Source organism: Sphaerisporangium melleum (assembly GCF_014646695.1).
Classification (GTDB): Bacteria; Actinomycetota; Actinomycetes; order Streptosporangiales; family Streptosporangiaceae; genus Sphaerisporangium; species Sphaerisporangium melleum.
The window spans coordinates 35,941-87,583 of the sequence record NZ_BMNT01000017.1 but is presented as its reverse complement, the minus strand read 5'-3'; the positions used below and the strand labels follow the sequence as shown (position 1 = coordinate 87,583).

The following is a 51,643-nucleotide window of genomic DNA, read 5'->3' as shown; positions in this document are numbered from 1 at the left end:
TCGTCACCGCTCTCGGTGGCCGAGCCGAGTTCGGCGATGGCGTCGATGCCGGCCAGGTCCATGTGCCGCCAGCAGTCGATGACCGTACGGGCGAAACGGCCGAGCGGAGCGGTTCGCACCGCGGGCGGCTCGTCCAGCCGCACCACGGCCGCGTCCACGTCCGAGGGCATCCACACGTCGGGTGTCGTCCCGACGATGAGCTGCGGCGCCGTGGCCGGGTCGGCGCTGTAGGTGCAGAACGGCAGCCGGGCCGCCACCTGCCAGGGCAGCGAATAGGAGATCGCCCCGATCCACCGCACGATCTCCTCCACGTCGGCGCACACCAGCACGAGCCGCCCGTGCCCCCGCGCGAGGGCCGTGACGACCGTCTCCAGCAGGGCGCCGAGCCGCGCGTAGGCGGTCTCGCCGCCGGAGGCGAGCCAGGAGGCCAGCGACTCGGGGTCCACCTGGTCGCCCGGCGGCAGGTCCGCCGGCGCGGGCAGCGGCGTACCCGCCGGCGCCGGAGTGTCCGCCCACAGGGGGGCCCGCCAGAACTCCACCGGACGCAGGCCGGTCAGCTCCTCGGGCTCGGCCACGACCGCGTGGCCCAGGTAGTTGCCGTACCGGCCGGAGTAGTCCTGGCCGAGGTAGACGCAGCGGGTCAGGACGCACAGCCCTCCGACGGGCCCGTACGACAGCGCGACCGGCAGCGCGGCGACCTGGGCGGCGGTCGGGGCGAGAGGGGCGCTGGGCGGCGGCCGGTAGGCGAGGTAGGCCGCGACCTTACCGGCGAGGCCGGGCGGCAGCCCGGGTGACTCGGCCACGAACTGGAACCCGGCCCGTCCCGCGGGCCCCGCCTCCGCCGAGGTGAAGTGCAACTGCCAGGCCATCGTGCCTCACCTCCGCCGGCCGGTCGCCGCCGCGGCCGCACGGCCCGCGGCGTTTCGCGGCGGCCGGACGCGGGCTCCCCGCCGGGCCGGGCAGGGGAGAAGGGGAGAGCGCGGGTCGGGTGCGTGGGTCAACGGCGCACTCCGGTGAGCATGCCGAAGCGGTGCAGGAGCCACAGCAGAGGGTCCTCGACGCGGTACGGGCGGATGCCGCCGGGGCCGACGGCGTCGGCGGCGGGGACGCCGCCCAGGGCGGACAGGCCGAACAGCGCGAAGTCGGTGAAGTGCTGGCGCAGGTAGCGGTCGACCATACCGGCCTGCCACTCGTCGAGGAGCGCCCTGATCTGCTCGTGCACGGCCTCGCGGTCGTCCAGGTCGAGCGTCCCGGACGGAGTGCGGGCGCGGTGCAGGGCCGACTGGGCGTCCATGCCCTCCTGCAACGCGTCGATCTTGCTGAGCGCCACCGCCACCGGCACCTTGAGCCTGCCGGAGCCCGCGCGGTCGCGCAGCAGCTCGGTCACCCGGCTGATGACGTTGATCGGGTCGCTGTCGGGGTCGCCGGCGTTGACCCCGCTCCTGGCCTGGGCGATCCCGCTCAGCGACGCCTTGGCCCCCGGCAGCTCCAGCGGGTCCACCAGGAAGATGATGGCGTCGGCGGCGTTGAGGTAGCGCAGGTGCGTCTCGGTGGACTCGCGGCTGCGCAGGTCCTCTCCGGCGGTGTCGAAGAGCACGAGCGTCAGCGACATGGTGCGCGAGCGCAGGCGTCCGGGCACCGTGCGGGTGAGCAGGTACACCAGCGGGTCGCGCGGCTCGGTGGCGGCCGGGCGCGTGGTGGCGAGCAGCCGCTGCTCGCCGTACAGCGGGCGGGCGAAGTCCTGCTTGTAGCGGGCGATGGTGCGGTCGTCGCAGGCGACCAGCGAGGCGTCCAGCTCGGCCCCGACCCGGTTGGTCAGCTCGTGCAGCAGGACGGCGATATAGGTGCTCTTGCCCGACCCCTTGGCGCCGACCAGCGCGACGATCTTGCCCGGGTTGGCGCAGTACTCGGCGGGCAGCCGGTTGTGGCACTCGGGGCAGGCCCGCCACCCGGTGGAGCGGCCGCAGCGCGGGCAGTCGGCCCGCCGCCCGGGACGGCGCACCGAGAACACCGGGGGCAGCGACGCCGCGGCCGGCGAGCCGAGATAGTCGGCCAGGATCTCGTCCAGCTCCGCCTCGCACCCGCCGCCCCGCCCGGCCCGGCCCGCGCAGCGGAACGCGATGCGGTTGTGGTCGAGCCGCGCGAAGCAGAAGGGACAGGTGATCTCCATGGGTCATCCCACCTTCATCCGCCGCACCGGCGGATCGATCAGGGTGACCTCGCCGCTCACCGCGGCGGCGGCGTCCGGCGCGCCGCCGTCCGCCCGGCCACGGCCGGCGTCCCGCCCGCCGTCCACCGTCGCATGCCCACCCGGCTCGCCGGAACCCCGCGCGGCCCCGCGTCCCGCGCCGCGCGCCGCCTCCGAGCCGCCCGGCCGCCCGAAGGTCGGGCCGGGGCCGAAGGCCCCGCCGCCCTCCGGCACGCCCGCCCCGCCGCCGGATCGGCCCGCCCTGCCACCGGACGCGCCCGCCACCCCGCTGCCGGACGAGCCGGACGCGGCGTCCTGGCCGTACGGCCCGGCGCCGGCCGTCTCGCGCGCGCCGCGCGCCGGAACGGTCTCGGCGGCTCCCTCGGCGAAGCAGCGCAGCCAGTACGGCTTGGCCTGCCGGGGGGCCGGAACGGTCAGCCGGGCGGGGACGTCGAGGTCGAACCAGTCGTCCAGCAGGATGCCGTCGTCGGCGGACTTCGGCTGGACGTGCCCGGGTTTGAGCACCAGGGCCAGGCGGCGCAGCCGCACGGGCCGGTCGGCGGTGACCTCGACCACGACCGAGCGTTTCCACGCCGGCCCCTGCTGGCTCAGGTCATAGCGCACTGGGACCCGGCCGGGCAGGTGCAGGCCGACCGGGGCGCCGTGCACCCGTTCGCCGCGCACCAGGGACGTGGGCGCGACCTCGACGGTGACCGGCTCGCCCTCGGGGACGTCCAGCCGCACGCCACCCTGGGCGCGGTACGCGGCGGCGTTCACGATCATGGCGCGGCCGTTCCAGCGGACCTCCACCTCCGGCACGTCCGGCGGCCAGACGAAGCCGACGTACACCGTGACGCCGCGCCGCTGAGCGGTGAGCCGGGCCGGCGGGGCCAGGTTGACGTGCTCCACGTGCGTGCCGACGGTGGCCAGCTCGCCGGACACGGTGACCGCCAGCAACACGCTCTGGCCGCCGGCCGGCCGGACGGACTGGCCGTCCTTGGTGGGCGCCGACGGGACGGGACGGGTGGCCGCGCGCAGCTCGGCCAGCGGCAGCGTCGTCCCCATCGGCCAGGGCGGCGTCGCGTCCAGCGCGACGATCTCCAGCACGCCGGTGGCCGGCTCCTCGTACCGCACCACGAACGTGCCGGGGGCGGACGGGTCGGGACGCAGGGTGAAGTCGGTGACCGGCCGCGGCCGGCCGAGCGGCGTCACCGTGCGCCGCACGCCCGGCGTGACGACCTCGCCGTCGGGGTCGGCGTACACGGCCTGGACGGTGTAGCCGTAGGTCGTGCCGTTGACCACGTCGGGGTCGCGGAACCCGGTGTCGCCGGCCGGGATCGGCGCCCCGTCCCGGCTGACGATCACCCGGGCGGCGTCGGCCGGGCGGGTCCAGCGGCCGGACACCACGCCGTCGCCCGCGGTCAGCCGCAGGTCGGACGGCTCGGGACGCACCACCACCGGGGCGGCGAGCGCGGGACCGGCCACCGCCTCGTCCCTGCGGGCCACCACCCAGTAGGTGACCGGGGTGTTCACCGGCGGGCTCTCGTCCCGCGCCGAGGGGCGCTCGGCGGTGGCCAGCAGGATGCCGTCCCGGTAGACGTCGTAGACGATGCGCCCGGCCCGCGACGGTGAGGGCTGCCACACCAGGCTTACCCCCTCGCCCTGGACGGCGGCGCGCACCGCGCGCGCGGGGTGCGGGGCGAGCCGGGCGAGCAGCTCGGCGGCGCCGGGCAGGTCGGGGACGCGCCGCAGCGCGTCACGCACGGCGAGCCAGGCGTCGTCGGGGTCCAGGGAGGTGCGCGCCCGCTCACGCAGCCGTACGGCCTGCGCGAGCCTGGCCCGCACCTCGGTGGCCAGCTCGGCGGCCTCGCCGGTCAGCGCCCCGGGCTCCAGGGCCTCGGCGAAGTCGGCCGCCGCATGGATCTCCCCGGCGTCGACCAGCTCGCGCAGCCGGGCCGACGCGCCGCCGCCGACACCGCCCTCCCCGCGCACCGCGAAGATCAGCCGGCGGGCGTCGCCCTCGTCGAGGTCCAGCTCGGTCGTCGCGTGCCGCAGCAGCGTGTCGTCGTAGGGGTGCTCGCGGACCCGCTCGCGCAGCCGGGCGACGATGTCGTACCGGACCAGCGCCGCCGGGTCGGCGGAGCCCCGCAGCGCCGCCAGCACGGTGTCGGCGCCGACCGTCCACGGGCCGCGCGAGCGCGCCGCCCAGTGCCGGCCGACCTCGGCCACGGCGTCGGCGATCGGCGCGCCGCCGGCCACCGAGAACCCGTCGAGCACCCGCATCCGGGCGCACCGGGCGCCGTACAGGAACCGGCCGAGGTGCGGCGCGCCGAGCACGTCCAGTGCCTCGCGCACCTGCGCGAAGCCGGGATAGGGGGCGGACTCGGGCAGCCGGTCGGGCTCGCGGACCTCGATGCCGCGCTCGGCGGCCAGCCGGACGGCCTCCTCAACGCTCACCCCGCCCGACCGGGCGATCGTGGCCAGCAGCGCGGGGGAGAGCATCCGCAGGCGGCCCGCGGCGTCCTCCAGCCGCCCAGCGGCCGCGGCCGGCCGGCGTGCCGCCCGGCGCTCGGAGTCGCCGAGCGCGTCGCGCAGCGGGCCGAGGTCGCCCTCGGCGGCGGCCGAGAAGATGGGGGAGAACCGGGCGTGGTCGGCCTCCAGCCGGTCGGCCAGCCGTTTGTACTTGAGCATGCCACGGGCCCGCCGCCAGCACTGGCGCACCTGCCGGACGGTCTCGGCGACCTCCGCGGCGGTCATCGACTCACCGAGCTGGTAGCGGACGCGAAGATCCTCCGGCGGGAGCCCGCCCGCCTCGCGCGCGGGCTCCAGCACCTCCCGGGTGTAGCGCTGCTCGTCGAACGCCATGCGGCCGGCCGGCTAGCTGACCTGGACGCGGGACAGGGCGGCCCGCGACTCGGCGACGTCCTCCTCGGACATGCCGCCGATCTGGATGCGCAGCTCGAGCTCCTCGCCGGTCTCGCGCTCGCGCGCGGTGACCTGGAGCAGGCCGGAGGCGTCCAGGGCGAAGGTCACCTCGATCGGCCATCCGGCGGGCTTGCCCGGCGGGATCTTCAGCACGCCCTCGGCGATCAGGCCGTTGTCCTCGGGGTCGTCGGACTCCACCGTGCCGGCCTGCTCGACGACCTCGACGGTGACCCCGGTCTGCCCGGCGTCGATGGTGTAGAAGTCCTGGGTCACCCCGGCCGGCAGGGCGTCGTTGGCGTGCACCAGGTGCTCGACGCTGCGGCGGCGGCTCTCCTTGTCGGTGACGACGATGCCGAACGCCCGCGAGGCGACCGTCTTGATCGTCCGCCCGGCGATCTGCTCCTGCTGCTCGGCGGTCAGCCCGGCCCGTGCCGCGATCTCCTGCGCCTTGGCGGGCTCACCGGCCCGCAGCAGGCGCCGGTAGGTCTCCTCGAAGGCGTACAGCGCGGCGCCCTTGGCGACGGCCAGATCGGGGTCCTGCAGGCGCGGGGTGAGCTGGAACTCCTTCTGCAGGGTCTCGGTCACCGTGGGCATCTTCGTGGAGCCGCCGACCAGCACCACGTGGTCGTAGGAGGAGACCCCCTTGCCCGCGGCGGTCTCCATCGTGCGCCGGGTGATCTCGATGGTGCGGTCGAGCAGGTCGCGGGTGAGCTCCTCGAAGGCCGCGCGGGTCAGCTCCACGGTGCTGACCCGGCCCTCGTGCATGACCCGGACGGTGTGCTGGGCGCGGGTGGACAGGGTCTTCTTGAGGTCCTCGGCGTCCCGGCGGAGCTGCTGCTCGGAGTGCTTGTCCAGCAGTGGGTCCCCGGCGTCCGGGTGCTCCTGCCGGAACCGCTCGGCCAGGTGCTCGGCCAGCCGGTCGTCCCAGTCGGCGCCGCCCAGCTCGTGGTCGCCGTCGGTGCAGACCACCTCGATGTCGCCGCCCTCGATGCGCATCACCGTGGTGTCGAACGTGCCGCCGCCGAGGTCGTACACCAGGATCGTGCGATCTTGGTCGGGGTTGAGCACGCCGTAGGTGATGGCCGCGGCGATCGGCTCGGAGATGATGTCGATGACCTGCAGGCCGGCGATCTGCCCGGCCTTCCTGGTGGCGTCCCGCTCGGCCGCGCCGAAGTACGCCGGGACGGTGATGACGACCTCCTCGACCGTCTCGCCGGTGGCGGTCGCGGCGTCGTCGGCCAGCTTGCGCAGGATGAACGCCGAGATCTCCTCGGGCGTGTACGGGCGGCCGTGCCGGACGCGCGGGGTGTCCTGGCCCATGTCGCGCTTGACGCGGCTGACGACCAGGTCGGGGTGCAGGACGGCGCTGTCCTTGGCGGTGGCGCCCACCACGACGTTGCCCGGAGACTCGAAGAACACCACCGAGGGGGTGGTGTCGGCGCCCTCCAGGTTGCGCAGCACGGTCGGACGGCCGACGTCATCGACGTAGGCGATACACGAATACGTCGTACCGAGGTCGATCCCGTGAACTGCCATCGGCCTACTCGCTCCCCTTTCGCGCGCCACCGGCCGCACGTCCGGTGGCCTCGTCGCCCCCGGCGCGCGAGTCGTGCGCCTTGCCATCTTTTCGATTGCTCCGCTGCGGTCGCGGGTCATCCCCGCCGGCCGCTCTTTCGGATTTTTTCGCTTTTTTCGGGTTTTCTGGGTTCGCCGGGGCCGGTGAACGCGCGTCCTCCCCCTCCCCGGCTTGCGTCCCGGTCGCCTCCCCGGCGCGGGACTCTTCCACCTGGGCTTTCTCCACCCGGGTCTTCTCCGCCCCGGCCTCGGGCGCGGCGCGGCCGACGATGACCGACGCCTTGCGCAGCACCCGATCGCCCATCGCGAACGCCTCGGACAGCACCTCCACGACCGTCCCGTCCGAGCCCGGCTCCACCGGGCGGGTGTCCGCCGGGCGGTGCAGAGCGGGGTCGTAGGCGTCGCCCGCCTTGACCCCGGCGCGCTCGGCGCCCGTGCGGCCGAGCACCTCGGCGACCTCGTCGGCGATGGCCGACAGCAGCGGACCGGCCCGCTCGGGCGGAGGTGATCCCGGCCCCTGCCAGCGGGCCGCCTCGCGGGCCACGGTGTCGTGCAGGCGGTACAGGCCCGCACGGACCGGGGTCAGCGCCTCCTGGAGCAGGCCGTGCCTGAGCTGCTGGTTCTCGGCGTGCAGGCGGTCGATGACCTGCTCCCTGTGGGCCGCCCGCTCGTGCTCGCGCCCGGCCGCCTCGGTGAGCGCGGTCAGACGACGGGTCAGCTCGGCGACGCGGCGCGCGAGCTCCGCGAGCTCCGCGAGCTCCGAAGCCTCGGCGGGCTCCGAAGCCTCGGCGGACTCCGCGGGCTTGACGGGCTCGCGGGAGGCGCTCGCCTGCCCCTTCGATGGCGCGGGAGGCGTCGCGCCGCCGAGGGCGGGCTCGCGCGGCTTCTCAGGGGGAGGCGCCATCTAACTCCTCGCGGCGGAAATCGTCATTCTCAACCCCAGCAACTCTAGGCCACCGCGGACCGCGCCCGGTAGGGCGCAATCTGTCCAATAATGGGGCATATGTCGGATTGGTTGGCCTGCCGTGACGGCGGATTATCGGCGTCACGACCTGCACCGTATATACATCCTTCTCGGTCCCGCCCTGGGAATTCTCGGCGGATATGGCGTTGATGCCATAGATCCCATTAGTAACGGTCATTGACGTTCACGTGCTTTGTCGCCCTGTGCCCGCCTCCCGTGCCCGTCCTCCCCCCTCAGCTTCCTACGGCCGCGTCCGGCCTGCCACGTGTTTCCCGAGCCCGGACCCGTGCCGCCGGTCGTCTCCGGCGTGCGCCCCCTCGTGGCCGACCGCCCGGGAGTCCGGATAATCGAGGCATGACGCACCGCATCCTGATCGTCGAGCACGAGGCCGAGGCGGGCCTGGGATACTTCGCCGGGTGGCTGGCGGAGGCGGGGATGACCTGCCACGTCGTCCGGCCGTACCTGGGTGAGCCGCTGCCGTCCCTCGACGGCGGGACGGCGCCGGCAGGGCCGTGGGACGGGCTGATCGTGCTCGGTGGCGCGCCGTCGGCGTGGGACGACGAGGGAACGCCCTGGCTGCCCGGCACACGGGCCCTGCTCCGGCGGGCGGTCGAGACGTCCCTGCCCACCCTCGGCATCTGCCTGGGCGCCCAGCTCATGGCGCTGGCCTGCGGCGGACGGGTCGAGCCGGGCACGGCCGGGCCGGAGGTCGGCCTGGGTGCGATCTCGCTCCTGCCGGCCGCGGCGGGCGACCCGCTGTTCGCCGCGCTGCCGCTCACCGCACGCGCCGTGCAGTACCACCAGGACGCCGTCACCGTCCCGCCGCCCGGAGCCGTCCTCCTGGCGACGGCGGCGGACTACCCGACGCAGGCGTACCGGCTGGGGGAGCGGGCCTGGGGCGTGCAGTTCCACCCCGAGGCGTCCGTGGAGATCTTCCTGTCCTGGACCGCGCCGAACGCCGACCGGCTCGCCGAGGACGGCCTCGACGCCGCCCGCCTGGACGCCGAGGTGGTCGCGGCCGGGGAGGAGCTGCGGGCGACCTGGCGTCCCCTCGCCGAGGCGTTCGCCGCCGTCGTCCGCGGCGCGGCGGGGCCGGGCACGGGCGGGACGGAAGCCGGGGGGATCGTCGCAGGCTCGGGCACCCACGTCCATTAACGGTGACCGTCCGATTACGTAGAGAAACCACTAACGACGAATCGGTGAGGGAACGGCTACTTTGAGCTTTGTGAACGCCGAGTCCCGTATGCAGACGACAGCAGGGCGTCTGGCCCGGCTGGGCTTCGCCGACGGAGCCCAGGCCGAGCGGCTTCTCGACGCGCTCGGCCCGGAGGCCGTGGGCGACCTGGATCTGCTCGCGGCCCTGGTCGGCGCGGCCGAGCCCGACCTCGCCCTCACCTCGCTCACCCGCCTCACCGAACGCGACCCCAGCGTGCTCGGGGCGATGCGCGCCGACCCCGGCCTGCGGGCCCGGCTGATCGGCGTCCTCGGCCTGTCGGCCGCCCTCGGAGACCACCTCGCGCGCCACCCGGAGCACTGGAAGCTGCTGGAGGGAGAGACGGGCGTCCAGCGCACCCTCCGGCAGGAGATGCGCGCCGAGCTGCTCGCCGCCGTCGGCGCCGACCCGGCCGACGCCGAGCCCTGCGCCCCGGGCGGCGACACCGAGGCCATGTCGGCGCTGCGCGCGGCCTACCGCGGCAGGCTGCTGCACCTGGCCGCCCGTGACATCACCGGCGCCGCCTCCTTCTCCGAGGTCACCTCCGAGCTGTCCGACCTCGCCTCCGCCGCCCTGGAGGCCGGCCTCGCCATCGCCCGCGCCGACATCCCCGAGAGCGCCGACGTGCGGCTCGCCGTGATCGGCATGGGCAAGTGCGGCGCCCGCGAGCTCAACTACATCAGCGACGTCGACGTGGTCTTCGTCGCCGAGCCCCGCGACGGGGTGGACGAGACCAAGGCGCTGCAGGCCGCCACCCGCCTGGCGCAGGGCATGATGCGGGCCTGTTCCACCAGCACCCCCGAGGGGTCGCTGTGGGAGGTCGACGCCGCGCTGCGTCCCGAGGGCAAGGCCGGGCCGCTGGTGCGCACCCTGGCCTCCCACCTGACCTACTACCGCCGCTGGGCCAAGACGTGGGAGTTCCAGGCGCTGCTCAAGGCCCGCCCGGTGGCCGGCGACCTCGAACTGGGCGGTGAGTACGTCGCCGCGGTGAACGAGATGGTCTGGCAGGCCGCGGCCCGCGAGAACTTCGTCGAGGACGTTCAGGCGATGCGCCGCCGGGTCGAGGCCCACGTGCGCGCGAGCGAGGCCGAGCGGCAGATCAAGCTCGGCCCGGGAGGCCTGCGCGACATCGAGTTCGCCGTCCAGCTCCTCCAGCTCGTGCACGGCCGCAGCGACGGCCTGCTGCGCCGCCGCGCCACGCTGCCCGCGCTCGCCGCGCTCTCCCGCGGGGGCTATGTCGGCCGGGACGACACCAAGGCGCTGGCCGAGGCGTACGTCTTCCTGCGGAAGGTCGAGCACCTGCTGCAGCTCCACCGGCTGCGCCGCACCCACATCGTGCCCGAGAACGTCACCGACCTGCGCCGCATCGGCCGCGGCCTCGGCATGCTCATCGACCCGGTGGGAGAGTTCACCACCCGGTGGCGGCGGCACGCGATGGAGGCGCGCCGGCTGCACGAGAAGCTGTTCTACCGGCCGCTGCTGCAGGCCGTCGCCCGGCTGCCCGAGGACGAGGCCCGGCTGTCCCCGGCCGCGGCCACGGCGCGCCTGTCGGCGCTGGGCTACGCCGACCCCGACGGCGCGCTCCGGCACATCGCGGCGCTGACCAGCGGTGTCTCGCGGCGGGCCGCGATCCAGCGCACCCTGCTGCCGGTCATGCTCGGCTGGTTCGCCGACGCCCCCGACCCCGACGCCGGGCTGCTCGGCTTCCGCCAGATCAGCGACAAACTCGGCGCGACGCCCTGGTACCTGCGGCTGCTGCGCGACGAGACCGCGGCGGCCGAGCGGCTGGCCCGCCTGCTCGGCACCAGCCGCTACGCCACCGGGCTGCTGCTGCACTCCCCGGACGCCGTGGCCATGCTCGGCTCGGACGGCGAGCTGGTGCCGCGCGCGAAGGAGGCCATGGCCGGCGAGGCGGGCGCCCTGGTGGGCCGGCACGCGGGCGACGCGGAGGCCGCCGTCGCCGCCGTACGCGGGATGCGCCGTCGCGAGCTGCTGCGCATCGCGATCTCCGGGCTGGTCGGCCGCATCGACATCGAGGAGGTCGGCCAGGCGCTGTCCGAGCTCAACGACGTCACCATCCAGGCGGCGCTGGACGCCGCGATCACCAAGGTGTCCCTGGAGCGGCGCGGCGACTTCCCCACGCGGTTCGCGGTCATCGCCATGGGCCGGCTCGGCGGCTACGAGTGCTCCTATGGCAGCGACGCCGACGTGATGTTCGTCCACGCGCCGCTGGAGGGCGCCGAGGAGAAGGCCGCCACCGACGCCGCCCACGCGGTCGCCAACGAGCTGCGCCGTCTGCTCGCCCGTCCCACGCCCGACCCGCCGCTGCACATCGACCCCGACCTGCGCCCGGAGGGCCGCCAGGGGCCGCTGGTGCGCTCGCTGTCCTCCTACGCCGCCTACTACCGGCGCTGGTCGTCGCCGTGGGAGTCCCAGGCGCTGCTGCGCGCCCGGTTCTCCGCCGGGGACCCCGGGCTCGGAGCCGAGTTCATGGACCTCGTCCAGCCGCTGCGTCATCCGCCGGAGGGCATCGGCGAGGCGGCCGTGCGCGAGATCCGCAGGCTGAAGGCCCGCATGGAGGCCGAGCGGCTGCCCCGCGGCGCCGATCCGCTGCTGCACACCAAGCTGGGCAGGGGAGGGCTGTCGGACGTCGAGTGGCTCGCCCAGCTCATCCAGCTCAGGCACGCCTATGACGTCCCCGAGTTGCGCACCACCCGCACGCTCGAGGCGCTGCGCGCGGCCGTCGGCGCCGGGCTGCTGGCCGCCACCGACGAGGAGGTGCTGGCCGAGGCGTGGCGCTTCGCCTCGCAGATCCGCGACGCCATCGTGCTGGTGCGCGGGCGGGCCGGTGACAGCATCCCGGTGGACGTGCGTGAGCGCATGCTCATCTCCCGGGCGCTCGGCTACCCGCCGGACGGCTCGGAGGACTTCGTGGAGGACTACCTCAGGACCACCCGGCGGGCACGCGTGGTGACCGAGCGCGTCTTCTACGGCGCTCCCTGAGCCCGCCGCCGCGACCGATCCGCCTCCCGCGGCGGGGCAACCGATCCGCCCGGGCAGGCGTCAGATCATCGCGGCCACCGCCGCGGCAGGCCTGCCGACACTCATGGGTGATCTCCGTTGAACTCTGTGTACATCGATCTGGCGATCGGGCTCGTCCTGGCGTTCCTGCTGTTCTCGCTGCTGCTCAGCGGCGTGAACGAGGGCCTGGTCCGGTTGCTCGGCATCCGCAGCAAGTTCCTGTGGGCCTACCTGAAGGACACCCTGGACGGGCGTGAGGGGAGGAAATCGATCCCCGGCACGATCGCCGAGGTCTTCGCCGCACTGCCCTTCCGCAGGGACGAGCGCCCGGCCTACAGCCCGCAGCCGCCGCCGGTGCACAGCGACGCCACCACCTGGACCGGGCGGCTGTACGAGCGGCTGCGCGAGATCGACCACGACAAGGACGGCAGGACCAGCATCGCCTCCATCCCGCCCGTGCGGTTCGCCATCGCGATGATGGAGATCGTCACCAGCGAGGGCGGGGTGCCGGCCATGCTGAAGAAGCTGGAGGAGAGCGGCAGCCCGCTGTACCGGCCGCTGAAGGGGGCCTGGGACACCGCGCACGGCGACCTGGAGGCCTTCCGCAAGGCCGTCGAGGACTGGTTCGACGGTGAGATGCACCGGCTCACCATGCTCTACCGCCGCTACGTCCGCTGGGTCATCGCCGCGCTCGGCCTCGTGCTCACGCTGCTGTTCAGCATGGACGCGCTGGAGTACGGCCGGGCGATCCTCACCGACAACGCCATCAGGGCCCAGGTGACCGCCATCGCCGGCGGGGGCGCGCAGTCGCTGGACTCCCTGCGGGACAAGTGCCCCGACCACCCGGCCGACCCGTACGGCTGCGTCACCGAGGTGCTGTCCGCCCCGGCGTTCGTGCAGATGGTCGGGCACGCCCCGGTGTCGGTGCGCGTTCCCGACGGGGGCAGCCCGCAGTGGTCGTGGAACGGCGGCGAGTGGTTCCAGCGGCTGATCAGCCCCGGGCACTGGCCGGGGTTCCTCATCACGTTCGTCGCGCTGCTGTTCGGCGCGCCGTTCTGGTGGGACATCCTGCGCAGGCTCACCGGCATCCGGGTGCGCGCGGGCGAGAACGCCAAGTAGGCCGTCGATCGCGCGCCCGCCGGACCCGGCCGGGCATGCGGCCGCCGCCGAGGGGATTGCGGCATCTTGTCCCGACAAATGCCATTACTGTAGGTGTTCATGTCATAGCTAAGCGTGTTGATGGTCCTGATTCGGGGGTAGGAGAGACGTATCTCATTCCTCGGGCTCGTTGGGGGGACCATGGGGCGCTTCCGGGCAGGTCATATCGGAGTGCTGTCACTCGCCGTCGTGGCGCTGACCGCGTGCGGGCACGAGGACGCCAAGATCGTCGCGCAGCCCGCGAAGCAGAAGCAGGCGTCCGCGCAGGAAGCGCACAAGGCCGCGGTGGCCAGGGCGGCCAAGGTCAAAGCGAACGAGCTGGGCCAGATCCCGGTGATCATGTACCACCGCATCGTGGCGAAGCCGGCCGTCAGCGACGACCGCACCCCACAGCAGTTCCGGACCGAGCTCGAACGCCTCGCCCGCGAGGGGTACGTCCCGATCACGGCCAGGGAGTACACCACCGGCAAGATCTCCATCCCGGCCGGCCGCCATCCGGTGGTACTGACCTTCGACGACTCCTCGCCCTCACAGCTCACCCTGGATGGCACGGGGCAGCCCAAGCCGGACACCGCCGTCGCCATCCTGCAGGACGTCGCACGCAAGAACCCCGGTTTCCGGCCGGTCGCCACGTTCTACGTCATCCGCGACATGTTCGGCACCTTCGGCCCGGAGGCGCAGGCGCAGACGCTCGGCTGGCTGCGCGACAACGGCTACGACATCGGCAACCACACTCGTGACCACGTCAACCTGCGCGGCAGATCCAAGCAGCAGGTCAGTGACCAGATCGCCGCGGGGCACAAACTGATCACCTCGCTGATCAAGGACGCGCCGGTCACGCTCGCGCTGCCGTACGGCAACCAGCCGAGCACCAAGGACTGGGCCCTGCACGGCGAGGCGGGCGGGGTGAAGTACGACTACTCCGGCGTCTTCCTCGCCGGCTACACCCCGGGGGCCTCGCCGTTCAGCAAGGACTTCGACCCTCTCGGCATCCCGCGCATCCGGGCCATGGACAAGGTCGGCGACTGCGCCCGCTTCTGCTCGACGGCCTGGCTCGACTGGCTGAACGCCCACCCCGACGAGCGGTACACCTCCGACGGCGACGTCAAGACCGTCGCCTACCCCAAGTTCAAAGGCCCCTACGTCGCCAAGCGCTTCACCTCCTACACGCTCCCGTACTGACCGTCATGACAGGTTTGCCCGCCGGCCGGTGAAGGGGCCGGCGGACAGGGGCGCGACCTTCAGGTGAGGACGGTGCCCTCGTCCGAGGGTTGCTCTCGGGTCGCGGCCAGGCCGCGGCGGGCGGTGGCGAGGGTCGGGTGGCCGGCGGCGACCACCGGGGACAGGATGGCGATCACGCGCGCGTAGTGCCCGGCCGCCTCGCGGCGGGCTCCGCGCTGCGCGAGCGCGGTGGCCAGGTTGACCAGCGTCGGGGCCAGGCCGGGGTGGCCGGTGCCGAGCAGCCGTTCCTTGAGCGCCAGCGCCTGTGCGTACCCTTCCGCCGCGGCAGTGGTGTCGCCCCGGCGATGCCGCAGCGCGGCCAGGTTGTGCGTGGTGACCGCGATCTCGTAGTGCTCGGCGCCGTACGCCCGCCGCAGGATGCCGAGCGCCTCCGCAAGGCGCGCCTCGGCCTCGTCCAGGCGGCCGCAGCCGTCCAGCAGGGCGGCCCACGCGGCGATGTCGGCGGCGACCAGGGGGTGGTCCGGGCCGTGCAGGCGGGTGCGGACGGCCACCGACCGGGCGGCCCAGGGCTCGCCCTCGCGGTGGTCGCCCCGCGCATGGGCGAGTCCGCCCAGGTTGTGGCAGATCGTGGCCACCGTGTCGTGCTCCGGCCCGTGGGCGCGCTCGAAGATCTCCAATGCTCGCAGGTACAGGCCGTGGGAGCGCGCGAAGTGCCCGGTGTACTTGCCCAGCACCCCCCACTCGTTGCACACCGCGGCCACGACCGGCGAGTCCGCCCCGAAGGCCCGCTCGGCCGCCGCCAAAGTCAGCGGCAGCAGGATTCCGGCCCGGCGGTAGTCGCCGCCGTCCCGCCAGCGGCGGGCCAGCTCGACCTGCAGGAGAATGCGCCGCCGGGGATCATGGCGGTGCCGCCCGATCGCCGCCCGCAACGCCTCCTCGGCGCTCCCGCCACCTCCTGAGCTCCCGCCTCCCTCGGCCATCTCAGACATGGTCTTACCGGTCGCCGAGGATGAGCGGCGGGACGCCGGGGTGCGCCTTGTCGTACAGGTAGAAGACGCGTGCGGTGGCCACGAACTCCGCGACCGTCGCGAAGCCGCGCTCCAGCACCGCGTCCTCCAGGTCGTCGCGCCCCCATCGCCGGGCGAAGTGCTCAATGATCTTCTCCGGCCGCAACTGGGCCGTCCGCAGGGTCGGGTGCTCGCGGCGCAGCGCCCGGTGGAAGCGGACACAGTCGGTCAGCCGGGCGCGCACCGTGGCGTACGCCCCGCTCGCTTGGAGGGCCTCCAGGAACGGGTCGCCGAAAGTCAGCACGCTGTGCGGGAACAGGGCCCGCGCCGCCGCACGGCAGGTGCGCTCCACCTCCGGCAGGCGGAGTTCGGCGGCGGTGCACCAGCGGTCCAAACCCGGGTCCGACGTCGCACCGGGCGCGAGCACCCCGAGGGCGCGCAAATGCTCCAGCACCGCCTCCTCGACCCCGGTAGTGCCCTCGCCGCTCGATCCGCCGGTGCTCCCGGCACGGTCCCCGGACGCCGTCCGGGCGGCGAGCGCCTGGACACCGGCCCGCACCCGGAAGGCGGGGTAGTCCTCGGCGAGCACCTGGGCCAGGCGATGGACCTCCGTCTCGGTGACCCACCCGGCCTCCGGCTCCATGGCGCCCCGCGCGGCCGCCCGCCACTCGCGCAGGTGCACCGTCTGGCGCAGCCGCCATCCCCCGTCATGGGGGGATCCGTCGCTCCCGTCGGCGGCGTCCGGCACCCGCTGCGAGCCATCTCTCCGTACATGCCGCCGACCGGCGTTCCGGGCGGGCTCCGGGGCCGCCTCCGGCAGATGCTCCCGATCCGCATCGCGCTCCAGGGCGGGCGTATCGTCCCGCGCCGGCGCCGGGGCGCCGGCGAGTGACTCCAGCAGCGCCAGAGCGTCCTGCCGCTTGACGTCGGGAGCCGAGCCCAGCACCTCCGCCACGGCGGCGAGGGCCGGCCCGTCCATCCCGGTGCGGCGGGCGGCCTCGATGATCGCCGCACGCGTCCGCTCGGCGAACGGCATGCGTGCCGCCACCCGCAGCACCGACCGCGCGGCCCTCCCGGAGACCTCGCCGCGCGCCGCCGCGTCCGCCAGCGCGAAGCGGACGTTCACCAGCGCCTCGGTGTAGGCCGCGTAGTCCTCCTCCTCGGTGCCGTGCAGCAGTGCCACCTCGTCGTCGGCGATGATCGTCGCGTCCCGGTAGCCGGCGAAGACACGGCCGTGACCGATCATTCCGAAGTCCGCCAGCTCGGCGGCCCGCAGCGCGCCCATGCTCGCGGCCCCGTGCACCCGCACTCCGGCGGCGAGCAGGGCGAGGATCTCCTTGTGCCGCACCGCCGGGCGGCGGTGGAAGAACCCGTCGATGACACCCACCACGTCACCCGGCCGGGCCGGCAGGCGGAGCAGGTCGCCGGCCGCGACGGGGGGAAGGAGCACCGCGTGCCGGGCGAACCGTTCACGGGCCTGGCGCGGGACGGATGGACCGGCGAATACGTAGGTGGTCACGCTGCTCTCTCCGAGTCTGCGGCGAACGGTTCGGGCTTCAGGCGCTCGCGTCCGGCGTTCCGGGCACGCCGCACTGTGCGGGGCCACGCCGCTCCCGCCTTCCGCGTGGCTGATCTCAGTGCCCCTGGACGATGTGGAGCCCTGGGGCGACCACCCGGACGACGGGGACGCCGAACTCGGGGCGCGTCAGGTCGACCCAGCACACCGCGCCCGCCGCCCGGCCGGCGATCGTTTCGGCGACCATCCGCAGATCCTCCTCCAGTGATCCGGCGGCTTCGGCGGAGCCGGCGGGGAAGACGCACCGGGGACGCGGCTCCGGAAAGGGGACGCGTAGCCGGGAGCGTTCGGACACCCAGTCGTAGGCCTCGCCGGGCAGGTCGTCCCGGGTTCCGGCGATCATGGTGAGCCGCGACTGGGCCGCCTCGGTGAGCGCGCGCGACAGCGCCACGTCCGCGTCCCGGTGGCAGCCCCAGCCGCCGAAGCGCACCGGCAGGTCCGCGCCCCAGATCAGCGTCTCGTAACACGGCAGCCCCGCCATCGGCGTGAGGTCGTACACCCGCACGTGCACGCCGGCGGCGGCGAAGCGCTCCAGCAGCCCGGCCGAGGTTCCGGCCACCGTGGCGGCGTCCACCTCCAGGCCGCTGCGGTCCTGCGGCGCCCGAGCCCGCGCGTCGCGTTCCAGCACCTCGTACAGCCCGTGCAGCAGCGCCTCCGCCACGGTGTTGCCACTGGCCAGCCCGTTGGAGTTGGACAGCAGCAGCGGCGGGGCGAAGCCGGCCGGCTCGCTGCTGTCCATCCGTACGCACTGCCGGGGCAGCCAGGTCGGCTCCCCGCCGGCGAGCGGCCGGGCCGCCACCCAGCCGAGCCGGGTGGCCGGTGACAGCAGCGATCGCGGCGGCCGGGGCAGATCGAAGACCGAGTACGGCAACAGCGGTGCCATCTCGGCGACCGTGGCCTCCAGGGCGGCCGGGCCCAGCTCCTCGGCGTGCCAGGTCTCGATGGACTCCATCACCGCCGACACGCGGGCCAGTTCGGGGGTGATCCCCTTGCCCTGGGAGACCGACAGCGTCCGCGCGTTCGGGCGCACCGCCTGGAACACCGGGATGCCGAGCACGTCCAGGCCGGTGAGGTCCGCCACCCGGGTGATGCCCATGGCCGGCAGGAGCGGGGCCACCCTGGCCCAGGTCTCCTCCGGCGGCACCACGCGATGCGTTCCCGCCGTCACCTGCTTGACCACGACCGTCATGTCTCTTCCTCGCGTCGAGCCGGATCACGAAGCGACGGACGCCTCCGGCCGCGTCGCGATGGCGGTTCCGGAGGCGTCAGGCGCGAGCGGGATCAGCCCGCGATGACGATCTGGTTGTGGTTCCCGCTGAGCGCGGCCTCGACGACCGGGACGTCGGCGCGGTCGTCCGACTCGGCCTCCAGGTCGAGGACGGTCTCGTTGTGGTTGAGGTTCAGAGCGGCCTCGATGGTGCCGGTCTCGGCGGTGTCGTCCAGCTCGGCGGTGAGGTCCAGGGGAAGCAGGATCTCGTTGTGGTTGGGGTTGAGGGAGGCCTCGACGACCAGGACCTCGGCACGGTCGTCGGCCTCGGCCACAAGGTCCAGATGCAGAACGGCCTCGTTGTGGTTGGAGGTGAGAGCGGCCTCCACCACGCCGGACTCGGTGCCGCCGTCCACCTCTTCGGCCAGGTCCATGGTCTTGGCCTGCGCGTCGAGACTCGTCATGTGCTCTCCCTGATCACCAGATGCCGATATTTCACGCCTCATTGTTCATTGACGTGAGACACCAAGCATCTGGTTTATTGACCCTCTTGCCGCCATTTATCGGACAATTCGGACGACGCCGATCGAACCCGGTGGCGGTCCCTGCGGGGTTATCGCCGGGGCATGGGTTCTGTGGTGCGGGTCAGTTCAGGTCGAGGGCCATCAGGACGACGAGCCCGATCAGGTGCGCCACCACGACGAACACGATCAGGAAGATGAAGATGAACTTCGCGGGCCCGTGTTCGAAGTGCTCTCCTTCTTTCAGAGGGGGCAACTGAGCCCGGCGCTCGGCGAGGCGCTCTTCGATGGGCTTGCGACCGAACAATGGGCTGCCTTTCGATCCGTCGGGCCGCCCTCGTCGGCCGGGCCCGCTCACTACACACAACGTCCCGAGCCCGGTAGGGCTTCCTGTGGCGCGATGTTCCGCGGGTGTCGCGGATACCAAAGAGCCTAGTCGCGGCCCCTGTCGGGCCCGCGGCTGGGAGGCCCTCGTGCGCCGGAGGGGCCGGTGCGGGTGGACGAGGGCGGGCCTCGCGACATATCGTGACATGAGTTCCACGTCCGGGAGGACGCCCTCGTACCCGCGTCAACGGGAGGAACCCAGATGTCGCGCAGCCCGAAGAACACCGGGAACCCCTTGCTGGATCTGCTGCGGGCCGTGGCCGAGCTCTCCTCGGCCGTCACCTCCGGCGTCATCGGCCGGCCCACCGCCCCTGGCCCCGCCGTCGACATCCACCACGGCAAGGGCCACGACCCCCGGCCCCGCCGCTAGGCGTCACCACCCGGACCCCGGCCGAGACGACCCCCTGTCCTGATCCGTGCCGAGGGCCGGGGGCCTCGTTGCGCGAACCGGGCCACGGCCTGCTCAGATCGGCTGCCACCAACGCTCCTCCTGCGGCTTCCGCCGGGTCGAGGCACCGGTACCTCCCGTCCGCACGGTGGCCGTGCGGACCGGCGGGCGGCGACGGGAAGACCACGGAATTCGGGCCGGAGCCGGTTGTGACGCGTCGCCGGCAGCGTGCACTTTTCACACACATGATCGTGCGCGAGTGCTCTTGCCGTGCCGAATTCCCGTCACGCCGACGATCAGAGTGGACGCATTTCCGCAGCTCGCCTTGCACATGGGGGCCGCCGGATCGGCCATGTGCTCCATCATGAGGGCGACGTCGGCAGATTCTTGTGGCCAGGCGGTCAATACCGTGCTGTATCGATCTGCGTTAAATCCAGATCGATCCAGCAAATGCCCGCCCCTCCATAAGGAGAAGCATGCGAAAAGTCACCTGGCTCCGCCGGCTCGGCCTCGTCTCGGCGGTGGTGGCCGGTCTGGCCACCACCACCGTGGCCGCGCACGCCGACGGTTACGACACTCCCCGCAGCGCCACTGTCGATGGGGCGGGCAACACCCACGCGGCCGGGCTGGCGGCGGCTGAACAGCGGGCCCGGAATGCCGTGCTCGCGGTCGGTCACGACTGCGACCCCGGGAAGTACAGCAGCACATTGATCTATGCCTCTCCGGGTGGCGGCACATGGGTCTTCCGGACCACCCACTGGGCGATGTGCGTCGACTGATCGAAATTCAGCGGATCGGTCTCGCCAGGGTCGGCCGACGATGGCGCAGGCGCTGTCGTCGGCCCTCGCGAGCGCAGAACGGCCCGGCACCGAGGTCTCGGTGCCGGGCCGTTCTATTCGCTTGACGTCGCTCGGCGAGGACGAACAACGGCGACCACAAGGTCCTCCCGGCCCGGCGCCCGTTTCCGGGGAAGATCACCGAGGCTGGAGAAACCCGCCGTCACACGTCGTAGTACAGCTCGAACTCGTGCGGGTGCGGGCGCAGGCGGATCGGGTCGACCTCGTTGGTCCGCTTGTAGGAGATCCAGGTCTCGATGAGGTCGGGCGTGAACACGCCGCCCTCGAGCAGGAAGTCGTGGTCGGCCTCCAGCGCGTCGAGCACCTCCGACAGCGAGCCGGGGACCTGCGGCACGGCGCCGGCCTCCTCGGGCGGCAGCTCGTAGAGGTCCTTGTCGACCGGGGCCGGCGGCTCGATCTTGTTGCGGATGCCGTCCAGACCGGCCATCAGCATCGCGGCAAACGCGTAGTACGGGTTGCACGACGGGTCGGGCACCCGGAACTCGATGCGCTTGGCCTTCGGGTTGGACCCGGTGATCGGGATGCGGATGCAGGCCGAGCGGTTGCGCTGGGAGTAGACGAGGTTGACCGGCGCCTCGTAGCCGGGCACCAGGCGGTGGTAGGAGTTCACCGTCGGGTTGGTGAACGCCAGCAGCGCCGGCGCGTGCTTGAGCAGGCCGCCGATGTAGTAACGCGCCATGTCCGACAGGCCGGCGTAGCCCACCTCGTCGTAGAACAGCGGCTCGCCGTCCTTCCAGAGCGACTGGTGGCAGTGCATGCCGGAGCCGTTGTCCCCGAAGATCGGCTTGGGCATGAAGGTGACCGTGTGGCCGTACTCCACCGCCGTGCTCTTGATGATGTACTTGTACAGCATCAGGTTGTCGGCGGTCTTCAGCAGCGTGCCGAACCGGAAGTCGATCTCGGCCTGGCCGGCGGTGCCCACCTCGTGGTGCTGCATCTCGGTCTCGATGCCGGCCTCGATCAGGCGGCGCACCATCTCCGAGCGCAGGTCGGTGAAGTGGTCCATCGGCGGGACCGGGAAGTAGCCGCCCTTGTAGCGCGGCTTGTACCCGAGGTTGCCGCCCTCCTGGGCCTTACCGGTGTTCCACGCGCCCTCGATCGAGTCGATGTGGTAGTAGCTCTCGCTCTGGCTGGTGGCGAAGCGCACATCGTCGAAGATGTAGAACTCGGCCTCGGGGCCGAAGTAGACCGTGTCGGCGATGCCGGTGCCCTTGAGGTACTCCTCGGCCTTGCGTGCGACGTTGCGCGGGTCGCGGCTGTAGGCCTCGCCGGTCAGCGGGTCGTGAACGAAAAAGTTGATGTTGAGCGTCTTGTGCTGACGGAACGGGTCGAGCACGGCCGTCGACGGGTCGGGCAGCAGCAGCATGTCCGACTCGTGAATGGCCTGGAACCCACGGATCGACGAGCCGTCGAACATGAGGCCGTCGGTGAAGACGCTGGCGCCGAAGTTCTCCGAAGGGAAGGTGAAGTGGTGAGTCGTGCCCGGCAGGTCGGTGAACCTGACATCGACGAACTGCACCCCTTCGTCCCTGATGAACTTCAGGACGTCGTCGGCGGAGCTGAACATCCAACCTCCCAGGGGCACGGGCTTGCAGACTTGAACGTAGGCCTGTGCCGTTTCGACCCCATGTCTCGTTTGTTTCGCGGATGTTAAGCGGACGGGGGGTGCGCCGCCGGAGGCACCTATGCGGCGTGGCGCTATCTTACCTGCATGAGCAAGCAACCCCGCTGGACACAGACGTGGATCGGCGGCACCCGCGCGGCGGGCGTCGACCTCGGCTATCCGGGCGAGAGGCTCGGCCTCCCGCGGGAGGGAAGCGGGTCGGTCTCCGGCTTCGGGAGGCGCATCGGCGCGATCTTCGTCGACTGGCTCATCTGCACCTGGGCGATCGCCGCCGGTCTGCTCCGCGCCGACGTCCGCGCCGACCCGTGGATCGGGCTCGTGGTGTTCGCCGCGGAGTACATCCTGCTGGTCGGCACCATCGGCATGACCTTCGGCATGCGGTTGTTCGGCATCAGGGTCGCCGCGCTCGGCGGCGGCCGCCCGTCGATCGGCGCCGTCGCACTGCGCACCCTGCTGCTCTGCCTGGCCGTCCCCGCGCTCGTCTGGGACCGCGACCAGCGCGGCCTGCACGACCGCGCCGCCCGCACGGTGGTCGTCCGCATCTGAGCCGCGACCGGGCTTCGCCGGTCTTCGGCGTCAGAGCCCGCGGCGGCAGGAGAAGATCGCGGTGCCGGGCAGGAGGCGTCCGCGCAGGGGACTCCAGCCGCCCCACTCGCGATCGTGCCCCACGGGCCACTCGGGCTCCAGCAGGGACGTCAGCACGAGCCCCGCACCGGCGATCGCCGCGACCCAGTCGCCCAGCGTGCGGTGGTGCTCGACGTACGTCGGCTCGCCGTTCTCGTCCTGCTCGACGTACGGAGACCGGTCGAAGTAGGAGCGGTCGGCCGTCAGCCCGCGCGGGCCGGGGTCGTCGGGGAACGCCCAGCGGATGGGATGGCTCACCGAGAACACCAGCAGGCCGCCCGGCCGCAGCACCCGCCGGACCTCGGCCAGCACGGCGCGGGCGTCGGCGACGAACGGCAGGGCGCCGAACGCCGAGCAGGCGAGATCGAACGACTCGCCGGCGAAGGGGATGCGCCCGGCGTCGGCCTGCACCACCGGAAGCCGGACGCCGATCTCCTCGTCGATGCGGCGCGAGTGCTGGAGCTGGCGATGGGACAGGTCGAACGCGGCGACCTCGGCGCCCTGGCCGGTCAGCCAGCGGCCGCACTGCCCGGCGCCGCAGCCGATCTCCAGCACCCGCCGGCCGCGCACCTCGCCCAGCAGGCGGGCGTCCGCCTCGTCCAGCCCTTCGGGGCACCAGACGAAGCCGTCATCGCGCAGGAAACCGCCGTGCTCGGCCTGGTAGTCGTCGGCCGCGGCGTCCCACCAGTGGCGGCTGGCCCGTGCGCTCGCCTGGTCGCCCAGTGCGCGCCGGGCCACCGGAGCGGGACCGGCCGTCAACGGATCTTGCCGCGGGGCATGCGCGCGCCCTTCGGCATCGGGCCCTTCGGCATGGGAAGCGTCTGCGGCAGCGCGCGCAGGCGGTAGTTGACCTCGGAGACCGTGGGCTTCTTCAGGTTGCGGGGGAGCTTCATCAGGTGGCGCTGCAGCTTGGCCATCGGCACCTGGCCCTCGCCGTCGCCGCACTGGATGTCGTACACCGGGACGTCGATCGCCACGCGCTGCACGCGCTTCTTCTCGGCGACGAGCATGCGCTGCACCCGCGAGCCCGGCCCCTCGGAGACCAGGACGATGCCCGGATAGCCGACGACGCGGTGGACGACGTCCTGGTCGCGGTTGACCGCGACGGCCGGGGTCACCTCCCAGTTGCCGCGCATGCTCTGCAGGATCGCGGCGGCGGCGCCCGGCTGGCCGTGCAGCATGGAGTACTGCGCGCGCTGGGCGAGCTGGCCGAAGACCAGCAGGCCGACGGTCAGCGCGACCATGATGCCAAGGATGATCAGCTGCCAGAGCAGGCCGGTGACGAGCCCGACGACGATGAAGACCACCAGCGTGGCGACCGCCGACGCGTAGACGATCGGCATCCCCTTGGGGTTGGCCTTCTGGATGATCTGAGCGACCATCCGGAGCTGCTTGATGCGCCCCGGGCGCTCTGGGTCTGCGGGCTTCTTCGCCATGGTTGAAGGATACAAACGCAGGGCTGAAGAAAGGAAAACGTGACCTGCCGGGCGGCCGCGCCGTGACCTGAGCGTCGCGCAGGGTCGCCGGCCGGTGACGCCCCGCCGCCGCCCGCGGCCCGGGCGGGCGCGGATGCCACCCAAGAGGCGTGGTACGACGGGGCGCGCGCATCGGCCGGCGGGGACGACGCCAGGCCGGGGACGCGGGCGGGACACCAGGCGGACGGCGCGCCGGTATCGGTGGCCGCCCGGCGGGGGTGGGGCCGGTCAGGCGGTCTGGCGGGCCTCGACGGCCTGGCGGTAGAGCCGGCCGGCGCGGTAGGAGGAGCGGACGAGCGGGCCGGACATGACACCGGCGAACCCGATCTGCTCGGCCTGCGCCTGCAGCTCGACGAACTCCTCCGGCTTGACCCAGCGGTCCACGGGGTGGTGGCGCGGAGTCGGGCGGAGGTACTGCGTGATGGTGAGCAGGTCGCAGCCGGCCTCGTGCAGGTCGCGCATCGCCTGGACGACCTCCTCGCGCTCCTCGCCCATCCCGAGGATGAGGTTGGACTTGGTCACCAGGCCCGCCTCGTGGGCCATCGTGATGACCTCCAGCGAGCGCTCGTACCGGAACGCCGGACGGATGCGCTTGAAGATGCGCGGCACGGTCTCGATGTTGTGCGCGAACACCTCGGGACGGCTGGAGAAGACCTCTTCGAGCTGGTCGCGGCGGCCGTTGAAGTCGGGCACCAGCAGCTCGACCCCGCACCCGGGGATCATGGCGTGGATCTGCCGCGCGGTCTCGGCGTACAGCCAGGACCCGCCGTCGGGCAGGTCGTCGCGCGCGACTCCGGTGACGGTGGCGTACCGCAGGCCCATCTGCGCGACGGACTCGGCCACGCGGCGCGGCTCGTCCCTGTCGTACTCGGCGGGCTTGCCGGTGTCGATCTGGCAGAAGTCGCAGCGGCGGGTGCACTGGTCACCGCCGATGAGGAACGTCGCCTCGCGGTCCTCCCAGCATTCGGAGATGTTGGGACAGCCGGCCTCCTGGCAGACCGTGTGCAGACCTTGGTCCTTGACGAGCGTTCTGATCTCGTTGAACGTCGGCCCGTTGTGGAGCCTGGTCTTGATCCACGGCGGCTTGCGCTCGATGGGGGTCTGGCTGTTGCGAACCTCCAGGCGGAGGAGCTTTCGGCCTTCTGGAGCTACGGTCACGCGTTCAAGCTTACGTCTCCGCCCTGCTCCGGCCGTCCAGGGGTGGGGAGGCTCACAACCGGCCAGAAAGCAGGTCTTCCTCCTGGACGTCCAGCCCCTCGGCGCCCAGTGCCGCGGCCAGGCGCTTCTCGGCCAGCGGCAGCACCTCGTCGACGGTGATGCGCCGCCCGGTCTCGGCCGACAGCGAGGTGACCCCGGCGTCGGTGATGCCGCACGGGATGATGCGGTCGAACCAGCTCGGGTCGTTGGCGCAGTTGAGCGAGTAACCGTGCATCGTGACGCCCCTGGCCATCCGGATGCCGATGGCGCCGAGCTTGCGGTCGGGGAGCCCGAGCCCCGGATCTCCCGCCACCCACACGCCGGTGCGCCCGGCGACCCGGCCGGCCGCCACCCCGAAGTCGGCGCAGACCTGGATCAGCGCCTCCTCCAGCAGCCGGACGTACGCGCTGAGGTCGAGCGTGTCGGTCAGGCCGACGATCGGGTAGCCGACGAGCTGCCCGGGACCGTGCCAGGTGATCTTGCCGCCCCGGTCGACGTCGACCACGGGCGTGCCGTCGGCAGGGCGCTCCTCAGGTTGAGTGCGCTTGCCGGCGGTGTAGACGGGGGCGTGCTCCAGCAGCAGGCAGGTGTCGGGGATCTCACCGGCCGCCCGGCGGGCATGGACCTGGCGCTGGAGCTCCCACGCCTGCTCGTAGGGGACGTCCACCCCGAGCCGGACCAGCGCGAGCCTGCGAACCCCGCCGCGCGAAGAGTTCCCCTGCCTGGTCTGGTCGGCGTGCTCAGTCACGGGGCAAGCCTAACGCCAGGTCGAGCGCCAGGCGGCGCAAGCCCGGCCGATGGCCCCGACGTGAACGCACCGGCTTGCGCGGCGGGCGGCGGGCGCCGCGCGCGTCCGCCGCCGCGGGGAAGGCCCGAGCCGCCGCACGCGCTCGAACGAGGCCTGGCCGGCAGGGCGGGAGAAGGGTCAGCCGGTGAGCAGGCGGGGCTCGATGCGGACCTCCTTGACCCCGCCGTCGCCGTCGCGCTCGACGCGGTAGGCGTACCCCTCGGGGTCCACGGTGACGGCCTGGATGAACTCCCGCCCGACGTAGTGCAGTCCCACGCCCTCGTCGGCGGCGTAGCCGTCGGGCAGCTCACCCGAGGCGACCGACTCGTGCAGCAACGCGCGGCGCTGCGGGTCGGAGTTGTAGTGGACCCCGCAGGAGAAGGGCAGCAGGCCGAGACCCTCGGCCCACGGGCGCAGGATCGGGCCGAAGGAGTCGGTGTTGCCGCCCACGTGCCAGCACAGCGCCCCGGCGCTCTGGCCCGACAGCACAACCCCGGCCTGCCAGGCCTCCTCCATCGCCTCGTCCAGCCCGTGCAACCGCCACAGGGCGGCCAGGTTGGCGACGCTGCCGCCGCTGACGTAGATGACGTCCTGCTCCAGCAGCCAGTCACGCGGGCTCTCGACCGTCGGCATCGGGAAGAGCGCGAGATGGCTGACCTCCACGTCCCAGGTGCGGAACGCGGAGTACATCTTCAGCAGCCAGGAGGAGTCGTCGCCGACCGCCGTGGCGAGCAGGCCGAGCTTGGGGCGGTCCTGGCCGGTCAGGTCGAGCGCGTACCGCAGCAGGCCGGAGGGCTCCATGCCGAAACGCGGCGTCGCGACGAACGAACCGCCGCCGATGGCGAGGATGTGGGACTGGCCGAGCCTGCTCATGATCTCTCCTGCTGCTGTCGGGGAGGGCGCGGGCCCTGCCGCCGGAGGGCGAAGCCGGGGGCGCGAGGAGCGGGACGAGGCCGCCCTCCCGGTCACGCCTTGACCGGCACCCTAGACTATGGCGGCCAGCGCGTCGTCGAGACGCGGATACCTGAACCGGTACCCCATCTCGAGCAGGCGGCGGGGGAGCACCCGCTGGCCGATCAGCACGCCCTCGTCGGCCAGCTCGCCCAGGGCGGCCCGCAGCGCGAAGGCCGGAACCGGCACCGGCAGGGTCGGCCGGTGCAGGGCGCGGCCGAGAGATCGGGTGAAGTCGGCGTTGGTCACCGGGGTGGGCGCGGTGAGATTCACCGGCCCGGACACCTGGGGCTCGGCCAGGATGTGGCGGATCGCGCCGATCCAGTCGTCGATGGCGATCCACGAGATGAACTGGCGGCCCGAGCCCAGCGGCGCGCCGAGGCCGAGCCGGAAGACGGGCAGCATCTTGCCGAGGAAGCCGCCCTCGGCGGTGAGGACGTGCCCGGTGCGCAGGTGCGCCACCCGCACACCCGCACGCTCGGCGGGCTCGGTCTCGGCCTCCCAGGCCAGCACCAACTCGGCGAGCCACTGCCCGCGGACCCCGCGTCCGCCGGCCTCGCCCGAGCCCGCACCGGAGGCGGCGCTCACCCACGAGCGGGGCGGCTCCCAGGACTCCTCGACCGGATGCTCACCGGTGTCGCCGTAGACGCCGATCGCGGACCCGCTGAGCCAGACGGCCGGCGCGCGTTCCAGCCTCGCGATCGTGGTGGCCAGGGTGCGCGTGCCCTCGACCCGGCTGTTCAGCAGCTCGCGGCGGTACTCCGGTGTCCACCGGCGGTCGGCGATGCCCGCCCCGGCCAGATGGACGACGGCCTCGGCACCTTCCAGCACCGAGGGGGCGAGGATGCCCTCGCGCGGGTCCCAGAACGCCTCGTCCGGCGCGGCGGGCGTGCGGCGGACCAGCCGGACGACGGTGCGTCCATCTGCACGCAGGGCACGGACCAGAGCCGAACCGAGAAGCCCGGACGATCCGGTGATCACGACTGCCATGTGATCACCCTACGTCGGCGGCCCGCTCCGGGCGTGGCAGCCCGCACCTCCCACGCGTGTCAGGCCCGTGCGAAGGGCCCTGGCGCGCGCGGCGCCAGGGCCCTTCGAAGGTGCCCGCGGCCCTGCTCGGCGGCCGGTCGTGGCCGCCGGGCGTGGGCCGGACGGATCGGTCAGGCGAGGCCGATCTGGTTCTCGAAGCGGCCTTCCTCAAGACGACGCTTGATCGTCGTCAGGAAGCGGGCGGCGTCCGCGCCGTCCACCAGGCGGTGGTCGTAGGTCAGCGCGAGGTACACCATCGAGCGGACCGCGATGACCTCGCCCTCGGGCGTGTCCAGGACGACCGGCCGCTTGACGACCGAGCCGGTGCCGAGCATGCCGACCTGCGGCTGGTTGAGAATCGGCGTGTCGAACAGCGCGCCACGGCTGCCGGTGTTGGTCAGCGTGAACGTGCCGCCGGTGATCTCGTCCGGGGTGACCTTGTTGGTGCGGGTGCGCTCGGCCAGGTCGGTGATCTTACGGGCGAGGCCGGCGAGGTTGAGGTCACCCGCGTTGTGCACCACCGCGGCGAGCAGGCCCCGCTCGGTGTCCACCGCGATGCCGAGGTGCTCGGCGTCGTAGTAGGTGACCTCGCTGGTCTCGTTGTTGATCGTCGCGTTGAGCTTGGGGTGCTGCTTGAGCGCCTCCACCGCGGCCAGCGCGAAGAACGGGGTGAAGGTGAGCTTCACGCCCTCACGGCGCTGGAAGTCGGCCTTCACCTGGTCGCGCAGCCGCGAGATCTTGGTGACGTCGACCTCGACGACCGTGGTGAGCTGCGCGGCGGTCTGCAGCGACTCGACCATGCGCTTGGCGATGGTCTGCCGCAGCCGCGACATCTTCTCGGTGCGTCCGCGCAGCGTGGTGTCCACCTGCACCGGCTCGGGCGCCGCGGCCGGAGCCGGGGCGGCGGCCTGCGGGGCGGCGGCCGGAGCCGGGGCCGGCTGCGCCTGTGCGGCCTGGGCGGCCTGCTCACGCTGCACCCGCGCGGCCTCGAGGACGTCCTGCTTGCGGATGCGGCCGCCGACACCGGTGCCGGTCAGCGAGTCGAGGTCGACACCGTGCTCGGTGGCGAGTTTGCGCACCAGCGGAGTGACGTACGGGCTCTCGCCGGAGGGCGCGGCGGCCGGAGCCGGAGCCGGAGCCTGCTGCGGGACCTGCGGGCGCGGAGCCGGGGGCGCGGGCTGCTGCGGCGCGGGCGGCTGCGGGATCGAGGAGACCGGCGCCGGTGCCGGGGCGGGCTCGGGGGCCTTGACCGGTTCGGGCTCGGGCTCGGGCTGCGGCTCCGGCTCGGGCTGGGCCTGCGGCTGCTCGGCCTGGGCCGGAGCGGCCGGCGCTCCGGCGGCGCCGTTCTGGTCGATGATGGCGAGTTCGGCGCCGACCTCGACGGTCTCGTCCTCCGCGACCACGATCTTGGTCAGCACGCCCGAGGACGGCGAGGGGATCTCGGTGTCGACCTTGTCGGTGGAGACTTCGAGCAACGGCTCGTCGGTCTCGACGTGGTCCCCTTCCTTCTTCAGCCATCGGGTGACGGTGCCCTCGGTCACGCTCTCGCCGAGCTGGGGCATGGTTACGGAAACCGGCATGGTGTCGTCTTCTCTCGCGTTTCCTGGTGAGGGCTCTCAGTTGTGTACGTGCAGGGGCTTGCCGGCCAGGGCGAGCATCGCCTCGCCGACCGCCTCGGACTGCGTCGGGTGCGCGTGGATGAGCTGGGCCACCTCTGTGGGCAGCGCCTCCCAGTTGTAGATGAGCTGCCCCTCGGTGACGAGCTCGCCCATGCGCTTGCCGACCATGTGGACCCCGAGCACGGGGCCGTCCTTCTGTGCGATGACCTTGACGGCGCCCTGCGTGCCGAGGATCTGGCTCTTGGGGTTGCCGCCGAGGTCGTAGACCAGCTCGGTGATCTCGTAGCCGCGCTCCTTGGCGACGGCCGAGGTGATGCCGACCGAGGCGACCTCGGGGTCGGAGTAGGTGATGCGCGGCACGCCCGCGTAGTCGATCGGCACGGGGTTCAGCCCGGCGATGTGCTCGGCGACCAGGATGCCCTCGGCGAAGCCGGCGTGCGCGAGCTGCAGGGTCGGGATCAGGTCGCCGACCGCGTAGACGTTCGGCACGCTGGTCTGGCAGAACTCGTTCACCACGACGGTGCCGCGCTCGACGGCGACGCCGGCCTCCTCGAAGCCCATGCCCGAGCTGACGGCGCCGCGGCCCACGGCCACCAGCAGCAGCTCGGCCTCCAGGGTCTTGCCGCCCTGCAGGGTGACGACCACGCCGGTGTCGGTGGTCTTGACGCCCTCGAAGCGGACGCCGAGCTCGTACTTGATGCCGCGGCGGCGGAAGGCGCGCTCGAGGAGCTTGGAGCTGGACTCCTCCTCCAGAGGGAGCAGGTGCGGCAGCGCCTCGACGATGGTCACCTCGGCGCCGAACGACTTCCAGACCGAGGCGAACTCGACGCCGATCACCCCGCCGCCGAGCACGACGACGGAGGAGGGCACCCGGTCGAGCTTGAGCGCGTGGTCGCTGGTGATGACCCGCTCGCCGTCGATGTCGAGGCCGGGCAGCGACCTCGGGACCGACCCGGTGGCCAGCACGATGGTGCGGCCCTCGACGACCTGGCCGCCGACGACGACGCGAGTGGGGCCGTCCAGCCGGCCCTCGCCCTCGATCACCGTGACGCCCCTGCTCTTGAGCAGGCCCTGGACGCCCTTCCAGGCACGATTGACGATCTTGTCCTTGAAGGCGTGGACACCGCTCATCTCGACGCCCTCGAAGCGGGCCTTGATGCCGATGCTCGTGGCCTCGCGGGTCTCGTCGGCCACCTCGGCGGCGTGCAGCAGCGCCTTGGTGGGAATGCACCCGCGGTGCAGACAGGTGCCGCCGATCTTGTCCTTCTCGATCAGCGCGACGCTCTTGCCCAGCTCGGCCGCCCGGAGGGCGCAGGCGTAGCCGCCGCTGCCGCCACCCAGGACAACGATGTCGAAGGGGCCGCTGCCATCAGCCACTGGAAAGCTCCTTGTCGGATCGGTGGGCCCTCACGGCCGGGGCCTGCCCGCTCTCGCGGCGCGCCCGGCCTGCCCAACAGCATCTTTTCACTAGTCCCGCGTAATCGTGACGCGCTTGGCCGCCCGCGGGCGGGCGGCGGCGCGGGCGCCCGCGTCCTGCGCCCATCATGCCTCGCGGCCGCCCTGGTGACGCTCGGCGAGCGCGACCAGGGTGCGGGTGATCACCCCGGTGCCGCCCTTCGGGATGTACCCGTAGGGGGCGTCCTTGTTGAAAGCGGGCCCGGCGATGTCCAGGTGCGCCCAGCGGACGCCCTCGGGAACGAACTCGCGCAGGAAGATGCCGGCCGCGAGCATGCTGCCGGAGCGCTCGGGGTTGAGGTTGGCGATGTCGGCGATCGGGGAGTCCAGGCCCTTGCGCAGGTCTTCGGGCAGCGGCATGCCCCAGGCCGCCTCGCCCTGTGCCGTGGCGACCTCGACGACCTCCTCGCGCAGCTCGTCGTCGGAGGCCATGACACCGCAGGTGCGCCAGCCGAGCGCGACGATCTGCCCGCCGGTGAGCGTGGCGACGTCCACGATGATGTCGGGGGAGTCCTCCCCGGCGCGGGCGATGCCGTCCACGAGCACGAGCCGGCCCTCGGCGTCGGTGTCGAGCACCTCGACGGTCTTGCCGGCGTAGGTGGTCAGCACGTCCGAAGGACGCTGGGCGGTGCCGCTCGGCATGTTCTCGGCCAGGCACAGGTAGCCCACGGCGTTGACCTTCAGGCCCAGCTTGGCGATGGCGAGCAGCGCGCCGAACACCGCGCCCGCGCCGCCCATGTCGGACTTCATCCAGGCCATGGAGGCGGACGGCTTGAGCGACAGGCCGCCGGAGTCGAAGGTGATGCCCTTGCCCACGTACGCCAGCGTGGTGGTGGCCTCCGGGTGGGTGTAGCCCAGGCGCACCAGCCGGGGCGGGTTCACCGAGCCCTGGCCGACGCCGACGATGCCGCCGTAGCCGCCGTCCTTGAGGGCCACCTCGTCCAGGATCTCCACCGACAGGCCGGCCTTGCCCGCGGTCTCCTCGGCGATCTCGGCGAACCGCGAGGGGTACAGGTCGGACGGCGGGGTGTTGACCAGGTCACGGACGAGCGTGACCGACTCGGCCAGCGTCGCGGCGTGGTGCGCGGTCTCCTCGGCGCCCGCGGCGTCGCTCAGCACGACGATCTCGTCCAGCGGGGCCTTCTGGTCGCCGCCGGTGCGGTAGCGGGCGAAGTCGTAGGCGCCCAGCAGAGCGCCGAGCACGACGGCCTCGAGCTGCTCGGGCGTGCCCGTGGGAAGCGCGAACGCCGCGCTCGAGGTGCCGGCCAGGGCGCGTGCGGCGGCGCCCGCGGCGCGGCGCAGGCCTTCGAGGTCGTGGGCTCCCTCGGTGGCGGGGGCCTCCCCGAGGCCGACGGCGACGACCACCGGTGCCCGTACGGCGCCGAAGGAGGGGAACTTGGCGATCTCACCGGCCTTGCCGGAGAACCCGAGCGCGCGCAGTGTGGGCGCCAGGCCACCGGTGATCGCGGAGTCCAGGGCCTGCGCGCCGGGCGCGGGCAGGGGACCGTCGGGCGAGGTGTTGATGCCGACTACGAGGGCGTCGGTCTCGACCGAACCCGAGTCAGAGGCGTTGAGTCGCACTGTCGTCACGTGTGCCGATGCTAGCCCTGCTTGCCGCGTACGCATAAACGAGGGTTCGTCCTACCAATGATCCCGCCCGCGGGGACGGGACCGGGCGGCACGCGGCACGCGGGTCACGCGGCGGCGGCGCACACGATCAGGGCGGCGGCGGTGGCGGTCTCGACGAGCGCGCCCAGCACGTCGCCGGTGATCCCGCCGAGCCGCCGGGTGGCGTGCGCGCGCAGCGCCCAGGCCGCGCACAGCCCGGCCCCCACGGCCATTGGGAAGATCAGCGGGTGGCCGAGCGGCAGGCCGAGGAGCAGGGCTGCCGCGGCGGTCGCCGCCGTCGCCGTGATCGCCGCGATCGGCCGCACCGTCCCGGCGACCATGGCGCCGAGGCCCTCCGGCCGCGCGGTGGGCACGCCCGCCACGCAGGCCCAGGTCACGGCGAGCCGTCCGGTGACACAGGCGACCACCAGTGACGCCGGCCCCGCCTCGGCCGCCGCGGCGGCCTGGAGCAGGACGGTGAACAGCAGGGTCATGACGCCGAACGGGCCGATGTCCGAGCGCTTCATGATGTCCAGCGCCTGCTCGGCGGGCTTGCCGCTGCCGAGCCCGTCGGCCAGGTCGGCCAGTCCGTCCAGGTGCAGGCCCCGGGTGAGCACGGCGAGCGTGCCGAGGGCGAGCGCCGCGGCGAGCAGCGGGGACACCAGCGGCCCGGCGACGGCCATCACGGCGGCCCCGGCCAGGCCGAGCGGCAGGCCGATCAGCGGCGCCAGGGTCATCGCCCATCCGGCCGTGACCCGGTCGGTGCGAGGCAGACCGGCCGGCCAGACGGTGAACATGCCGGCGGCCAGGCGCAGCCCATCGGCCATCGGGCCGCCGGAGGCGGGCGGAGGAGGCATGGCAGTGGACATATCAGCGGCCGATCAGGAAGGGAGGGGCGAGCGGGGATCTGTTCGCGGGTCGTGCCGCGACTGGGGGACGCGGTCGGCCGGCGAGGGGAGGAAGGGCGGGGCACGCCGCGGGAGCGGTCTGTGGAAGGCGAGGAGCGGGCGGATCGGCATGAGGGGATCGGAGGGAACGAAGGGATGGTGGGAGCCGGGTCCGAAGGGTCAGATGGGGAGGGGGACGACACGGCCGGCCACGACGAGGACGGCCTCCTCCGACTCGGCGGCCAGCCGCTGGTTGAGCCGGCCGAGCGCGTCGCGGAACACCCGCCCGCTGGCCGTCGCCGGAACCACACTGAGCCCGACCTCGTCGCTGACCGCGACCACCTGCGCCCGGGCCTGCCGCCAGGCGGCCACCAGGTCGTCGCAGCGAGCCGCGACCGCGTCCTGAGCCGTGCCGAACCGGCCTGGTTTGCGGCCCCTCGGCCGGTCGTGGGCGGGATCGTCCCACGCGCCGCACGCGTCGAAGACCGCGGCGAGCCAGGTGCCGATGCCGTCGACCAGCAGCGGACCGCTCTCGGACCGCAGCAGCGACTCCAGTTCGGTGGTCTCGATGGTCGTCCAGTACGGCGGGCGCCGTCGCTGGTGGGCACGGACGCGGGCGTGCCATTCGTCGTCCCCCCGGCCGGACGGGCCGGTGGCGACATAGGTGACGTCCGGCTCGGTGATCAACCGCATCTCGGCCTCGGCGGACTTGCCGGACCGCGCGCCGCCCAGCACCAGCACCCGTTTCGGCGCGGGCGGGCGTGCGGGGGCCGGAGTGCGGGTGTCGATGATCGTGCCGTCGTCCACGATCTGGCCGCCCCAGAGCGACAGCCGCCTGCGCAGCTCGTCCTCGGAGGGCAGCCGGTGGTCCAGGTGGATGGCCACGACCTGCGTCCGCGCGGTGACCAGGCCGCGCCGCCGCAGGTCGCCCAGGCGCTGGGGCCGGTCGAGCAGGTCGATGAGCACCAGGTCGTAGGCGTCCTCGGCCCAGCTCGGCGACGGCGCCCCGGACAGGTCGTCGGCGGAGGCGGCGTAGGAGACGGCGTACAGGACCCGGCCGCGGTCGGGTCCGCTCACCGCGTAGCCGTCGGGGGTGACCGTCATCCGGTACCCCTTGGGCATGTCGGCGGGCGGGGCGAGGGGAAGGTCCGCCGGTGGGGCCAGGCGCACGACGTCGTCGAGCACCACGGCGGTGGGCAGGCGGTGGCCGGGGGACAGGCGGCGGCAGGAGGCGCAGCCGCAGGCGGGTTCGGGCCAGCCGTACGGACCGGCGGTGCCGGAGAGCAGGACCTTCACTATGCCGTCACTGCGCCGTCGCGGCGGGCACCCCGCCGGCCGTGGCCCGCCGCGGAAAGGGGGAGACCCGGGCCGGGCGCCGTCGTGGCTCCGGGTCCGGCGGTCACCGGAGGACGGAACATGGGCGGCATCGGTCGCTCTCCAATCTCGGCTGTCGCGCGGTCGCGCGAATCCTCGCGGCTCTCCCCGCCCTCTGGCCGGTCCCGCCGCGCACACGGCAAGATCTGCGGCAGACTCCAGGAGATAGGGTCTGCACAGCCTGGTGAGGGCTTTGGGCAAACCCCGCGAAAAGGAGCGTATGGCATGACTTGGCGCTGGCGTTATGAAAACGCTAATGGTGGCGAGGTTTCGGATGGCCCGCTTCCGCGCGAGATCTTCCCGAGTCAGGCCGATGCGGAGTCATGGCTCGGAGAAAACTGGCGGAGCCTGCTCAGCGCCGGGGTCGAGCAGGTCACATTGCTCGAGGACGACAAAGTGGAGTACGCCGCGCTGTCCCTGCGCGTCGAGTGAGTCAATGCTCCGCTGTGGTTCCTGAGACCGATGTGACCGATGCGGGCCGGTGATCGGAATTTCGATGGCCCGAAATTCGGTATTTCCGGCCATGTCCTTAGTGCCGTCGTCTCATGCGCCGGCCGCGCCGACCGCTCGGCTCGGCCATGCATCGGCCCCGCGTCGAACGACTCGGCCCTGCATCCGTCGGAGGTCGAGCACACCGGCCGGGCACGAGCCTGGCGTCGAGCGGCTCGGCCCGGCATCCGTCGGGGGTGGAGCGAATCGGCCGGGCATGAGCCCGGCCTCGGGCGGCGTGGCCCGGCACCTGTCCCAGAGGGCGCGACTCGGCCCGGCATCCGTCGGGAGTCGAGCGACTCGCTTTCCTGGGCGGTCGCTTCCGCGAGTCCCGGCCGTTCCGGGGGCGGGCCCGTGAGGTCGAGCGGCTCGGCAGGGCGGTGAACGGCTGAGCCCGGCCGGTCGCGGGGCCGCCGGAAGCGATGTCCGGCGGCCCCGCGACCGTGGCGCGAGAGAAGATCAGCGCGTCGGCCGCGACGCGGGGCTCTGCGTCTTGGCCGGGTCACGCTCCACGATCGGGCCGAGCACCGAGTCGATCTTGGACAGCACCTCGGCGTCGAGCTTCACCCCCGACGCGGCGACGTTGTCGAGCACCTGCTCGGGCTTGGTGGCTCCGATGATGGCCGACGAGACGTTCGGGTTCTGCAGCACCCAGGCGATGGCGAGCTGCGCCATGCTGAGGCCGAGATCGGCCGCGATCGGCTTGAGCTCCTGCACCCGGCCGAGCACGTCGTCGTCCATGAACCGGCCGATCATGCTGGAGCCGAGCGGATCGGTCGCGCGCGACCCGGCGGGCGGGGCCTGCCCCGGCAGGTACTTGCCGGTCAGGATGCCCTGGGCGATGGGCGACCAGACGATCTGCCCGACGCCCTCCTTCTCGCAGAGCGGCACGATCTCCGCCTCGATCACCCGCCACAGCATGGAGTACTGCGGCTGGTTGGAGACCAGCCGGTCGAACCCCATCTGGTCGGCGATCCGGAGGGCGTCCGCGATCTGCGAGGCGCTCCACTCGCTCACCCCGACGTACAGGACCTTGCCCTGCCGCACGAGGTCGTCGAAGGTCTTCAGCGTCTCTTCGAGAGGCGTCTCGTGGTCATAGCGGTGCGCCTGGTAGAGGTCGACGTAGTCGGTCTGCAGGCGGCGCAGGGAGGCGTGGATGCTCTCGGTGATGTGCTTGCGGGACAGGCCGCTGTCGTTCGGCCCGTCACCGGTCGGCCAGTACACCTTGGTGAAGATCTCCAGCGACTCGCGGCGCACCCCCTTCAGCGCCCGTCCGAGGACCTCCTCCGCCTTCGTGCCGGCGTAGACGTCGGCGGTGTCGAAGGTGGTGATGCCGGAGTCGAGGGCCGCCCGCACGCACTCCTTGGCGGCGTCCTCCTCGACCTGGGACCCGTGGGTGATCCAGTTGCCGTAACTGATCTCGCTTACTTTGAGGCCGCTGCGGCCAAGACTGCGATGTTGCATGCGTTTGACGATAACCTTCCCCGGCCGGTGATCGGATTCGGGGTAGTCTGCCCCAGGTGCGGCGACTGATCACTCACGCGTTCGCCCGGCGCGCGCTCGGGCTGACCGCCGCGGGCGCGGCCGTGCTCCTGGCCGCCTATGTGCTGCGGGCCGCCGTGCGCCGCCGCGCCGCCGCGAAGCCTCCGGCGCCCGGTCCGCCTCCCGTGCCCGGTCCGGCGAAGCGCGCCGTTCCCGCCCTCGTGAAGCGGCCCGCGCCTGACGGGCGTGACCGCGTGACGGCTCCTCCCAGGCGCGAGGCGGATGCGGGTCCAGCGCAGGTCGTGCCACGCCGGTCGGCCGGCGACGTACGGCGGGAGGCGGCGGCCCGCCCATCCTCGTCCTCTCGGACGCCTCGCCGGTCGCGGTGGAGGCGGTGGGCGATCCCGGTCGCCCTTCTCGGCGTCGTCGCGGTGGCCGGCGCGGTCGCCGGCGTGCGCGCCGTACGGGACGGCGCCCCGGTCGCGATCGCCGCCGTCACGCCGCCGGCCTCCCCCGTCACCTCGGTGGCTCCGGCGGGCTCTCCGGTGGCCGGGGCGGGTGAGAGGCGGCCGGGGCCGGATGCCGTCGCCGCGGTGAGCGCCACCGACCCGTCGGCGGCCTCCTCTTCCTCCTGCGTGCGAGTGGGTGGGCCGTTCGTGGTCCGCCCGGTGCATCCCAAGGTCGCGCGGGCGGTGGACGGCCAGTGGCTGCGCGTCGAGAGGTGGCTGAAGGCACACGCGCCGGTGACCTACGCGCGCCTGCGACCTCCGGCTCGCACCCGGACGATCGCGATCGCCGAGGCGCAGATGGGCATCCCGCTGCCCGCGAGCCTCCGTGCGTCGCTGCTCCGCCACGACGGCTCGGGTCCAGGCGGGCTGGAGCTGCCCGGATGGCAGGCTCTCGGCGTACGGGAGATCCGGGACGCCTGGCGTGCGCTGTGCACCGAGCGGACCTCGCCACCCGCCGCCCCCGGAACCGGCGGGTGGGACCCCGGCCTGATCCCCTTCGCCGTCTCCACCGTGGGCGCGGCCCTTCCGGCGGACCCCATGGTCGCGGTGGCCGACGGCAGGGACGGCGGGGTGCGCGTCCTGAACGCCGGCGGCTCGCCGGCGGCGACGGGAGCACGGTGGACGTCCTACTACGCGCTGCTCACCGCCACGGTCCGGTCACTGCGCACCGGAACAGTGGTGGACGGCCTGCGTCCAACCGTGACCGGAGGGCGACTGCTCTGGGTTCCGGCACGATGAGTCAAGCCCGGACCCGGCGAGCCCCCGTTGCTCCTCGTACGGCGGCGCCGGCTTCGCCGCACCACTTCCCGCCGACGCGGCGCCGGGATGAAGGGACCCTCGCCCGGCGAGAAGTGTGCTGTGCCGGCCCGGGCATGAAGTGACAGCGCGCGACCCGTGCCCAGATGAAGGCTCCCTGGCCTGGAAGGAAGCGTGCTGTGCCGGCCCGGCTATGAGGTGGCCGCGTTGCTGCTCGTGCGGCGGCGTCGGCTTCGCGACGCCACTTCCCGCCGACCGGGCGCCGGGATGAAGGCACTCTGGCCCCGGGAGAAGTGCTGTGCCGGCCCGGGTGTGAGCGGCACGGTCGGCAGGAGAGGGGCCCCGCCCCGGGGGCGGCAGGCCGGGCCGGCGGGGCGGGGGTGGGTCAGTTCTTCGGGGGGACGGGGTCGCCGCCGGGCAGGACGGTGGGCGGAGGGAAGCGCAGGCGGCGGATCTGCATGGCGCGCATGGCCGCGTAGAAGCCGACGCCGCGGAGGTTCTCCTCCGGCAGCTTCTGGGCGGCCTCCTTCTTCACCCGCTGCGACACCCACACCGCGCTGGCCGCCACCACGACGATCATCAGCGGCCACAGGATGGTGATCGCGTAGGAGTAGAGGAGCATGCCGGTCTCGCCGCCGAACATCGGGATGGTCCAGAGGATCACCAGCAGCAGTAGCGAGACCGGGAGGAAGTACTGACTGAGGGTGCGGCGTGAGTCGACCCAGTCGCGGGCGAGCTTCTTGGCGGGTCCGCGGTCGCGCACCGGCAGGTAACGGTCGTCACCCTTGAGCATGCCTTCGCGGGCGCGGACCCGCTCGGCGGCCTGGCGCTCGCGTGCCTGCTTGTACGCCTCTTTACGGTTGGAGGGGGCGGTCACCGGCTGGCGGCGACGGCCTTGGGCCTCGCGGCGCTTGGGGGTTGGGCGGCCTTTTCCCGTGCTTTTCGCCTGCGTCTGGGTGGACGTGGCGGCGCTGTCATCCACGGGAGCCTGCGTACGACGTCGGAACACGACGTCAGCCTACCGGGGGTGCAACTTAATGACGCCCTCGTGCGTTATGCGTAGGGTGGACCTACGCGACTTTGCCGCGATAATCGGGGGCTGACGTCGAGTGGGCAGCCTATGGAGTTGCGAGTCGGCGCGAGGGAGCATGGATGCCAGCGAGGCGAGCATACGGCCGGCGAGCGTCGCAGCGAGCGGAGCATAGGCACAGCACTACCTAAGAAGGGGACGGCCAACGCGCATGAGCGTGATGAAGAGACTTTCCATGATCTTCAGGTCCAAGGCCAACAAGGCCTTGGACAAGATGGAGGATCCGCGCGAGACCCTGGACTACTCCTATCAGCGGCAGCTTGAGCTCCTGCAGAAGGTCCGCCGGGGCGTGGCCGACGTCGCCACTTCGCGCAAGCGGGTGGAGTTGCAGATCAACCAGTTGCAGCAGCAGGCCAGGAAGCTCGAGGACCAGGGCCGCAAGGCGCTGGGCGTCGGGCGTGAAGACCTCGCCCGCGAGGCGCTGAGCCGGCGCTCGGGGCTGCAGACCCAGATCGCCGACCTGCAGGTGCAGCACAACAACCTGCAGGGCGAGGAGGAGAAGCTCACCCTCGCCAGTCAGCGGCTGCAGACCAAGGTCGACTCCTTCCGGCACAAGAAGGAGACCATCAAGGCGACCTACACCGCCGCCGAGGCGCAGACCCGCATCAACGAGGCGTTCTCCGGCATCTCCGAAGAGATGGGCGACGTGGGTCTGGCGATCCAGCGCGCCGAGGACAAGACCGCCCAGATGCAGGCGCGTGCGGGCGCGATCGACGAGCTGCTCGCCAGCGGCGCCCTGGACGACTTCAGCGGCCAGCGCGGCGACGACATCCAGGCCGAGCTCGACCGCATGGGCGGCGGCAACGACATCGAGCTGGAGCTCGCCCGCATGAAGGCCGAGCTGGGCCAGGGCCCCGCGCCGCGTGACGCGATCGAGCCCGGCCGCCCCGGCCAGCAGCAGGCTCCGCAGGCGCAGCCGTCGCAGTCGGCCCAGCCGACCCAGCAGTACCGCCAGCCGGGGGAGGGCCTGTGATCGTCCGCATCATGGGCGAGGGGCAGGTCGACATCGCCGAGGGCGACATCGACGTGCTGAACGCGCTCGACAGCGAGCTCGAGGCCGCCATCGAGACCGGCGACGAGGGACAGTTCCGCGTGAAGCTGCACGCGCTGCTGGACAAGGTGCGCCAGGTCGGCAAGCCGCTCCCGGACGACGCGCTGGAGCCCTCCGAGCTGATTTTGCCGCCTGCCGACGCTTCGATCGACGAAGTCAGGGGCATGCTTGGTGATTCCGGTCTTATCCCGGGATAGTTTGGCCATATGACACAAACCCGGTACGCCCCCGACCGGGGACTGACGGTGCGCATGGTCACGACCATGTTCCTGCTCGGCCTGCTCTACGTCGTCTTCGTGGGCGTCCTGATCGCCTTGGGGGTCCAGGCGGTCGTGGTGCTCGTGCTCGCCGGGGGCCTCCTGCTGGTGCAGTACTTCTTCTCCGACAAGATCGCGCTGTTCGCGATGCACGGACGGGAGGTCTCCCAGCAGGAGGCGCCGGAGCTCCACGGGCTGATCGACCGGCTGTGCGCCCTGTCGAACACCCCGAAGCCGCGGGTGGCGATCGCCGACACCGACGTGCCCAACGCCTTCGCGACCGGGCGCAACCAGAAGAACGCCGTGGTCTGCGTGACCACCGGGCTCCTGCGCAGGCTCGACCCGCTGGAGCTGGAGGGCGTCATCGCCCACGAGATGTCGCACGTCGCCCACCGGGACGTCGCGGTGATGACCATCGCCTCCTTCCTCGGCCTCGTCGCCGGCCTGATGACCCGCTTCGCGCTCTACACCGGGCTCGGCCGCGACCGGGGCAACAACAACGGCCCGCCGATCGGGGCCATCATCCTGCTGGTCTCGCTGGTCGTGTACGCGGTGAGCTTCCTGCTGACCCGGGCCCTGTCCCGCTATCGCGAGCTGTCGGCCGACCGGGCGGGCGCACTGCTCACCCAGCGGCCCTCCGCGCTGGCGAGCGCGCTGGTGAAGGTCAGCGGCGAGATGGCCCGCATTCCGACCCGTGACCTGCGCGAGGCGCAGCCGTTCAACGCCTTCTTCTTCACCCCGGCCGTCTCCGGCCGGGCCGGCGCGGGCCTGGCCGCGCTGTTCGGCACCCACCCGCCGCTGCAGCGCCGCCTGGACCAGCTCAGCCAGATCGCCGCGCAGCTCGGCCGGGGGGCCTGAAGCCCATGGGATGGCTGGACGCGCTGCTCGGCCGCAGCAAGCCGGTGAAGCCCGACCTCGACGCGCTGTTCGCGCTGCCGTCGGCCGCGGTGACCCTGCAGGCCGCGACCGGCTTCGCGCCGACCGGTCTCGGCTCGGTCTGCTTCCGCCCGGCCGAAGGCGGCGCCTTCGCCACGCTGCAGAAGGACATCGGGGAGCTGCTCGGCGACGTCGAGGTCGAACGGTCGCAGGACGCCTACGGCTACACCTGGCTGCTGGTGCGCCGTACGCCGGACGACCTGAGCGCCTTGGTCACCGACCTGCACGGCGTCAACTCCTCCCTTGAGGCCGCCGGGTTCGGTCCCTCGCTGCTGTGCTCGCTGGTGTCCTTCGCCGACGAGGCGGGGCGCGGCCTGGCCATCGTCTACCTGTACAAGCAGGGCACCTTCTACCCCTTCGCGCCGTTGAGCGGCGAACGCAGGGACAACGCGCTGGAGCTCCAGGTGCGCGGAGCGCTCGCCGGCGAACTGCGCGTCGAGTCCGATCTGTCGAGATGGTTCCCGGTCTGGGGCGCCCCCGGCATCTGACCGCCCCGCGTCCCCGGGCGTCGCCGTCGGTGGGGCCTGCGTCTCTGCCGAGCGTCAAGGGCGCGTACGAAAACGATCACTCTGGTCGATCCGCCCCTTAGCCTGGCGAAACGCGGGGTATACCACCCGGCAGATCAGCCATCGCCGGGGGGAAACAGCGTGGCAGTGACCGATCACGGCCGCACCGATGCGGCCGCACAGGCCCACGGGGGAGACGGGCTGCGGGCCGTCGTGCCACGGGTGATGTCGGTGGGCATCGCCGTGGCGGCGGTCTACTCGGCCGTGATCGCACTGATCGCGCCGGTGCGCCACCTGCTGAAGCCGGTCACCGGCCTCATCGAGATGGCCGTCTTCCCGGTCGAGCCGAACCTCGGCTACGCGGTGTTCCTCGGCATCCTCGCCGGAGCCCTGGCCCGGCACAAGCGCGCCGCGTACTGGGTGCTGGTCGCCTTCTTCGCCCTGCTCGTGCTGGGCAACCTCGCGATCGTGCTCTCGTCGTCACTCATGCCGGACCTGGTGGAGGAGTACGCGCTGATGGGCCAGGTGGTCGCCGCGGAGGTCAACCTCGTGGTCTCGGCCGGAGTCCTCGGCGTGCTGGCGGCGGCGCAGGGCCAGTTCTTCGCCCCGATGCGCCGCGCGTCCTTCCGCAAGGCGCTGCTCACCCTGGCCTCGCTGCTCGCGGTGTCCTTCGGCGTCGGGTACGCGCTGGTGTCGCTGTTCCCCGGCACCCTCAAGCGAGGCGACCACGCGGCCTGGGTGCTGGAGCGGGCGCTCGGCGGGGTGGTGACCCTCGACTTCTACCGCAACGGCCACCCGCCGTTCTGGGTGAACTCGGTGATCGGCCTGTTGAGCGCCGTCGCCGCGCTGGCCGCCGTCACCGTGCTCTTCCGCTCTCAGCGGGCCAGAGCGGAGCTGCCGCCCGACAGCGAGAAGCGCGTCCGCGAACTGCTGGCCGCCTACGGTTCACGCGACTCGCTCGGCTACTTCGCCACCCGCCGCGACCGCGCCGTGATCTTCTCGCCGAGCGGCAAGGCGGCCGTCTCCTACCGTGTGGTGGCCGGGGTCTGCCTGGCCGGGGGCGATCCGATCGGCGACGTCGAGGCGTGGGGGCCCGCCATCAAGGCCTGGATGGACGAGGCGCGCCGCTACGGCTGGGCGCCGGCCGCCATCGGCCCGAGTGAGACCGCGGCCCTGGCGTACGCGCGCGCGGGGCTGCGCGTCCTCGAACTCGGCGACGAGGCGGTCATCGAGGTCGCCGAGTTCGGCCTGGCCGGCCGCGAGATGCGCGGCGTGCGGCAGGCGGTCAACCGGGTGACCAGGGCCGGCTTCACCCTGCGCGTCCGCCGGCACGCCGAGCTGTCGCCCGAGGAGGTGCGCCAGATCACCGACCGCGCCGCCGCCTGGCGCGACACCGAGACCGAACGCGGGTTCTCCATGGCGCTCAGCAGGCTCGGCGACCCGGACGACGGCGACTGCGTGCTGGTGGAGGCCACGGACGCCGCCGGCGAGCCCGCCGCCATGCTGTCCTTCGTGCCCTGGGGGGACGACGGCCTGTCACTGGACCTGATGCGGCGCGACCGGCACGCCGACAACGGGCTGATGGAGTTCATGGTCGCCGGGCTGGTGGCCGAGGCGACCGCGCTCGGCGTCAAGCGCGTCTCGCTCAACTTCGCCATGTTCCGCTCGGTGTTCGAGGGCGGGGCGCGGCTCGGCGCCGGGCCGGTGCTGCGGCTGTGGCGGTGCACGCTGGTGTTCTTCTCCCGGTGGTGGCAACTGGAGTCGCTGTACCGGGCCAACGCCAAGTACCGTCCGCGCTGGGTGCCGCGCTTCCTCGCCTACGACGACACCCGCACCCTGCCCAAGGTCGGGCTGGCCTCGGCGATCGCCGAGGGCTTCCTCACCGTGCCGAGCCTGCTCACCCTGCTGCGCCGGGGCGAGCGAGCCCTGCGCGGGCGTGCACGCCACAATGAGGGACACTGACTCCGTACCTCGCCTAGGAGGGCGTGATGCCCGACCCGGTGCCGTTACGGCGTGATGATCCCACCCGGATCGGCGGCCACGAGCTGACCGCCCGGCTCGGGGAGGGCGGTCAGGGCGTCGTCTACCTCGGCCGCTCGCCGTCCGGTGCCGCCGTCGCGGTCAAGGTGCTGCGCGCCGATCTGCCCCGGGACCAGGCGGCACGGGACAGGTTCGTCCGGGAGGTCTCGGCCGCCGCCCGCGTGGCGACGTTCTGCACCGCCCAGGTGATCGAGACCGGTGTGGACGAGCACGGGCCGTTCATCGTCAGCGAGTACATCGACGGCCCCACCTTGGCCGCCGCGGTCGGGCGGGACGGGCCGCGCACGGGCGCGGCGCTGCTGCGGCTCGCCGTCGGCACGGTCACCGCGCTCGTCGCCATCCACCGGGCCGGCATCGTGCACCGCGACTTCAAGCCCGCCAACGTGCTGCTCGGCGCGGACGGCCCGCGCGTCATCGACTTCGGCGTCGCCAAGGCCCTGGACGCCACCACGACGCTGACCTCGGCCGTCACCGGCACTCCCGCCTACCTGACCCCCGAGCAGCTCTCCGGCGAACCGGCCGGACCGGCGGCCGACATGTTCGCCTGGGCGGGCACGATGCTGTTCGCCGCCACCGGGCGCGCCCCCTTCGGCGCCGACGGCCTCCCGGCCGTCTTCCACCGCATCATGACCGCCGAGCCCGACCTCACCGCGCTGGAGGAGCCGCTGCGCGGCGTCGTGGCCGCCTGCCTGGCCAAGGCCCCCTCCGCCCGCCCGTCCGCCGGACAGGTGCTGATGCGCCTGCTCGGCGAGGAAGCCCAGGACACCGGCGGTGCGGAGGGGGAGAGGGCGCCCGAGGGATCGGCGCCGGACGTCCTTGAGCAGGACCGAGACGCCCCCGCCGGGAGGCCTTCCTCCGGAGATGGGGCGGGCCGGGAGGTCTCGCCCGGGGACGTCCCGGTGAGGGAGATCCCGGCGCGGAAGGGGAAGGCCCACCGGCGGCGAGTGCCGGTGCTGGCGGCCGGCACCGCCGTGCTCGTCCTGGCCGGGGCCGGGTACCTGACCGCGCAGGTGGCCGCCGGACAGGGGCGCGGGCCGGGCCCCCGCGTCACGTCGTCCGGGTCGCCCGCCGCGTCGTCCGGGTCGGCCGCTGTGCCGTCCGGGGTGGCCGTCGCGCCCGCCACACGGGCCTACACGCTGCCCGGTAGCGCGATCACCGTCCACGAGGGCGACGGCGACCCGATCAGGCTGACCTCCTACGGCCTCGGCGACGGCGCGCGGGTGTACGTCCGCGCCGGCCTCACCGGCCGGTTCACCCCGGCCACCGGGTACCTCGCGTACGCGATGAGCCCGGGCGGCCGGCGTGCCCTCGGCATCGACGCGCTCTACGGCGCCGACGGCTCCTCCACCGTCTCCGTCGTCGACCGGCCGGGCGGCCCCGCGGCGACGATCGCCATCGCCCGGGCGCCGGTGTACCCGGCCTTCCCACAGTGGTCGCCCGACGGCACCCGGGCGCTGGTCACGCTGAACGAGGCCACCGGCGGCACCGCCAAGGGGTACGGCTACGCGATCATCGACCCGGCGCGGAAGAAGGCCCGGGTCGTCCGCGTGCGCGACTCCGGCGTCGGCCGGTGGAGCTACTTCTGGCGCGGGGACGGCCGGGCGGTCGGCACCTGGGCGTCCGGCGCCGGCGAGGTCCGGTGGTACGCCCTGGACGGCGCCGCCGCGGGCACGCTGCCCGGGCTGGGCGGCCCGCTGACCGTGGACGGCGAGGACCTGTCGCCCTCGGGGCTGCACTTCCTCAGCCGCTGCCCCGGCGCGGCGGGGGAGATCTGCGTGTGGACCGCCGACGGCAGGCCGAGCGCCCGGTTCGCCTTCCCCGCCGACCGGGTGATCGGCTGGTACGACGAGACGCGCATCGCGGCCTGGCGCAGGAAGGGTGAGGGATACGAGGCCGTGGTCGTCGATCTCGGCGGCCGGGTGTCCCGCGTGCTGGCCACGGCCGGGGCGGCCGAGTACAAAGCGACGGTTCTGCGCTACACCAGGACCGGCTGAGCTCGGTCAAGATCCGATCGTCACCGGGGAGGGCGCGCCCCGCCCGGGGCCGCCCGGTGCTGCCATGTGCGCATGACCAAGTTCAGTGCGGCGCTGGCGGCCACCGCCTTCGTCCTCGCCGGAGCGCAGGCGGCCCCCGCCCTCGCGGTCTCCGCCACCCCCACGCCGTCCTCGCGCCCCACGCCCGCCCGCGCGCGTGCCGACGCGGCGACACCGGCCGAACTCGTCATCGCCGGGCGGGGGACCGTCCAGATGATTCCGGACGTCATGCGGCTCAACGTCGGGGTGGAGGCGCGCGGGCAGCGTGCGGGCGAGGCGTTCGCGGGGGTCAAGGCGGCGGCGGCCAAGCTCACGCAGGTGCTGCGGGCCGCCGCAGTGGCCGACGCGGACGTGCGAACCAGCGACCTGACCCTCAGCGCCGAGTACGACAAGTACCCCAAGGTCACCGGGTACCGGGCCACCCAGGGCGCCGAGGTGATCGTCCGGGACCTGTCCCGCGCCGACGCGGTCATCGACGCGGTCGCCGCGGTGGGGGAGGAGGCCCGCCTGAGCGGCATCTCCTTCGAGGTGTCCCGGCCGGCCGCGCTGGTCAGGGCCGCGCGGGCCGCGGCGTTCCGCGACGCCCAGAGCAGGGCCCGGCAGTACGCCGGACTGGCCGGACGCCGGCTCGGCCGCCTGGTGAAGCTCGAAGAAGAGGGCGACGCGCCGCCCTCCCGCTTCGTCATGGCCGAGAAGTCCTCGATCAGCCCGGGACACAGCACGCTGACCATCACCGTCCGCGCCGTCTACGAACTGCTCTAGGCGTTCCCGGCGGCCGGCGATGCCGTGCGGGCCGTCCGCGGGCCCCGCCCGCCCCGCCCCGGGCGGGCCCCGCGGACGGCTAGGGGAGGGCGAGCATGCGGTCCAGGGCGACCCTGGCCCAGTGGGCGGTGTCCGGGTCGACGGTGATCTGGTTGACCACCTGGCCCTCGACCAGCGATTCCAGCGCCCACACCAGGTGCGGCAGGTCGATGCGGTTCATGGTCGAGCAGTAGCAGACCGTCCGGTCCAGGAAGGTCACCGTCTTGTCGGGGTGCTGGGCCGCCAGCCGCTTGACGAGGTTCAGCTCGGTGCCGACCGCCCACGCCGATCCGGCCGGGGCCTCGTCGAGCATCTTGATGATGTACTCGGTCGAGCCGACGTGGTCGGCCTTGGTGACCACCTCGTGGCGGCACTCGGGGTGCACCAGCACGTTGACGCCCGGGATGCGCTCGCGGACCTCGTCCACGCAGCTCTCGCTGAACCGGCCGTGCACCGAGCAGTGTCCCCGCCAGAGGATCATCTTGGCGTCCCGCAGCTGCTGGTCGGTCAGTCCGCCGTTCGGGCGGTGCGGGTTGTAGACCACGCACTCGTCCAGGGAGATGCCCATCTCCAGGACGGCCGTGTTGCGGCCGAGGTGCTGGTCGGGCAGGAACAGCACCTTGCGCTCGCCCTCGGCCTTGCCCTGCGGCCCCTCGGGGCCCTGGTCGAAGGCCCAGGTCAGCGCTCGGCGGGCGTTGGAGGAGGTGCAGACCGCGCCGCCGTTGCGCCCGCAGAACGCCTTGATGTCGGCCGAGGAGTTCATGTAGGTGATCGGCACGGTGACGTCGGCGAGGCCGAGGTCGGCCAGGACGTCCCACGCCTCCTCGACCTGGTCGAAGGTCGCCATGTCGGCCATCGAGCAGCCCGCCGCGAGGTCGGGCAGGACCACCTGCTGGGAGTCGGCGGTCAGGATGTCGGCCGACTCGGCCATGAAGTGGACGCCGCAGAAGACGATGTACTCGGCCGAGGGGCGGGCCGCCGCCTCGCGGGCGAGCTTGAAGGAGTCTCCGGTGACGTCGGCGAACTGGATGACCTCGTCGCGCTGGTAGTGGTGCCCGAGCACGAACAGCCGGTCGCCGAGCGCCGCCTTGGCCTTCTCCGCACGCGCGACCAGCTCCGGGTCGGAGGCCGCGGGAAGCTCGCCCGGGCAGTCGACGCCGCGTTCGCTGTGCGGGTCGGTGCCCTGGCCGAGGACGAAGAGCGGAAGGCCGGTATCGAGGGTCGTCACGGCTTACACCTCTTAAGGGGCTTATCGTCTAGTTGACGACTAATCATGACATACCCGGATGGATGCGGCCGCCTCGGGGGGTGAGACGGACCGCACAGTGAGACAGGAATGTGTACTGGTGCCCCGCTGTTGGTAGCGTCTAAGTGAGACCTCAGAACCAGGCCTCCGTCCCCGAGGGGCGTTGGCAGACGGGGAGTCAGCAGATGACGGTTGAGAGCAGCAGCGAGACCACGCAGCAGGGTCTGATCCTGACCGACGCGGCCGCGGCCAAGGTTCGCAGCCTGCTGGAGCAGCAGGGTGAAGAGGGACTGCAGCTGCGGGTGGCGGTGCAGCCGGGCGGCTGTTCGGGCCTGCGCTACCAGCTCTTCTTCGATGACCGCTCGATGGACGGGGACGTCGTCTCCGACTTCGGCGGGGTCAACGTCGTCACCGACCGCATGAGCGCCCCCTACCTCATGGGTGCCACGGTCGACTTCGTCGACACCATCGAGAAGCAGGGCTTCACCATCGACAACCCGAACGCCACCGGCTCGTGTGCCTGTGGTGATTCGTTCAACTAGTCAGGGACGCCCCCGGGCCGCGGCGATTCGCCCGGCCGTGATCACCCGCACCCCGTTCGGCCCGCGCGCCGAGCGGGGCTGAGGTGTTTCCGCAGGTGTTCGGGTGGTTTCCCGTACCCCTGAACCCCCTGGTTCCCGCCACGGCACCCCACCAGGCGCCGCTCAAGGGCCCCTGACCCGGCATCTGCGCCTCGCGCGGGGCCCCACCGCCCGCGCGGGACGACTCGCGCGGGCCGGCCCGGCGGTGTCACCAGGGCGACATTCTTCGCTCACCTCCGCCCGTCCTCACGCGCACGACGGCGGGGCGCCGCGGCGAGATCCCCGGACCCCATAGGGGAGGGACGGCCCGGCGGCACGGCGCCGCAGGTCAGCGGCGTGCCTCCCCCACCCCGAGTCACTGGCGGGCATGGCCGGAGGGGGGCAACGGAGATCATCGGCGCGCCGCTTCGCACGTCGGCGGCGCCCACGTGGCATATATTTGGCGGGCTCATCCAGGCTGACCACCACGAAGCTGACAACGAGGAGAGCGAGCCCGTGCGCATCGCCGTCACCGGATCCATCGCGACCGATCATCTGATGACCTTCCCGGGAAGCTTCGGGGACCAGCTCATCGCCGAGCAGCTCGACCGCGTGTCGCTGTCCTTCCTCGTCGACGACCTGCAGATCCGCCGTGGCGGCACCGCGGCCAACATCGCCTTCGGCATGGGCTGCCTGGGCCTGTCGCCGGTCCTGGTCGGCGCGGTCGGCGACGACTTCGCCGACTACCGCTCCTGGCTGGAGCGCCACGGCGTTGACTGCACCTCGGTCCACGTGTCCGAGCTGCACCACACCGCGCGCTTCCTGTGCACGACGGACGAGCACCACAACCAGATCGCCTCCTTCTATACCGGGGCGATGGCCGAGGCCCGGCTCATCGAGCTGGAGCCGGTCGCCGGCCGCGTCGGCGGGCTCGACCTGGTCATGATCAGCCCCAACGACCCCGAGGCGATGCTCCGGCACACCGAGGAGTGCCGTCAGCGCGGCATCCCGTTCGGCGCCGACATCTCCCAGCAGCTCGCCCGCATGGAGGGCGAGGAGATCCGCACCCTGGTCGACGGCGCGGCCTACCTGTTCACCAACGACTACGAGAAGGCCCTCGTCGAGCAGAAGACCGGCTGGTCGGACGAAGAGGTGCTGTCGCGGGTCGGCGTGCGGGTGACCACCCTCGGCCCCAAGGGCGCGCGCATCGACCGCGAAAGCGAGCCGAGCATCCACGTCCCGCCCTGCGCCGAGCTGCGCAAGCTCGACCCGACCGGCGTCGGCGACGCCTTCCGCGCGGGCTTCCTGTCCGGCCTGGCCTGGGGCATGTCCCTGGAGCGCTGCGGCCAGATCGGCAACCTCACCGCCACCTACGTGCTGGAGCACGTCGGCGGGCAGGAGTACCAGCTCGGCAAGCAGGTCTTCATGGAGCGCTTCGCCGCGGCCTACGGCGCCGAGGCCGCCGCCGAGGTCGAGCCCCGCCTGGTCTGCCACTACGCCTGATCCGTTCCTGGACGGGGATCGGCAGGGTTCACCTCTTCGCTCCTCCGGCGGCCCGCCGGGGGAGCGTCCCGGCTTCCGGGACGCGGCGTGCCACGCCGGACCCTGAGCACGCCCGGGACGCGGAAGGTCTCTTCGCCGGACGTGCCCGGTCAGTAGTTGCGGCGGACGTGGATCGCCCAGCCGCCCTGGGGCAGCTCGTAGGTCCCGGCGTGGTGGTGGGACTTCAACCGGCACCAGGCCGGCACGTCCGTGAACGCGGCGGGATCGTCGGCCAGCACGGCCACGGTCGCGTTCAGCGGCACCTCGTTGATCCGCTCGGCGAGCATGATGATCGGGATCGGGCACTTGCGCCCCAGGGCGTCGATCGTCAGCGCCGCCGGTGGCTGGGCCGCCCCCGTGGTCTGCTGGTGCTGCGAGCCTGTCATCACCGTTCCACCTTCGCCTTCCCCGTCACACGCCCTCCCCGCCACACCCCGGCCGGGGCCTTTTACGAGGACCGCACCCCGACGCTCTCGCGGACGCGCCGGACGATGCCCGGCAAGGCGCCGAGGAACCGGTCGACGTCCGCCTCGGAGGCGCCCCGGGGCAGCGACACCCGGACGTTGCCGTGCGTGAGCACCCCCATCGCCTCCAACACGTGCGATGGTCGTAGCGTACTCGCCGTGCACGAACTGCCGGACGATACGGCGAAGCCGGCCCTGTCCAACTCGGTCAGAATCGCCTCACCCGGGACGTACAGGCAGGAGAAGGTCACGATGTGCGGCGCCCGCAGCTCCGGGTCGCCCACCACCTCCACGTCCGGCACCAGCCGCGGCACGCTCTCGCGGATGCGGCTCACCAGTGCCGACAGCCGCGCGTTCTCCGTCTCGGCCTCGGCCACCGCGGCGCGCAGCGCGGCCACCGCGGCGACGATCGCCGGCACGTTCTCGAAGCCCGGCACCCTGCCACGCTCCCGCTCGTCCTCCGGCAGCGGGGAGCGCCACCGGACGCCCTTGCGGACGGCGAGCAGCCCCACCCCGGCCGGCCCGCCCCACTTGTGGGCGCTGGCGGCCAGCACCGACCAGCCCGCCGGCACGGGGAGCCGCCCGAGCGTCTGAGCGGCGTCCACCAGCAGCGGCACTCCGGCGGCGCGGCACGCCTGCGCCGCCTCGGCGACCGGCTGCAGGGTGCCGACCTCGTGGTTGGCGGTCTGCAGGCAGGCCAGCGCCGTGCCCTCCGCCGCCACGGCCGCGCCGAACTCCGCCGGGCCGACCCGGCCGGTGATGTCCACCCCGACCAGCTCCACCGTGCCGCCGTCGCGTTCGTTCGCCGCGGCGGCGGCCAGCACGCTGGAGTGCTCGACGGCGCTCGCCACCACCCGGCGCCCCGCGCGGCGGCGGCCGGGCAGCGTCCCGAGCACGCCGAGGTGGACGGCCTGCGTCCCCGAGGAGGTGAACGACACCTCGTCCGGCCGGGCGCCGATCACCTCGGCGGCCTCCCCGCGCGCCCGTTCGAGCAGCAGCCGCGCCTGCCGGGCCGCGCCGTAGAGGCGGGCGGGGTCGGCGCCCGCGGTGTCCAGGGCCGCGAGCAGGGCCTCGCGCGCGGCGGG

45 protein-coding genes are annotated in these 51,643 nt (G+C 72.9%); 18 read left to right on the top strand and 27 right to left on the bottom strand.

The window, feature by feature from the left end; all coding sequences use genetic code 11:
- From IEY93_RS16665 to IEY93_RS16645, 5 genes are all read right to left on the bottom strand, one after another.
- Positions 1-869: GAP1-N2 domain-containing protein (locus IEY93_RS16665; RefSeq protein ID WP_444544678.1), on the bottom strand; the 869-nt coding region annotated here is incomplete at its 3' end.
- Positions 870-997: 128 nt separating this feature from the next.
- Positions 998-2,170 carry a TRAFAC clade GTPase domain-containing protein gene (locus IEY93_RS16660; RefSeq protein ID WP_189163978.1) on the bottom strand — a complete coding sequence of 391 codons (1,173 nt, stop codon included), beginning with the start codon at positions 2,168-2,170 and terminating at the stop codon, positions 998-1,000.
- Positions 2,171-2,173: 3 nt separating this feature from the next.
- Positions 2,174-5,053, bottom strand: coding sequence for a hypothetical protein (locus IEY93_RS16655; RefSeq protein ID WP_189163977.1), 2,880 nt, complete (start codon positions 5,051-5,053; stop codon positions 2,174-2,176).
- Between the two features lie 12 nt (positions 5,054-5,065).
- Entirely contained in the window at positions 5,066-6,649 is a 1,584-nt protein-coding gene (locus IEY93_RS16650) for an Hsp70 family protein (RefSeq protein ID WP_189163976.1), read from the bottom strand.
- Positions 6,650-6,653: 4 nt separating this feature from the next.
- Entirely contained in the window at positions 6,654-7,592 is a 939-nt protein-coding gene (locus IEY93_RS16645) for a nucleotide exchange factor GrpE (RefSeq protein WP_189163975.1), read from the bottom strand.
- 414 nt (positions 7,593-8,006) lie between these two features.
- Here IEY93_RS16645 and IEY93_RS16640 point away from each other — a divergent pair, with 414 nt between their 5' ends.
- The 4 genes from IEY93_RS16640 to IEY93_RS16625 all read left to right on the top strand — a co-directional run bounded on the left by IEY93_RS16640 (position 8,007) and on the right by IEY93_RS16625 (position 14,226).
- Positions 8,007-8,807, top strand: a complete 801-nt coding sequence (locus tag IEY93_RS16640; protein ID WP_189163974.1) for a type 1 glutamine amidotransferase — start codon at positions 8,007-8,009, stop codon at positions 8,805-8,807.
- Positions 8,808-8,895: 88 nt separating this feature from the next.
- Positions 8,896-11,868 carry a bifunctional [glutamine synthetase] adenylyltransferase/[glutamine synthetase]-adenylyl-L-tyrosine phosphorylase gene (locus IEY93_RS16635; RefSeq protein ID WP_189164056.1) on the top strand — a complete coding sequence of 991 codons (2,973 nt, stop codon included), beginning with the start codon at positions 8,896-8,898 and terminating at the stop codon, positions 11,866-11,868.
- 126 nt (positions 11,869-11,994) lie between these two features.
- Positions 11,995-13,005 (top strand): hypothetical protein, encoded by a 1,011-nt coding sequence (locus IEY93_RS16630; protein ID WP_229691217.1) that lies wholly within the window; start codon positions 11,995-11,997, stop codon positions 13,003-13,005.
- 210 nt (positions 13,006-13,215) lie between these two features.
- On the top strand, positions 13,216-14,226 hold the full coding sequence (locus tag IEY93_RS16625; RefSeq protein WP_229691205.1) for a polysaccharide deacetylase family protein: 1,011 nt from the start codon (positions 13,216-13,218) through the stop codon (positions 14,224-14,226).
- A 59-nt stretch (positions 14,227-14,285) separates the two neighbouring features.
- On the opposite strand, the gene IEY93_RS16620 is transcribed toward IEY93_RS16625, so the two are convergent.
- From IEY93_RS16620 to IEY93_RS16600, 5 genes are all read right to left on the bottom strand, one after another.
- Positions 14,286-15,206, bottom strand: coding sequence for a tetratricopeptide repeat protein (locus IEY93_RS16620; protein ID WP_189163971.1), 921 nt, complete (start codon positions 15,204-15,206; stop codon positions 14,286-14,288).
- 13 nt (positions 15,207-15,219) lie between these two features.
- Positions 15,220-16,752 (bottom strand): TfuA-like protein, encoded by a 1,533-nt coding sequence (locus IEY93_RS16615; protein WP_189163970.1) that lies wholly within the window; start codon positions 16,750-16,752, stop codon positions 15,220-15,222.
- Positions 16,753-16,867: 115 nt separating this feature from the next.
- On the bottom strand, positions 16,868-17,998 hold the full coding sequence (locus tag IEY93_RS16610; RefSeq protein WP_189163969.1) for a YcaO-like family protein: 1,131 nt from the start codon (positions 17,996-17,998) through the stop codon (positions 16,868-16,870).
- 92 nt (positions 17,999-18,090) lie between these two features.
- Positions 18,091-18,480: a hypothetical protein gene (locus IEY93_RS16605; protein WP_189163968.1), complete on the bottom strand. Its 390-nt coding sequence runs from the start codon at positions 18,478-18,480 to the stop codon at positions 18,091-18,093.
- 181 nt (positions 18,481-18,661) lie between these two features.
- Positions 18,662-18,895 (bottom strand): hypothetical protein, encoded by a 234-nt coding sequence (locus IEY93_RS16600; RefSeq protein ID WP_229691204.1) that lies wholly within the window; start codon positions 18,893-18,895, stop codon positions 18,662-18,664.
- Between the two features lie 228 nt (positions 18,896-19,123).
- Between IEY93_RS16600 and IEY93_RS16595 the strand changes: the two genes are divergently transcribed.
- The gene (locus tag IEY93_RS16595) at positions 19,124-19,291 is read left to right on the top strand and encodes a hypothetical protein (protein ID WP_189163967.1); all 168 of its coding nucleotides are present in this window, start codon (positions 19,124-19,126) and stop codon (positions 19,289-19,291) included.
- Between the two features lie 494 nt (positions 19,292-19,785).
- On the top strand, positions 19,786-20,088 hold the full coding sequence (locus tag IEY93_RS16590) for a hypothetical protein (protein WP_189163966.1): 303 nt from the start codon (positions 19,786-19,788) through the stop codon (positions 20,086-20,088).
- A 220-nt stretch (positions 20,089-20,308) separates the two neighbouring features.
- Here IEY93_RS16590 and glnA read toward each other — a convergent pair whose 3' ends face one another.
- Entirely contained in the window at positions 20,309-21,733 is a 1,425-nt protein-coding gene (glnA, locus tag IEY93_RS16585; RefSeq protein ID WP_189163965.1) for a type I glutamate--ammonia ligase, read from the bottom strand.
- Between the two features lie 144 nt (positions 21,734-21,877).
- On the opposite strand from glnA, the gene IEY93_RS16580 reads away from it, so the two are divergent.
- Positions 21,878-22,336 (top strand): RDD family protein, encoded by a 459-nt coding sequence (locus tag IEY93_RS16580; RefSeq protein WP_189163964.1) that lies wholly within the window; start codon positions 21,878-21,880, stop codon positions 22,334-22,336.
- Between the two features lie 30 nt (positions 22,337-22,366).
- Here IEY93_RS16580 and IEY93_RS16575 read toward each other — a convergent pair whose 3' ends face one another.
- From IEY93_RS16575 to IEY93_RS16525, 11 genes are all read right to left on the bottom strand, one after another.
- Positions 22,367-23,173 carry a class I SAM-dependent methyltransferase gene (locus IEY93_RS16575; protein WP_189163963.1) on the bottom strand — a complete coding sequence of 269 codons (807 nt, stop codon included), beginning with the start codon at positions 23,171-23,173 and terminating at the stop codon, positions 22,367-22,369.
- Positions 23,170-23,850: a DUF4191 domain-containing protein gene (locus tag IEY93_RS16570; RefSeq protein ID WP_189163962.1), complete on the bottom strand. Its 681-nt coding sequence runs from the start codon at positions 23,848-23,850 to the stop codon at positions 23,170-23,172. Before IEY93_RS16570 ends, IEY93_RS16575 begins: the two co-directional genes overlap by 4 nt.
- Positions 23,851-24,117: 267 nt before the next feature.
- Entirely contained in the window at positions 24,118-25,047 is a 930-nt protein-coding gene (gene lipA, locus IEY93_RS16565) for a lipoyl synthase (RefSeq protein ID WP_189163961.1), read from the bottom strand.
- A 52-nt stretch (positions 25,048-25,099) separates the two neighbouring features.
- Positions 25,100-25,834: a lipoyl(octanoyl) transferase LipB gene (gene lipB, locus IEY93_RS16560; protein WP_189163960.1), complete on the bottom strand. Its 735-nt coding sequence runs from the start codon at positions 25,832-25,834 to the stop codon at positions 25,100-25,102.
- A 177-nt stretch (positions 25,835-26,011) separates the two neighbouring features.
- Positions 26,012-26,746, bottom strand: coding sequence for a Type 1 glutamine amidotransferase-like domain-containing protein (locus IEY93_RS16555; protein ID WP_189163959.1), 735 nt, complete (start codon positions 26,744-26,746; stop codon positions 26,012-26,014).
- A 111-nt stretch (positions 26,747-26,857) separates the two neighbouring features.
- Positions 26,858-27,814 carry an epimerase gene (locus IEY93_RS16550; RefSeq protein WP_189163958.1) on the bottom strand — a complete coding sequence of 319 codons (957 nt, stop codon included), beginning with the start codon at positions 27,812-27,814 and terminating at the stop codon, positions 26,858-26,860.
- A gap of 170 nt (positions 27,815-27,984) precedes the next feature.
- Positions 27,985-29,433, bottom strand: coding sequence for a 2-oxoglutarate dehydrogenase, E2 component, dihydrolipoamide succinyltransferase (sucB, locus tag IEY93_RS16545; protein ID WP_189163957.1), 1,449 nt, complete (start codon positions 29,431-29,433; stop codon positions 27,985-27,987).
- A gap of 36 nt (positions 29,434-29,469) precedes the next feature.
- Positions 29,470-30,849, bottom strand: coding sequence for a dihydrolipoyl dehydrogenase (gene lpdA / locus IEY93_RS16540; protein WP_189163956.1), 1,380 nt, complete (start codon positions 30,847-30,849; stop codon positions 29,470-29,472).
- A 165-nt stretch (positions 30,850-31,014) separates the two neighbouring features.
- Entirely contained in the window at positions 31,015-32,553 is a 1,539-nt protein-coding gene (locus IEY93_RS16535) for a leucyl aminopeptidase (RefSeq protein ID WP_189163955.1), read from the bottom strand.
- Positions 32,554-32,621: 68 nt separating this feature from the next.
- Positions 32,622-33,392: an adenosylcobinamide-GDP ribazoletransferase gene (locus IEY93_RS16530; RefSeq protein WP_229691202.1), complete on the bottom strand. Its 771-nt coding sequence runs from the start codon at positions 33,390-33,392 to the stop codon at positions 32,622-32,624.
- Positions 33,393-33,602: 210 nt separating this feature from the next.
- The gene (locus tag IEY93_RS16525) at positions 33,603-34,718 is read right to left on the bottom strand and encodes a bifunctional adenosylcobinamide kinase/adenosylcobinamide-phosphate guanylyltransferase (protein WP_189163954.1); all 1,116 of its coding nucleotides are present in this window, start codon (positions 34,716-34,718) and stop codon (positions 33,603-33,605) included.
- Between the two features lie 303 nt (positions 34,719-35,021).
- On the opposite strand from IEY93_RS16525, the gene IEY93_RS16520 reads away from it, so the two are divergent.
- The gene (locus IEY93_RS16520; RefSeq protein ID WP_189163953.1) at positions 35,022-35,228 is read left to right on the top strand and encodes a hypothetical protein; all 207 of its coding nucleotides are present in this window, start codon (positions 35,022-35,024) and stop codon (positions 35,226-35,228) included.
- Between the two features lie 516 nt (positions 35,229-35,744).
- On the opposite strand, the gene IEY93_RS16515 is transcribed toward IEY93_RS16520, so the two are convergent.
- Positions 35,745-36,749 carry an aldo/keto reductase family protein gene (locus tag IEY93_RS16515; protein WP_189163952.1) on the bottom strand — a complete coding sequence of 335 codons (1,005 nt, stop codon included), beginning with the start codon at positions 36,747-36,749 and terminating at the stop codon, positions 35,745-35,747.
- A gap of 56 nt (positions 36,750-36,805) precedes the next feature.
- Between IEY93_RS16515 and IEY93_RS16510 the strand changes: the two genes are divergently transcribed.
- Entirely contained in the window at positions 36,806-38,014 is a 1,209-nt protein-coding gene (locus tag IEY93_RS16510; protein ID WP_189163951.1) for an SMI1/KNR4 family protein, read from the top strand.
- 403 nt (positions 38,015-38,417) lie between these two features.
- Here the strand turns inward: IEY93_RS16510 and IEY93_RS16505 are convergent, their stop codons facing one another.
- Positions 38,418-39,014: a DUF3043 domain-containing protein gene (locus tag IEY93_RS16505; RefSeq protein ID WP_229691201.1), complete on the bottom strand. Its 597-nt coding sequence runs from the start codon at positions 39,012-39,014 to the stop codon at positions 38,418-38,420.
- A 259-nt stretch (positions 39,015-39,273) separates the two neighbouring features.
- On the opposite strand from IEY93_RS16505, the gene IEY93_RS16500 reads away from it, so the two are divergent.
- The 7 genes from IEY93_RS16500 (at position 39,274) to IEY93_RS16470 (ending at position 46,707) form a co-directional block, all read left to right on the top strand.
- The gene (locus tag IEY93_RS16500) at positions 39,274-40,095 is read left to right on the top strand and encodes a PspA/IM30 family protein (protein ID WP_203967858.1); all 822 of its coding nucleotides are present in this window, start codon (positions 39,274-39,276) and stop codon (positions 40,093-40,095) included.
- The gene (pspAA, locus tag IEY93_RS16495) at positions 40,092-40,370 is read left to right on the top strand and encodes a PspA-associated protein PspAA (protein WP_189163948.1); all 279 of its coding nucleotides are present in this window, start codon (positions 40,092-40,094) and stop codon (positions 40,368-40,370) included. Before IEY93_RS16500 ends, pspAA begins: the two co-directional genes overlap by 4 nt.
- Before the next feature lie 9 nt (positions 40,371-40,379).
- Entirely contained in the window at positions 40,380-41,288 is a 909-nt protein-coding gene (gene htpX / locus IEY93_RS16490) for a zinc metalloprotease HtpX (RefSeq protein ID WP_189163947.1), read from the top strand.
- A gap of 5 nt (positions 41,289-41,293) precedes the next feature.
- On the top strand, positions 41,294-41,854 hold the full coding sequence (gene pspAB, locus IEY93_RS16485; RefSeq protein ID WP_189163946.1) for a PspA-associated protein PspAB: 561 nt from the start codon (positions 41,294-41,296) through the stop codon (positions 41,852-41,854).
- A 159-nt stretch (positions 41,855-42,013) separates the two neighbouring features.
- Positions 42,014-43,834: a phosphatidylglycerol lysyltransferase domain-containing protein gene (locus IEY93_RS16480; protein WP_229691199.1), complete on the top strand. Its 1,821-nt coding sequence runs from the start codon at positions 42,014-42,016 to the stop codon at positions 43,832-43,834.
- Positions 43,835-43,860: 26 nt separating this feature from the next.
- Entirely contained in the window at positions 43,861-45,906 is a 2,046-nt protein-coding gene (locus IEY93_RS16475) for a serine/threonine-protein kinase (RefSeq protein ID WP_189163945.1), read from the top strand.
- A 72-nt stretch (positions 45,907-45,978) separates the two neighbouring features.
- Positions 45,979-46,707, top strand: a complete 729-nt coding sequence (locus tag IEY93_RS16470; RefSeq protein WP_189163944.1) for an SIMPL domain-containing protein — start codon at positions 45,979-45,981, stop codon at positions 46,705-46,707.
- Positions 46,708-46,786: 79 nt separating this feature from the next.
- Here IEY93_RS16470 and nadA read toward each other — a convergent pair whose 3' ends face one another.
- Entirely contained in the window at positions 46,787-47,974 is a 1,188-nt protein-coding gene (nadA, locus tag IEY93_RS16465; protein WP_189163943.1) for a quinolinate synthase NadA, read from the bottom strand.
- 203 nt (positions 47,975-48,177) lie between these two features.
- Here nadA and erpA point away from each other — a divergent pair, with 203 nt between their 5' ends.
- Together erpA and IEY93_RS16455 are read left to right on the top strand one after the other, a co-directional pair.
- Positions 48,178-48,534, top strand: a complete 357-nt coding sequence (gene erpA, locus IEY93_RS16460; RefSeq protein WP_189163942.1) for an iron-sulfur cluster insertion protein ErpA — start codon at positions 48,178-48,180, stop codon at positions 48,532-48,534.
- Between the two features lie 534 nt (positions 48,535-49,068).
- Positions 49,069-50,055, top strand: coding sequence for a carbohydrate kinase family protein (locus IEY93_RS16455; protein ID WP_189163941.1), 987 nt, complete (start codon positions 49,069-49,071; stop codon positions 50,053-50,055).
- Positions 50,056-50,204: 149 nt separating this feature from the next.
- Here IEY93_RS16455 and IEY93_RS16450 read toward each other — a convergent pair whose 3' ends face one another.
- On the bottom strand, positions 50,205-50,480 hold the full coding sequence (locus tag IEY93_RS16450) for a sulfurtransferase TusA family protein (protein WP_189163940.1): 276 nt from the start codon (positions 50,478-50,480) through the stop codon (positions 50,205-50,207).
- Between the two features lie 62 nt (positions 50,481-50,542).
- On the bottom strand, positions 50,543-51,643 hold a 1,101-nt coding region (locus IEY93_RS16445), incomplete at its 5' end, for a cysteine desulfurase family protein (RefSeq protein ID WP_229691198.1).

What these genes read in the sequence shown, in the direction of transcription:
- IEY93_RS16660 (WP_189163978.1), bottom strand. Translation starts at nt 2,170, where the DNA reads ATGGAGATCACCTGTCCCTTCTGCTTCGCGCGGCTCGACCACAACCGC.
- IEY93_RS16655 (WP_189163977.1), bottom strand. Translation starts at nt 5,053, where the DNA reads ATGGCGTTCGACGAGCAGCGCTACACCCGGGAGGTGCTGGAGCCCGCG.
- IEY93_RS16650 (WP_189163976.1), bottom strand. Translation starts at nt 6,649, where the DNA reads ATGGCAGTTCACGGGATCGACCTCGGTACGACGTATTCGTGTATCGCC.
- IEY93_RS16645 (WP_189163975.1), bottom strand. Translation starts at nt 7,592, where the DNA reads ATGGCGCCTCCCCCTGAGAAGCCGCGCGAGCCCGCCCTCGGCGGCGCG.
- IEY93_RS16640 (WP_189163974.1), top strand. Translation starts at nt 8,007, where the DNA reads ATGACGCACCGCATCCTGATCGTCGAGCACGAGGCCGAGGCGGGCCTG.
- IEY93_RS16635 (WP_189164056.1), top strand. Translation starts at nt 8,896, where the DNA reads ATGCAGACGACAGCAGGGCGTCTGGCCCGGCTGGGCTTCGCCGACGGA.
- IEY93_RS16620 (WP_189163971.1), bottom strand. Translation starts at nt 15,206, where the DNA reads ATGGCCGAGGGAGGCGGGAGCTCAGGAGGTGGCGGGAGCGCCGAGGAG.
- IEY93_RS16610 (WP_189163969.1), bottom strand. Translation starts at nt 17,998, where the DNA reads ATGACGGTCGTGGTCAAGCAGGTGACGGCGGGAACGCATCGCGTGGTG.
- IEY93_RS16605 (WP_189163968.1), bottom strand. Translation starts at nt 18,480, where the DNA reads ATGACGAGTCTCGACGCGCAGGCCAAGACCATGGACCTGGCCGAAGAG.
- IEY93_RS16595 (WP_189163967.1), top strand. Translation starts at nt 19,124, where the DNA reads ATGTCGCGCAGCCCGAAGAACACCGGGAACCCCTTGCTGGATCTGCTG.
- IEY93_RS16590 (WP_189163966.1), top strand. Translation starts at nt 19,786, where the DNA reads ATGCGAAAAGTCACCTGGCTCCGCCGGCTCGGCCTCGTCTCGGCGGTG.
- glnA (WP_189163965.1), bottom strand. Translation starts at nt 21,733, where the DNA reads ATGTTCAGCTCCGCCGACGACGTCCTGAAGTTCATCAGGGACGAAGGG.
- IEY93_RS16580 (WP_189163964.1), top strand. Translation starts at nt 21,878, where the DNA reads ATGAGCAAGCAACCCCGCTGGACACAGACGTGGATCGGCGGCACCCGC.
- IEY93_RS16570 (WP_189163962.1), bottom strand. Translation starts at nt 23,850, where the DNA reads ATGGCGAAGAAGCCCGCAGACCCAGAGCGCCCGGGGCGCATCAAGCAG.
- IEY93_RS16555 (WP_189163959.1), bottom strand. Translation starts at nt 26,746, where the DNA reads ATGAGCAGGCTCGGCCAGTCCCACATCCTCGCCATCGGCGGCGGTTCG.
- IEY93_RS16550 (WP_189163958.1), bottom strand. Translation starts at nt 27,814, where the DNA reads ATGGCAGTCGTGATCACCGGATCGTCCGGGCTTCTCGGTTCGGCTCTG.
- sucB (WP_189163957.1), bottom strand. Translation starts at nt 29,433, where the DNA reads ATGCCGGTTTCCGTAACCATGCCCCAGCTCGGCGAGAGCGTGACCGAG.
- IEY93_RS16535 (WP_189163955.1), bottom strand. Translation starts at nt 32,553, where the DNA reads ATGCGTACGCGGCAAGCAGGGCTAGCATCGGCACACGTGACGACAGTG.
- IEY93_RS16530 (WP_229691202.1), bottom strand. Translation starts at nt 33,392, where the DNA reads ATGCCTCCTCCGCCCGCCTCCGGCGGCCCGATGGCCGATGGGCTGCGC.
- IEY93_RS16520 (WP_189163953.1), top strand. Translation starts at nt 35,022, where the DNA reads ATGACTTGGCGCTGGCGTTATGAAAACGCTAATGGTGGCGAGGTTTCG.
- IEY93_RS16515 (WP_189163952.1), bottom strand. Translation starts at nt 36,749, where the DNA reads ATGCAACATCGCAGTCTTGGCCGCAGCGGCCTCAAAGTAAGCGAGATC.
- IEY93_RS16500 (WP_203967858.1), top strand. Translation starts at nt 39,274, where the DNA reads ATGAGCGTGATGAAGAGACTTTCCATGATCTTCAGGTCCAAGGCCAAC.
- htpX (WP_189163947.1), top strand. Translation starts at nt 40,380, where the DNA reads ATGACACAAACCCGGTACGCCCCCGACCGGGGACTGACGGTGCGCATG.
- pspAB (WP_189163946.1), top strand. Translation starts at nt 41,294, where the DNA reads ATGGGATGGCTGGACGCGCTGCTCGGCCGCAGCAAGCCGGTGAAGCCC.
- IEY93_RS16475 (WP_189163945.1), top strand. Translation starts at nt 43,861, where the DNA reads ATGCCCGACCCGGTGCCGTTACGGCGTGATGATCCCACCCGGATCGGC.
- IEY93_RS16470 (WP_189163944.1), top strand. Translation starts at nt 45,979, where the DNA reads ATGACCAAGTTCAGTGCGGCGCTGGCGGCCACCGCCTTCGTCCTCGCC.
- erpA (WP_189163942.1), top strand. Translation starts at nt 48,178, where the DNA reads ATGACGGTTGAGAGCAGCAGCGAGACCACGCAGCAGGGTCTGATCCTG.
- IEY93_RS16450 (WP_189163940.1), bottom strand. Translation starts at nt 50,480, where the DNA reads ATGACAGGCTCGCAGCACCAGCAGACCACGGGGGCGGCCCAGCCACCG.